At 63.7% G+C, this 56,758-nt stretch carries 50 protein-coding genes (1 of these 50 cut by a window edge); 30 read left to right on the top strand and 20 right to left on the bottom strand.

Annotated features, from left to right (window positions below; genetic code table 11):
- The 10 genes from urtB to ureC form a co-directional block, all read left to right on the top strand.
- Nucleotides 1–1,330, top strand: partial view of an urea ABC transporter permease subunit UrtB gene (gene urtB, locus AC19YR_RS06920; RefSeq protein ID WP_500597704.1) — the 3' portion only. 173 nt of this gene lie to the left of the window's left edge; the window shows 1,330 of its 1,503 coding nt (coding positions 174–1,503); the start codon falls outside the window, past its left edge; its stop codon occupies nt 1,328–1,330.
- Nucleotides 1,330–2,409 (top strand): urea ABC transporter permease subunit UrtC, encoded by a 1,080-nt coding sequence (gene urtC / locus AC19YR_RS06915; protein WP_095109422.1) that lies wholly within the window; start codon nt 1,330–1,332, stop codon nt 2,407–2,409. Before urtB ends, urtC begins: the two co-directional genes overlap by 1 nt.
- The gene (gene urtD / locus AC19YR_RS06910; RefSeq protein WP_500597702.1) at nt 2,406–3,266 is read left to right on the top strand and encodes an urea ABC transporter ATP-binding protein UrtD; all 861 of its coding nucleotides are present in this window, start codon (nt 2,406–2,408) and stop codon (nt 3,264–3,266) included. Before urtC ends, urtD begins: the two co-directional genes overlap by 4 nt.
- A gap of 78 nt (nt 3,267–3,344) precedes the next feature.
- Nucleotides 3,345–4,043, top strand: a complete 699-nt coding sequence (gene urtE / locus AC19YR_RS06905) for an urea ABC transporter ATP-binding subunit UrtE (RefSeq protein WP_095109420.1) — start codon at nt 3,345–3,347, stop codon at nt 4,041–4,043.
- A 29-nt stretch (nt 4,044–4,072) separates the two neighbouring features.
- Nucleotides 4,073–4,912 (top strand): urease accessory protein UreD, encoded by an 840-nt coding sequence (locus AC19YR_RS06900; RefSeq protein WP_500597700.1) that lies wholly within the window; start codon nt 4,073–4,075, stop codon nt 4,910–4,912.
- Between the two features lie 159 nt (nt 4,913–5,071).
- Nucleotides 5,072–5,374: an urease subunit gamma gene (ureA, locus tag AC19YR_RS06895; protein WP_095109418.1), complete on the top strand. Its 303-nt coding sequence runs from the start codon at nt 5,072–5,074 to the stop codon at nt 5,372–5,374.
- An 8-nt stretch (nt 5,375–5,382) separates the two neighbouring features.
- A complete protein-coding gene (locus AC19YR_RS06890; RefSeq protein ID WP_500597698.1) occupies nt 5,383–5,925 on the top strand; it encodes a GNAT family N-acetyltransferase in 543 nt (180 codons plus the stop codon).
- Nucleotides 5,922–6,452 carry a GNAT family N-acetyltransferase gene (locus tag AC19YR_RS06885; protein ID WP_500597696.1) on the top strand — a complete coding sequence of 177 codons (531 nt, stop codon included), beginning with the start codon at nt 5,922–5,924 and terminating at the stop codon, nt 6,450–6,452. The genes AC19YR_RS06890 and AC19YR_RS06885 overlap by 4 nt, the downstream gene beginning before the upstream one ends.
- Nucleotides 6,449–6,754: an urease subunit beta gene (locus AC19YR_RS06880; RefSeq protein WP_095109415.1), complete on the top strand. Its 306-nt coding sequence runs from the start codon at nt 6,449–6,451 to the stop codon at nt 6,752–6,754. The genes AC19YR_RS06885 and AC19YR_RS06880 overlap by 4 nt, the downstream gene beginning before the upstream one ends.
- A 154-nt stretch (nt 6,755–6,908) precedes the next feature.
- Nucleotides 6,909–8,609: an urease subunit alpha gene (ureC, locus tag AC19YR_RS06875; protein WP_500597693.1), complete on the top strand. Its 1,701-nt coding sequence runs from the start codon at nt 6,909–6,911 to the stop codon at nt 8,607–8,609.
- Between the two features lie 52 nt (nt 8,610–8,661).
- Here the strand turns inward: ureC and AC19YR_RS06870 are convergent, their stop codons facing one another.
- Nucleotides 8,662–13,722, bottom strand: coding sequence for a dermonecrotic toxin domain-containing protein (locus AC19YR_RS06870; protein ID WP_500597692.1), 5,061 nt, complete (start codon nt 13,720–13,722; stop codon nt 8,662–8,664).
- Between the two features lie 361 nt (nt 13,723–14,083).
- On the bottom strand, nt 14,084–15,031 hold the full coding sequence (locus AC19YR_RS06865) for a DnaJ C-terminal domain-containing protein (RefSeq protein WP_095109518.1): 948 nt from the start codon (nt 15,029–15,031) through the stop codon (nt 14,084–14,086).
- A gap of 272 nt (nt 15,032–15,303) precedes the next feature.
- Between AC19YR_RS06865 and AC19YR_RS06860 the strand changes: the two genes are divergently transcribed.
- The gene (locus AC19YR_RS06860) at nt 15,304–16,569 is read left to right on the top strand and encodes an Hsp70 family protein (protein ID WP_500597691.1); all 1,266 of its coding nucleotides are present in this window, start codon (nt 15,304–15,306) and stop codon (nt 16,567–16,569) included.
- A gap of 87 nt (nt 16,570–16,656) precedes the next feature.
- Here the strand turns inward: AC19YR_RS06860 and AC19YR_RS06855 are convergent, their stop codons facing one another.
- Nucleotides 16,657–17,667 (bottom strand): AI-2E family transporter, encoded by a 1,011-nt coding sequence (locus AC19YR_RS06855; protein WP_095109411.1) that lies wholly within the window; start codon nt 17,665–17,667, stop codon nt 16,657–16,659.
- A 353-nt stretch (nt 17,668–18,020) separates the two neighbouring features.
- Here AC19YR_RS06855 and AC19YR_RS06850 point away from each other — a divergent pair, with 353 nt between their 5' ends.
- Nucleotides 18,021–19,253, top strand: coding sequence for an MFS transporter (locus AC19YR_RS06850; protein ID WP_095109410.1), 1,233 nt, complete (start codon nt 18,021–18,023; stop codon nt 19,251–19,253).
- Here the strand turns inward: AC19YR_RS06850 and AC19YR_RS06845 are convergent.
- Nucleotides 19,250–19,702, bottom strand: coding sequence for a DUF4879 domain-containing protein (locus AC19YR_RS06845; protein WP_500597689.1), 453 nt, complete (start codon nt 19,700–19,702; stop codon nt 19,250–19,252). The genes AC19YR_RS06850 and AC19YR_RS06845 overlap by 4 nt on opposite strands.
- 334 nt (nt 19,703–20,036) lie before the next feature.
- Here AC19YR_RS06845 and AC19YR_RS06840 point away from each other — a divergent pair, with 334 nt between their 5' ends.
- From AC19YR_RS06840 to trmA, 3 genes are all read left to right on the top strand, one after another.
- Complete coding sequence (locus AC19YR_RS06840; RefSeq protein ID WP_095109408.1) at nt 20,037–20,324, top strand: hypothetical protein; 288 nt, start codon at nt 20,037–20,039, stop codon at nt 20,322–20,324.
- 395 nt (nt 20,325–20,719) lie between these two features.
- The gene (locus AC19YR_RS06835; protein WP_500597687.1) at nt 20,720–22,015 is read left to right on the top strand and encodes an NCS2 family permease; all 1,296 of its coding nucleotides are present in this window, start codon (nt 20,720–20,722) and stop codon (nt 22,013–22,015) included.
- Complete coding sequence (gene trmA / locus AC19YR_RS06830; protein WP_095109406.1) at nt 22,012–23,091, top strand: tRNA (uridine(54)-C5)-methyltransferase TrmA; 1,080 nt, start codon at nt 22,012–22,014, stop codon at nt 23,089–23,091. Before AC19YR_RS06835 ends, trmA begins: the two co-directional genes overlap by 4 nt.
- 320 nt (nt 23,092–23,411) lie before the next feature.
- On the opposite strand, the gene AC19YR_RS06825 is transcribed toward trmA, so the two are convergent.
- Nucleotides 23,412–24,089, bottom strand: coding sequence for a TetR/AcrR family transcriptional regulator (locus tag AC19YR_RS06825; RefSeq protein WP_500597685.1), 678 nt, complete (start codon nt 24,087–24,089; stop codon nt 23,412–23,414).
- A 274-nt stretch (nt 24,090–24,363) separates the two neighbouring features.
- On the opposite strand from AC19YR_RS06825, the gene ypfJ reads away from it, so the two are divergent.
- A complete protein-coding gene (gene ypfJ / locus AC19YR_RS06820) occupies nt 24,364–25,248 on the top strand; it encodes a KPN_02809 family neutral zinc metallopeptidase (protein ID WP_500597684.1) in 885 nt (294 codons plus the stop codon).
- Between the two features lie 141 nt (nt 25,249–25,389).
- On the opposite strand, the gene AC19YR_RS06815 is transcribed toward ypfJ, so the two are convergent.
- The 3 genes from AC19YR_RS06815 to AC19YR_RS06805 all read right to left on the bottom strand — a co-directional run bounded on the left by AC19YR_RS06815 (nt 25,390) and on the right by AC19YR_RS06805 (nt 27,518).
- Nucleotides 25,390–25,977, bottom strand: a complete 588-nt coding sequence (locus AC19YR_RS06815; protein ID WP_095109403.1) for an HAD family hydrolase — start codon at nt 25,975–25,977, stop codon at nt 25,390–25,392.
- Nucleotides 25,974–26,843: an acyl-CoA thioesterase II gene (gene tesB, locus AC19YR_RS06810; RefSeq protein ID WP_095109402.1), complete on the bottom strand. Its 870-nt coding sequence runs from the start codon at nt 26,841–26,843 to the stop codon at nt 25,974–25,976. The genes AC19YR_RS06815 and tesB overlap by 4 nt, the downstream gene beginning before the upstream one ends.
- 105 nt (nt 26,844–26,948) lie before the next feature.
- Nucleotides 26,949–27,518, bottom strand: a complete 570-nt coding sequence (locus AC19YR_RS06805) for a GNAT family N-acetyltransferase (RefSeq protein WP_095109401.1) — start codon at nt 27,516–27,518, stop codon at nt 26,949–26,951.
- Between the two features lie 75 nt (nt 27,519–27,593).
- Here AC19YR_RS06805 and AC19YR_RS06800 point away from each other — a divergent pair, with 75 nt between their 5' ends.
- Nucleotides 27,594–28,514, top strand: a complete 921-nt coding sequence (locus tag AC19YR_RS06800; protein ID WP_500597681.1) for a histone deacetylase family protein — start codon at nt 27,594–27,596, stop codon at nt 28,512–28,514.
- A 213-nt stretch (nt 28,515–28,727) separates the two neighbouring features.
- Entirely contained in the window at nt 28,728–29,993 is a 1,266-nt protein-coding gene (locus AC19YR_RS06795) for a TIGR03862 family flavoprotein (protein WP_500597766.1), read from the top strand.
- 128 nt (nt 29,994–30,121) lie between these two features.
- On the opposite strand, the gene rhlE1 is transcribed toward AC19YR_RS06795, so the two are convergent.
- Both rhlE1 and yedA read right to left on the bottom strand, forming a co-directional pair.
- On the bottom strand, nt 30,122–31,456 hold the full coding sequence (rhlE1, locus tag AC19YR_RS06790) for an RNA helicase RhlE1 (RefSeq protein ID WP_095109398.1): 1,335 nt from the start codon (nt 31,454–31,456) through the stop codon (nt 30,122–30,124).
- 59 nt (nt 31,457–31,515) lie between these two features.
- Nucleotides 31,516–32,406 carry a drug/metabolite exporter YedA gene (gene yedA / locus AC19YR_RS06785; RefSeq protein ID WP_095109397.1) on the bottom strand — a complete coding sequence of 297 codons (891 nt, stop codon included), beginning with the start codon at nt 32,404–32,406 and terminating at the stop codon, nt 31,516–31,518.
- Between the two features lie 161 nt (nt 32,407–32,567).
- Between yedA and AC19YR_RS06780 the strand changes: the two genes are divergently transcribed.
- From AC19YR_RS06780 to AC19YR_RS06745, 8 genes are all read left to right on the top strand, one after another.
- Entirely contained in the window at nt 32,568–33,020 is a 453-nt protein-coding gene (locus tag AC19YR_RS06780) for an Lrp/AsnC family transcriptional regulator (protein ID WP_095109396.1), read from the top strand.
- Between the two features lie 454 nt (nt 33,021–33,474).
- The gene (locus AC19YR_RS06775; protein ID WP_500597678.1) at nt 33,475–34,026 is read left to right on the top strand and encodes a hypothetical protein; all 552 of its coding nucleotides are present in this window, start codon (nt 33,475–33,477) and stop codon (nt 34,024–34,026) included.
- Nucleotides 34,027–34,181: 155 nt separating this feature from the next.
- Nucleotides 34,182–34,814, top strand: a complete 633-nt coding sequence (locus tag AC19YR_RS06770) for a TetR family transcriptional regulator (RefSeq protein ID WP_095109394.1) — start codon at nt 34,182–34,184, stop codon at nt 34,812–34,814.
- Between the two features lie 479 nt (nt 34,815–35,293).
- Nucleotides 35,294–35,794 (top strand): urease accessory protein UreE, encoded by a 501-nt coding sequence (gene ureE, locus AC19YR_RS06765; protein WP_095109393.1) that lies wholly within the window; start codon nt 35,294–35,296, stop codon nt 35,792–35,794.
- Nucleotides 35,791–36,465: an urease accessory protein UreF gene (locus tag AC19YR_RS06760; protein ID WP_500597675.1), complete on the top strand. Its 675-nt coding sequence runs from the start codon at nt 35,791–35,793 to the stop codon at nt 36,463–36,465. The genes ureE and AC19YR_RS06760 overlap by 4 nt, the downstream gene beginning before the upstream one ends.
- A 9-nt stretch (nt 36,466–36,474) precedes the next feature.
- Entirely contained in the window at nt 36,475–37,092 is a 618-nt protein-coding gene (gene ureG / locus AC19YR_RS06755; protein ID WP_095109391.1) for an urease accessory protein UreG, read from the top strand.
- A gap of 32 nt (nt 37,093–37,124) precedes the next feature.
- A complete protein-coding gene (locus AC19YR_RS06750; protein ID WP_500597673.1) occupies nt 37,125–37,697 on the top strand; it encodes a HupE/UreJ family protein in 573 nt (190 codons plus the stop codon).
- 168 nt (nt 37,698–37,865) lie between these two features.
- On the top strand, nt 37,866–38,999 hold the full coding sequence (locus AC19YR_RS06745) for an AGE family epimerase/isomerase (protein WP_500597672.1): 1,134 nt from the start codon (nt 37,866–37,868) through the stop codon (nt 38,997–38,999).
- Between the two features lie 54 nt (nt 39,000–39,053).
- Here the strand turns inward: AC19YR_RS06745 and AC19YR_RS06740 are convergent, their stop codons facing one another.
- The 9 genes from AC19YR_RS06740 to amaB all read right to left on the bottom strand — a co-directional run bounded on the left by AC19YR_RS06740 (nt 39,054) and on the right by amaB (nt 50,152).
- Nucleotides 39,054–39,959, bottom strand: a complete 906-nt coding sequence (locus AC19YR_RS06740; RefSeq protein ID WP_095109388.1) for a cation diffusion facilitator family transporter — start codon at nt 39,957–39,959, stop codon at nt 39,054–39,056.
- A 92-nt stretch (nt 39,960–40,051) separates the two neighbouring features.
- Entirely contained in the window at nt 40,052–40,819 is a 768-nt protein-coding gene (locus AC19YR_RS06735; RefSeq protein ID WP_095109387.1) for an SDR family oxidoreductase, read from the bottom strand.
- Nucleotides 40,820–41,633: 814 nt separating this feature from the next.
- Entirely contained in the window at nt 41,634–42,350 is a 717-nt protein-coding gene (locus tag AC19YR_RS06730; RefSeq protein ID WP_095109385.1) for an ABC transporter ATP-binding protein, read from the bottom strand.
- Nucleotides 42,347–43,219 (bottom strand): ATP-binding cassette domain-containing protein, encoded by an 873-nt coding sequence (locus AC19YR_RS06725; protein WP_095109384.1) that lies wholly within the window; start codon nt 43,217–43,219, stop codon nt 42,347–42,349. Before AC19YR_RS06725 ends, AC19YR_RS06730 begins: the two co-directional genes overlap by 4 nt.
- Complete coding sequence (gene livM, locus AC19YR_RS06720) at nt 43,216–44,514, bottom strand: high-affinity branched-chain amino acid ABC transporter permease LivM (protein WP_095109383.1); 1,299 nt, start codon at nt 44,512–44,514, stop codon at nt 43,216–43,218. Before livM ends, AC19YR_RS06725 begins: the two co-directional genes overlap by 4 nt.
- 2 nt (nt 44,515–44,516) lie before the next feature.
- The gene (locus tag AC19YR_RS06715) at nt 44,517–45,431 is read right to left on the bottom strand and encodes an ABC transporter permease subunit (RefSeq protein WP_095109382.1); all 915 of its coding nucleotides are present in this window, start codon (nt 45,429–45,431) and stop codon (nt 44,517–44,519) included.
- 202 nt (nt 45,432–45,633) lie between these two features.
- Nucleotides 45,634–46,770, bottom strand: coding sequence for a branched-chain amino acid ABC transporter substrate-binding protein (locus AC19YR_RS06710; RefSeq protein ID WP_500597669.1), 1,137 nt, complete (start codon nt 46,768–46,770; stop codon nt 45,634–45,636).
- Between the two features lie 452 nt (nt 46,771–47,222).
- A complete protein-coding gene (gene amaA / locus AC19YR_RS06705; RefSeq protein ID WP_095109380.1) occupies nt 47,223–48,506 on the bottom strand; it encodes an L-pipecolate oxidase in 1,284 nt (427 codons plus the stop codon).
- Nucleotides 48,507–48,661: 155 nt separating this feature from the next.
- Nucleotides 48,662–50,152 (bottom strand): L-piperidine-6-carboxylate dehydrogenase, encoded by a 1,491-nt coding sequence (gene amaB, locus AC19YR_RS06700; protein WP_500597667.1) that lies wholly within the window; start codon nt 50,150–50,152, stop codon nt 48,662–48,664.
- A 174-nt stretch (nt 50,153–50,326) separates the two neighbouring features.
- Between amaB and AC19YR_RS06695 the strand changes: the two genes are divergently transcribed.
- The 4 genes from AC19YR_RS06695 to AC19YR_RS06680 all read left to right on the top strand — a co-directional run bounded on the left by AC19YR_RS06695 (nt 50,327) and on the right by AC19YR_RS06680 (nt 56,403).
- The gene (locus AC19YR_RS06695; protein WP_500597665.1) at nt 50,327–51,232 is read left to right on the top strand and encodes a LysR family transcriptional regulator; all 906 of its coding nucleotides are present in this window, start codon (nt 50,327–50,329) and stop codon (nt 51,230–51,232) included.
- 103 nt (nt 51,233–51,335) lie between these two features.
- Complete coding sequence (gene pncB / locus AC19YR_RS06690; RefSeq protein ID WP_095109377.1) at nt 51,336–52,538, top strand: nicotinate phosphoribosyltransferase; 1,203 nt, start codon at nt 51,336–51,338, stop codon at nt 52,536–52,538.
- Between the two features lie 24 nt (nt 52,539–52,562).
- Complete coding sequence (nadE, locus tag AC19YR_RS06685) at nt 52,563–53,390, top strand: NAD(+) synthase (RefSeq protein ID WP_500597663.1); 828 nt, start codon at nt 52,563–52,565, stop codon at nt 53,388–53,390.
- Between the two features lie 436 nt (nt 53,391–53,826).
- Complete coding sequence (locus AC19YR_RS06680) at nt 53,827–56,403, top strand: T6SS effector BTH_I2691 family protein (protein ID WP_500597662.1); 2,577 nt, start codon at nt 53,827–53,829, stop codon at nt 56,401–56,403.
- A 138-nt stretch (nt 56,404–56,541) separates the two neighbouring features.
- Here the strand turns inward: AC19YR_RS06680 and AC19YR_RS06675 are convergent.
- Nucleotides 56,542–56,758: hypothetical protein (locus tag AC19YR_RS06675; protein WP_500597660.1), on the bottom strand; the 217-nt coding region annotated here is incomplete at its 5' end.

Below are 56,758 nucleotides of genomic sequence, written 5' to 3'. Positions count from 1 at the left end.
CCAGCAGGGCACGCTGACCGTGGACGGCCAGCCCAAAACCCTGCGCCTGAACAATCGCCTGCGCGGCCTGATCGACACCGCCCGCGCCAGCCATCAACTGCTCACCAACGACGCCACGCTGCGTCTGGCCGCCGCCCGGCAACTGCAAAAAAGCGCCACGCCCGCGCAACTGGCCTGGCTCGACCGGCAACTGGCCGCCGAGCAGGATGACGACGTCCACGCCGCCCTGAGCCTGGCCCTGGCCAACCTGCAACTGGTGGACGCCAACCCGGCGGTGCGCCTGGCCGCCGTGCGCCTGCTGGGGGAAACCGGCGACCCCTTGGCCCGCACGCGCCTTGAAACGTTGTTGGAACCCGGCGTAGAAAACGACGCCGCGGTGCGCACCGCGGCCGAAACCAGCCTGGCCCAGGTCAAGCGCAAACTGCTGCTGGGCGAAGTGCTCGGCCAGGCCTTCAGCGGTTTGTCCCTGGGCTCGATCCTGCTGCTGGCGGCCCTGGGGCTGGCGATCACCTTCGGCCTGCTGGGGGTCATCAACATGGCCCACGGCGAGATGCTGATGCTCGGCGCCTACGCCACCTACGGCGTGCAATGGCTGATGCAGCGCTGGGCGCCCGAAGCCATCGCGTTCTACCCGTTGCTCGCGCTGCCGGTGGCGTTTTTCGTCACCGCCGCCATTGGCATGGCCCTGGAACGCACGGTGATCCGCCACCTCTACGGCCGGCCCCTGGAAACCCTGCTCGCCACCTGGGGCATCAGCCTGATGCTGATCCAACTGGTGCGCCTGCTGTTCGGCGCGCAGAACGTCGAAGTGGCCAACCCGGCGTGGCTCTCCGGCGGCGTGCAGGTGCTGCCCAACCTGGTGCTGCCCTACAACCGCCTCGTCATCATCGCCTTCGCCCTGTGCGTGGTGGCGCTCACCTGGCTGCTGCTCAACAAAACGCGCCTGGGCCTGAACGTGCGCGCCGTCACCCAGAACCGCAGCATGGCTGCCTGCTGCGGCGTGCCCACCGGGCGTGTGGACATGCTCGCCTTTGGCCTGGGCTCGGGCATCGCCGGCCTCGGCGGCGTGGCCCTGAGCCAGGTCGGCAATGTCGGCCCGGACCTGGGCCAGAGCTACATCATCGACTCCTTTCTGGTGGTGGTGCTCGGTGGCGTCGGCCAGTTGGCCGGCAGCGTCATGGCCGCGTTCGGCCTGGGCATCGCCAATAAAATCCTGGAACCGCAGATCGGCGCGGTGCTGGGCAAGATCCTGATCCTCGCGCTGATAATTCTGTTTATCCAGAAACGTCCGCAAGGCCTCTTCGCGCTCAAAGGACGGGTGATCGACTGATGAACCAGCCTTTATTACTGACCGCCAGCCAAAAGGCCGGCCCCAAGGTCACTGCCCTGGTGGGCACCGTGGTGTTGCTGGCGCTGCTGGCCCTGCCTGTGCTGTCGCTGTTGGCGCCGGAGCATGCCCTGCATGTCTCGGCGTACACCCTGACCCTGGTGGGCAAGATCCTCTGCTACGCCATCGTCGCCCTGGCCCTGGACCTGGTGTGGGGCTATGCCGGCATGCTGTCCCTGGGCCACGGCCTGTTCTTCGCCCTGGGCGGCTACGCCATGGGCATGTACCTGATGCGCCAGGCCTCGGGCGACGGCTTGCCGGCGTTCATGACCTTTTTGTCGTGGAACGAACTGCCCTGGTACTGGGCCGGCACCGACCACTTCCTCTGGGCCTTGTGCCTGGTGGTGTTGGCGCCGGGGCTGCTGGCGCTGGTGTTCGGCTTTTTCGCGTTCCGCTCGCGGATCAAGGGCGTGTACTTCTCGATCATGACCCAGGCCCTGACCTTCGCCGGCATGCTCCTGTTTTTCCGCAACGAAACCGGGTTTGGCGGCAACAACGGCTTCACCAACTTCCGCACGATCCTGGGCTTTGGCATTACCGAGCCCGGCACCCGGGCGGCCCTGTTCGGCGCCACCGTGCTGTTGCTGGTGGCCAGCCTGTGGCTCGGCTGGCGCCTGGCGCAGAGCAAGTTCGGCCGTGTGCTGACGGCCCTGCGCGACGCGGAAAACCGCCTGATGTTCTGCGGTTACGACCCGCGCGGCTTCAAGCTGTTCGTCTGGGTGTTGAGCGCGGTGTTGTGTGGCCTGGCCGGGGCGCTGTACGTGCCGCAAGTGGGCATCATCAACCCCGGCGAAATGTCGCCCACCAACTCCATCGAAGCCGCCGTGTGGGTCGCCCTCGGCGGGCGTGGCAGCCTGATCGGCCCGCTGCTGGGCGCCGGGCTGGTCAACGGCATGAAGAGCTGGTTCACCGTGGCCTTCCCCGAATACTGGCTGTTCTTCCTTGGGGCGCTGTTCATCCTCGTCACCCTGTACCTGCCCCGGGGTGTGATCGGGCTGCTGAAAAAAAGGGGCGAACAATGAGCGTCACGGCCACCGCGCAATTCATGCTTGAACCTATCCTCGACGCGAACAAGGACGCCGGCAGCAGCCGCGACGCCATCGGCCTGGGCCAAGCGGCGGGCAAGGGCCTGAACACCCGCCACGGCACGATCCTGACCCTGGAAGACATCAGCGTCAGCTTCGACAGTTTCAAGGCCCTCAATGCCCTGAGCCTGTACATCGGCGTCGGCGAACTGCGCTGCATCATCGGCCCCAACGGCGCCGGCAAAACCACCCTGATGGACGTCATCACCGGCAAGACCCGCCCCAGCCACGGCCAGGCCTGGTTCGGCGAAACCCTGGACCTGACCCACATGAACGAAGTGCAGATCGCCCAGGCAGGCATCGGGCGCAAGTTCCAGAAACCCACGGTGTTCGAGGCCTTGAGCGTGTTCGAGAACCTGGAACTGGCACAGAAAACCGATAAATCCGTATGGGCCAGCCTGCGCGCGCGCCTCAGTGGCGAACAACGCGAGCGCATCGGCGAAGTGCTCGACACCATCGGCCTCAGCACCTCGGTGCATCGCCCGGCGGGGCTCCTGTCCCACGGCCAGAAGCAGTTCCTGGAAATCGGCATGCTGCTGATGCAAGACCCGCAACTGCTGCTGCTCGACGAACCGGTGGCGGGCATGACCGACGCCGAAACCGAATTCACCGCCGAGCTGTTCAAACGCCTGGCGGGCAAACACTCGCTGATGGTGGTGGAACACGACATGGGCTTTGTCGGCGCGATTGCCGACCACGTCACCGTGCTGCACCAGGGCGCGGTGTTGGCCGAGGGCTCGCTGGCGCAGGTACAGGCCGACGACAGGGTCATCGAAGTTTATTTAGGAAGATGAGAGCAGCGGCAAGTTAGGGGCGGGGCTGTTTTTTTTGCGTTTGCTCTTACTTGCAGCTCAATCACTAGGAACGCCTATATGTTGCAAGTCGATCAGTTGCATCAGTTCTACGGCGGCAGCCATATCCTGCGGGGGCTGTCTTTTGAGGCGAAGGTCGGTGAGGTCACGTGCCTGCTGGGGCGCAACGGCGTGGGCAAGACCACCCTGCTCAAGTGCCTGATGGGCCTGTTGCCCGCCAAGGAAGGGGCGGTGCGGTGGGAGGGCCAGCCGATCACCGGGCTCAAGCCGCACCAACGGGTACACGCAGGCATCGCCTATGTGCCCCAGGGCCGGGAGATTTTCGGCCGGCTGAGCGTGGAAGAAAACCTGCTGATGGGCCTTTCGCGCTTTCCTGCCAGCGAGGCCAAAGAGGTGCCGGCCTTTATCTACGAACTGTTCCCGGTGCTGCTGCAAATGAAACAACGCCGCGGCGGCGACCTCTCGGGCGGGCAGCAACAACAACTGGCCATTGGCCGGGCACTGGCCAGCCGCCCGCGCTTGCTGATCCTCGACGAGCCCACCGAAGGCATCCAGCCCTCGGTCATCAAGGAAATCGGCGCCGTCATCGCGCAACTGGCGGCCCGGGGCGACATGGCGATCCTGCTGGTGGAGCAGTTCTACGACTTCGCCGCCGAACTGGCCGACCAGTACCTGGTGATGTCCCGGGGCGAGATCGTGCAGCAGGGCCGTGGCGAAAATATGCAAGCCGAGGGTGTACGCGGCCTGGTTACCATCTAACCTGCTGCCAACCGAGCCAAGCCCAGACCATGAACCTGCCCGCCCCCACCGCCCTGTTCACCCCCAGTTGGCACGCCGAGCTGGAGCTGGGCTACGCGCGTTTTGGCGACAGCACGCGCCCGACCCTGCGCCGCCACCTCGGCCCGCTGCGGGTGCAAAAACACCTGTACGCCGAAGGCCCCCAGGTGTGCCAACACATCATCGTGCACCCGCCCGGCGGGATTGCCGGCGGTGATCGCCTGGCCATCCGCGCCCACGTCGGCGCCCACGCCTGGGCCCAGCTCACCAGCCCCGGCGCGGCCAAGTGGTATCGCGCAGCGAGCCCGGCCTACCAAAGCCTGCATTTGCAGGTCGAGACGGGCGCCACCCTGGAATGGCTGCCCCAGGAAACCATCGTGTTCAGCGCCGCCCAAGCCGAACTGCACACCCGCATCGAACTGCACGGCGACGCCCGGTTGTTCTACTGGGACGTGGTGGCGCTGGGGCGCCCGGCCAGTGGCGAACGTTTCGACCTGGGGCACTTGCAGGCCCACCTGGATATCCGCCGCGACGGCCGGTTGCTGTGGCACGAACGCCTGCGCATCGAGGGCGACGACGGTTTGCTCGACTCGCCCATCGGCCTGGACGGGCAACCGGTGTTCGCCACCCTGCTGGCCACCGGCGAGATCGACAGCGACCTGCTGCACGCCTGCCGCTCATTGCCCAACGCCGTGCGCGGCGACCTGACCCAATTGCCCGGCCTGCTGGTGGCCCGCTGCCTGGCCGGCGAAGCACTGCTGGCGCGCAACTGGCTGATCGATTTATGGAAACTGCTGCGCCCCGCCCTACTGGGCCGCGAAGCCGTGGCCCCGAGAATCTGGGCCACATGAACAAGGGCTTTATCAGGGTGGGTGCTGTGGGAGCGAGCCTGCCCGCGATGGCGATGTAGCCTGCACTGACGCCATCGCGGGCAAGCCCGCTCCCACCGGGTGCTCACCGAACGCCCACACCGCTGCGCAGCCAACTGAACACTTTTTGACGGAACCGCCATGGACCTGACCCCACGCGAAAAAGACAAACTGCTGATTTTCACCGCCGGCCTGGTGGCCGAGCGGCGCCTGGCCCGGGGGGTGAAACTCAACTACCCGGAAGCCATCGCCTACATCTCGGCGGCGCTGCTCGAAGGCGCCCGTGACGGGCAGACCGTGGCCGAGTTGATGCACTACGGCACCACCCTGCTCGGCCGCGACCAGGTGATGCCCGGCATCGCCGAAATGATCCCCGAGATCCAGGTCGAAGCCACGTTCCCCGACGGCACCAAACTGGTCACCGTCCACCAACCCATCGCCTGAGGCGCACCATGACCTACCGCATCCGCGACGCGGTGCACGCCGACCTGCCGGCGCTGCGCGACATCTACAACGACGCCGTGCTCAACACCACGGCGATCTGGAACGACCAACCGGTGGACCTGGGCAACCGCCAGGCCTGGTTCAGCGCGCGCCAGGCCCAGGGCTACCCGATCCTGGTGATCGCCGACGCCGACGACAGCGTGCTGGGCTACGCCTCCTTCGGCGACTGGCGGCCGTTCGAGGGCTTTCGCCACAGCGTCGAGCATTCGGTGTACGTGCGCAGCGACCAACGCGGCAACGGCCTCGGCCCACAGTTGATGGCGGCGCTGATCGAACGCGCCAGAACCTGCGGCAAACACGTGCTGGTCGCCGCCATCGAAAGCGGCAACGCCGCCTCGATCCGCCTGCATGAACGCCAGGGCTTCGTCACCACCGGGCAGATGCCGCAAGTGGGGGTCAAGTTCGGCCGCTGGCTGGACCTGACCTTTATGCAACTGATCCTCAACCCCGGCGCCCCGCCGCCGGCCAGCGCCCAGGAGGCCGCGCCATGACCGCCCAGGTACGCCAAGTCAACGCCGAAAGCTTCGCCTACTACCGCCAGGGCCTGGAGGAACTGCTGCTCGATGCGGTCGACCACGGCGCGTCGGTGGGTTTCATGGCTGACCTGGACGAGGCCCAGGCCCGTGATTACTTCACCGGCGTACAGGCCAGCATCGAAGACGCCAGCCTGCTGCTGTGGGTGGTGCTGCGCGATGAGCGGGTGGTCGCCAGCGTGCAGTTGGCCCTGTGCCAGAAAGCCAACGGCCGCCACCGCGCCGAGGTGCAAAAACTGCTGGTGCACAGCCAAGCCCGCCGCCATGGCCTGGGCCAGCAACTGATGCGCACCCTGGAGCAGGCCGCGCACCAGCAGCGGCGCGGCCTGCTGTACTTGGACACCGAGGCCGGCTCACCGGCCGAAGCCTTCTACCAGGCGTTGCATTACACCAAGGTGGGCGAGTTGCCCGACTACTGCCAAAGCCCGGACGGGCGCTACAGCCCGACCGCCATTTACTTCAAGACCCTGGGGCCTGCGGCATGATTCCTGGCCAATACCTGATCCAACCCGGCGATATCGAACTCAACGCCGGGCGCCGCACCCTGACCCTGACCGTGGCCAACAGCGGCGACCGGCCGATCCAGGTCGGCTCGCACTACCATTTTTTTGAAACCAACGACGCCCTCACCTTCGACCGCGCCGCCAGCCGTGGCATGCGCCTGAACATCCCGGCAGGCACTGCCGTGCGTTTCGAGCCGGGGCAACGCCGCAGCGTCGAACTGGTCGAGCTGGGCGGCGCGCGGCGGGTGTTCGGGTTTGCCGGGCGGGTAATGGGGCCCCTGTAGGGCAGCGGCAAGCTTCAAGCGGCAAGAAAGCGCAGTACGCGGCGCTCTCACGTTGCTTTTTATTTGAAGCTGGCCGCTGAAAACTTGCCGCTACGCTCCGCTTTTACTTGCCGCTTGCAGCTAAAAACTTGCAGCTAACCCCAGGAATTTATCTATGAAAATTTCCCGCCAAGCCTACGCCGATATGTACGGCCCCACCGTGGGCGATAAGGTGCGCCTGGCCGACACCGAGTTGTGGGTGGAGGTGGAGCAGGACTTCACCACCTATGGCGAGGAAGTGAAATTCGGCGGTGGCAAGGTGATCCGTGACGGCCAGGGCCAGAGCCAGTTGCTGGCTGCCGAGGTGGTGGACACCCTTATCACCAATGCGCTGATTATCGACCACTGGGGCATCGTCAAAGCCGACGTCGGCCTCAAGGACGGGCGCATCGCCGCCATCGGCAAGGCCGGCAACCCGGACATCCAGCCCAACGTGACCATCGCCGTCGGCGCCAGCACCGAGGTGATTGCCGGTGAGGGCATGATCCTCACCGCCGGTGGCGTCGATACCCACATCCACTTCATCTGCCCGCAGCAGATCGAAGAGGCGCTGATGAGCGGCGTGACCACCATGATCGGCGGCGGCACGGGGCCGGCCACCGGCACCAACGCCACCACTTGCACGCCGGGGCCGTGGCACCTGGCGCGCATGCTCCAGGCCGCCGACGCCTTCCCCATGAACATCGGCCTCACCGGCAAGGGCAACGCCAGCCTGCCCGAGCCGCTGATCGAGCAAGTCCGCGCCGGCGCCATCGGCCTCAAGCTCCACGAAGACTGGGGCACCACGCCGGCGAGCATCGACAACTGCCTGAGCGTGGCCGACCAGTTCGATGTGCAGGTGGCGATCCACACCGACACCCTCAATGAGTCGGGCTTCGTGGAAACCACCCTCGCCGCGTTCAAGGGCCGCACCATCCACACCTACCACACCGAAGGCGCCGGTGGCGGCCACGCGCCGGACATCATCAAGGCCTGTGGCCTGGCCAATGTGCTGCCCAGCTCCACCAACCCGACGCGGCCGTTCACCCGCAACACCATCGACGAGCACTTGGACATGCTCATGGTTTGCCACCATTTGGACCCGAGCATCGCCGAAGACGTGGCCTTCGCCGAAAGCCGCATCCGCCGCGAAACCATCGCCGCCGAAGACATCCTCCACGACCTCGGCGCGTTCTCCATGATTAGCTCCGACAGCCAAGCCATGGGCCGGGTCGGCGAGGTCATCACGCGCACCTGGCAAACCGCCGACAAGATGAAAAAACAGCGTGGCCCGCTGCCGGGCGACGGCGCGGGCAACGACAATTTCCGGGCCAAGCGCTACATCGCCAAGTACACCATCAACCCGGCGATCACCCACGGCATCAGCCATGAAGTGGGCTCGGTGGAAGTGGGTAAATGGGCCGACCTGGTGCTCTGGCGCCCGGCGTTTTTCGGGGTCAAGCCGACGCTGATCCTCAAGGGCGGCGCCATCGCCGCCAGCCTGATGGGCGACGCCAACGCCTCGATCCCCACGCCGCAACCGGTGCACTACCGGCCGATGTTCGCCAGCTACGGCAGCTCGCGGCACGCCACCTGCCTGACCTTCATCAGCCAGGCAGCGCTGGACGCCGGGTTGCCCGAGGCCCTGGGGCTGCAAAAGAAAATCGCCGTGGTTCGGGGCTGCCGCAACGTGCGCAAAACCGACCTGATCCACAACGACTACCTGCCCCACATCGACGTCGACCCGCAGACCTACCAGGTCAAGGCCGACGGCGTGCTGCTGTGGTGCGAACCGGCGGAGGTGCTGCCCATGGCCCAGCGCTATTTTCTGTTTTGAGGGCATCTCCCCTATGGGCGCTGCCCCGAAAGTCGGCGCCCAGGCCTTGGCCTCAAGGGACGATGATGGGATGTACCAAAGGGGGCTCGTCGTGGCTGGCGGCGCTGCGGCCCATGATTTTGTCGGTCAGGGCTCTGTGCACTTGCATGAATTGCACGCCCAGGCTCCTGAATGCTTCTTCGTACTCCTGCGCGCTCATGGGGTGCTCGAACCATCGGCGGTCCACGGCCTTGCCCAGCACCTTGGCCGATGACTCGATGGTTTGGCGCAGGCGGGCCTTTTCCGCGTCTGCCAGGTTGCCGTCGTCGGCCAACGTCGCGCGCGCCACTTGCAAGTCGCTCAGCGCATGGCTCTTGCCGCCCAGGTCTTTGTACGAATCGGGGTAGAGGCCTTCCAGGTACTCGCACCAGAACTGCTGCTCGATCACGCTGTCGCGCAGTTGGTCACCCTCCTCCAGGGCCAGCACCCGGGTCCGCGCCGATTCGATCATGGCCGGTGTCACATCCGGCTCATTGAACTGCATTTCCCGGGTTTGCCAGGGCAGGTCCAAGGGGTCGGCCAGGGCGGTAGCGTAGGCCAGGTGGATTTCCACTTCGTCGATGGATTTGACCCCGCGCCCCTGGGCGTCGTAACGCTGGACCAAGGCGCCCTCATCGTCGTATTCGGGGAAGTGGCGCCCCTCGTCTTGCAACTCGCTCACCCTGCGATGGGCGATGCGCCCCAGTTCGTCAAGGCGCGACTTACCCTTGGCCAGCTCGAAAACTTCCAGGGTGGCGAAGGACTTGCTGGGGATTGCATAGGCTTCGTGCAGCATCACTTCCACCCCCATGGCATTGAACAACTGCGCCCCGGCGTCTACGCAATTGGTAGGGAACGCCGCCATGAGAAACAGTTTTTCACGCAGTTGCGTATTACCTTGCATCGCCTCCAGCATGCGCCAGACCTTGGTCGTCAGGTCGGGCCTAAGGCTGGGTACACCGTCAATCAGTTGGGAGAGTTTGCGCAGCTCATCAAAAAAGTGCTCGCTGCCCAGCGACTCTTCCACAGCATTCCAGATCGGCTGCTTGTCCAGCCATTGATCCGCGCTCAGGCCATAGCGCCAATGGCCACTGTCCAGTTGCCCTCGGGGTGAGAAACGCCGGTTCGGATCGAGCCCTACCGACTCGATGTAGAGGCGCATCTGCCGCTCATTGGCAGGCGACAGGTTTTCCCGGCTCAGTTGGCTGCGGGCCAGGACCTGAGCCCGGTCGGAGCCGGGGGCAACCTCGGGGATACGCTCGATGGGGTTGTAGCTCAGGTCCAGCTGAAACGTTCGCGCCCGCGGTTGCGCGAATAGGCCGGTGGGCCAGGTGTCGAGGCCCGTATCGGGCAGGGACAGCAGCTCCAGGCCTGGCATGCGGCTGATGTCTGGCGACAGCTCAAGGGGGTTGCCCCCCAGTTCGAGGATGAACAGGTAGCCGAGTTTCTTGAGCATGGCCTGGGAATCGAGGGTGAGGGTGATGTCGTTATCCGACAGGCTCAAGACCCGTAACTGGCGCATGCCGGCCAGCGCCTGGGGCAAGGCGGTCAACTCGTTGCCCTCCAGGTTGAGATCGCGCAGCTTGGGGAAGTTGTGCAGGAAGGTCCCGATGTCCGCATCGCTGATCCCGGTCTGCGACAGATCGACGCTCAGTACATGGTCCAAGTTGACGTCCAGCACCGGCAGGGTCGAGAGCTGGCCTGCGAGGCTCTCCTGCGACAGCGAGAGCTCCATGCCAATCAGGCCCTCGGTGGGGCTGTAATACTGCGGTCCAATCATCTGCCAGGCGTCCTTGATGGCCTTGGCGACTCTTCGCCTGGCTTGTCGTGCCTGCGTATATTCTTCACTGCCCTTGGCGCCCACCCCTTCAATGTCTTGATGGGCCCAGACACCTAGCCTATGCACCAAGCGCTTGTAGTCTTGCTCCAGGCCCACAAGCCACTCATCGCTGGTCACACCGCGGTGCAGGATAAACGCTCGACGCTGTTCCTCGGTCATTCGCGGGTAGAGGGTCTGCACTCTTGAGTGGAGCACCTCTTCCCAATCGGTCCCCCCGCCTCCCGCCAGCGGGTAGCCCAATCGCCCGCCGGGCAGGCGCTGCGGTGCATTGAAGAAGCGGCGCCCCTCACCACGCATATTGAGTACCACGCGCAATTTGTCCCGGGGCAGCACGTGTTTCTGGATCAACGCCCGCAGTTGCTCGCCTTGCCCCACATGGGGCGAGCCGAGCGCCGTTCGCTGCTTGTCCGGCAAGGCGTGCTGCAAGCTGGCATACAGGTCATCGACGCCGTGCAACTGGTTTCCCTGGCCGTCGTAAGCCTGGTAGCAACCATCAGCGAGGCGCACCAACACCTTTCGGTTCTCGGCACTGGGCGAACCGAAAGCGGCCCGCAACTCGCCCGTCAGGCCGCCTTCGCGCACTTCAATGCGCAGGTTATCGATCCAACCGGGTAACGCCTCCAGGGTGTGCAGCACCAGGCGCTCGGTATCCGGGCCGGCCAGGGCGTCCAGGTACAACCCTTCGTAGGCCTGCACTTCACGCATCTGGCGCAACATCCGGTGCGCTTGCTCGCCCAGGCGCAGGGGGATCTTCCCAGTGTCGGCAATCTGCGCCAGCTCACTGGGCAGCGCCTGGGCGAGTAACTCTTGCACCTGATGAGTGGACAGGCTGGGGAATGAGCGCTGCCAGCTCTGGACCAGCGGGTCGGCGACGGGTTGCTGGGCCAGGTACAGCCCCATGAACAGGCGCGAGCGGTGCTGGTCGATGTGGTCGGCCAGGCGCGTGTCCAATGTTTTACTGCGTTGCAGCGCATCACGGGGCACGTACTGGCCCAGGACCGACTTGATCTGTTCCTCGTTCAGGCTGGCCAGCACCCGCGGTGATAATTGCCCCTGCATCAGGTCCAGGCGACTGATGGGCACGATATCGGCGGGCAGCACCGTGGCGCTGCCATAGCGGATGACATTGCGCGCCTGGCCCACCTGCTCGAACACTTCAATCGCCTTGCCGGCCGGCCAGCCCGGCAACTGCGTCATCATCTGCGCGGCATAGGTGCAAAGGGCGCTGGACATCTTCGCCCCGCGCACCTGCTCGCCCACCTTCACGGCATCGGCGTAGGCGCGAAACTGGCGAGCGGTATCGAGCACGATGGCTGGAGTGGGCTCGCTTTCCACATGCACCCGACGCAACTCGTCCTCACTCACGCCGCTGACGACACGCACCTGCTCAAGCTGTTCGTCACTCAGGGTTTCGCCCCCCGGCAACCCAAGGCGGCGCATCAACAGCGGCTGGCGCCAGGCCAGGGGCCGCTCGGCCTCGTGCACCCAGGCGCCGTGGCCGTTGGTGCGGATCCGCGGCTGATAGGCATGGGCCCGGGTGGGGTGTTGGAGGCGGTAGCTGCCTGGCACGGAGTCTTTTTTCAAGGCCAGGGTACGTCCCTCAAGCTTGAGCAGCGTCTTGCCCGAATGCTCATGTAAACCTTCGGCGTTGGGGTAGGAAGTCGGCGGCAGGTCTATCGGATGCTCGTAGGCATCGATGCTCGGGTTCCACAGACGGCTCTGGCCTTCGGCGGTTTCCACCACCTGCATGCCCTCGACAAAAGGCGTGGTGCGCACCGCCGGGAGGACCACCGCCCCCGTCGCCACCGCCCCCAGGTTGAGCAGCACGCTGGAGAAGTGCGCCCACATCTGCCGGGTCTGGCCGTCCTCCCAATCCTCAATGCCCTCGAAAACCGTCGACGCCAACTGGCCCGCGCCCACCGCCATCATCAACGCGCCCAAGCCGGGCACCCAGAACGCAGCCAGGTTGAGCACGTCCATGACGGTATTGGCGAAGCCTTCAAGGTGTTTTATCAGGGCTAGGGTGTCGGCATCCGCCGTCGCCACCGCCACGGCCCGGGCATCTGTGAGCATCTTGTTGAGCTGCGCCTGGGCCAGATAACTCCATAGCGGCCCCTGGATGGGCACATCCTCGATATGCAGCGGCAACCGCTTGGGCAGCGGTGTGAAGTCATCGCCTTTGTCGTGATGCAACTGAGGGTCCAGTTGCCGCTGGAGGGCGGCAAAAAACTCGCCTTGCTGGCCAAGCGGCACGAAGCGGCTGAAAAAACGCCGGTATTGGAACCCATGCAGGCGCTCCCTCAGGTCCACCATAAAGGCGCTGGAGGAGTCGTACTCGCGCAACGGTTGCAGCGGGTCGCCGGGGATGTACACCAGCAACGGCTCCACTCGCGTGCTGTCGTCGCGCTCGGGGCCGATCAACAGAATGCCGCTCATCGGCACCCCCAGCACCTTCAACTCGCTGTAAACCACGGGCCGATCCTTGATGCGCACCTGTGTGTTGCCGCTCAGGGTTTCCTGGAGCATGCGATAGGTATCGTCGCCCAGCCCCCCTTCGCTGCCCGGGGCCACGGCACGCTGCATGTAGCCCACCTGGGTATACACCGCCAGCATCTGCTGCTGGCTGTCCCGCACTTGGTCGCGCAGACGAATCGCCTGGGCCGGATCGGCCGGGGCGAGCACCGCCTTCAGGTGTTCCTGATACCGCCGGCCCAGATCCAACTCCCGGCACAGTTGGGCGAAGGCGTGGGGTTCGATCGCCACCCGCTGGCCGAGAACCGCCGCCCGATCCGGTTGAATATCACCCTGATTGAAGTTGAAGCGGGTAATCACCCGGCAATCTTCACATTCACTGCGCCGAGCATCGACGGCCTCGAAATTACCCAGTGCGGCGTGCAACAAGCTGGTGCCTATATAAAAGTCATCCGCCTGCCACTCATTGCCCGTCTGAAACACCAATAACCCGCCCAATGAGCTCTCACCCGCCACACCTCGACGAAATTTGCGGGCGAAGCTCACCTGGTTCACATCCAGGGTCTGGCCGAAGTGCTCCGTTATCGCCTGAGCCAGCAACGGCGCACAAAACGCCCGTACATCCTGAAGGTTTGCCAGGGTGGCTTCGAGATCATCCAGGGCCGTGCGGAACACTTCGTGGCGGTTATGCAGGCGCGAGCGCAGGGCAGGCGCCGCACCGGTGTACCACTGCCCTACCTGCCAGGGCGCGGTGTGCAGCTCCTGTTGGCGTTCAGGGCGCATTTTTTTGTACCAGGCAGGGATCTGTTTTTCGATGAATCCATAATGTCTCCCCTTGTACGAGGCCGGCACGGAAGACGTTGCAGAGGTGACATTGATATCGATTGGGGCTGACATTAACTGAGTGTCCAAACAAAAAAGTCGAACTTCACCCTAGCCATAACCCTGGCAAAAAAAACGCGAAAAAAACTGCTCATGCACTTGGGTAATGCACAACTTCCCTTCGATATTTAAAGTTAGAAAAACAACTAATTACCGCTTTTGATCGGCGTTGAAAAAAACACCGTTAGTTCGCTTACCCAATAAAAAGCCCCGAGCGCTAGGCGTTCGGGGCTGGCTGTGTATCGGCGGCCGTGGCGCGAACTTAGAAATGCTCGCGTGGGTTGAACGCGGCCTTATCGGCCAATTGCTGCCACAGCGCCTTGACCTCGTCACTGGCCTGCTTGGGCATCACGGCCTTGAGCTGCACGAACAGATAACCGCGCTGCCCGGACTTGTTCATCAAACCGTGGCCCTTGGCGCGCATGCGCTGACCGTTCTGGCTGCCGGCCGGAACCTTAAGGTTGATCTTGCCGGTCAGGGTGGGTACCGCCACTTCCGCGCCCAACGCCAGTTCCCACGGCGCCAGCGGCAGGGTGATGACCAGGTTTTCGCCCTCGACCTCAAATTTAGGGTGGGGCGCAAAACGGATGGTCAGGTACAGGTCGCCATTGGGCGCCCCGCCGCTGCCGGGCGCGCCCTGGCCCTTGAGGCGGATGCGTTCGCCATCGCTTACCCCGACGGGAATCTTCACGCTCAGGCTCTTGCTGGTGTTGCTGACGTGCTGCCCCGCCGCGTTGTGCTGGGGGATCTGGAAGCTGATCTTCTTCGACTCCCCCGACAGGGTTTCTTCCAGGAACACCGGCAGCTCCATCTCTACGTCCTGGCCCCGGCGCCCAGCGCTGCGGCCCGACTGGCCGGCGTTGAAGCCACCGCCGCGCGAGCCGAAGATCGAACTGAAAAAGTCCGAGAAATCACCGGTGTCCTGGCCGCCGAAACCGCCGGCGCCGCCACGGCTCTGCCAACCTGGCGGGCCCTGGAACGGCTGGCCATGCTGGCCATATTTACGCAGGTCGTCGTACTCGGCGCGCTTGTCGGCGCTTTTGAGCGCTTCATAGGCCTCGGAGGCGTCCTTGAACTTGCTTTCGGCGTCCTTTTCCTTGCTCACGTCAGGGTGATACTTGCGCGCCAACTTGCGGTACGCGGCTTTGATCGTCTTGTCGTCCGCCGTCGGCTCGACGCCAAGAATCTTGTAGTAGTCTTTGAAGTCCATCGCGGGAATCACCATCCGTTATCAATATCGCGGGCGCGGCGGTCGTGCTCACACCCCGTCGGGGCGGCGCCGCGCAACGCTTGAAAAGTTATCGGCAGCGCACGGCGTTTCTACTGAACGCGGCACCACTGCCAAGCCATGACAGCAAGGTTGGGGCACAGAGTAGTCTTTCAAGGCCGCTTAATCCCGTGATTTAGCAGATAACCGGCCTACGCATCCGCGGCGCTCTGGCATACACTGCGCGGCCGTTTTTTGCCCGGAACCCGAAAGACATGAAAAACGAATCTCCAGCCCGTGCCTGCGGTATCGACTTTGGCACGTCCAACTCCACTGTCGGCTGGCTACGCCCCGGCATGGAAACGCTGATCGCGCTGGAGGACGACAAGATCACCCTGCCCTCGGTGGTGTTCTTCAACTTTGAAGAACGCCGCCCGGTGTACGGCCGCCTCGCCCTGCACGAGTACCTGGAAGGCTACGAGGGGCGCCTGATGCGCTCGCTCAAGAGCCTCTTGGGCTCCAAGCTGATTAAGCACGACACCAGCGTGTTGGGCACCGCGATGCCGTTCAAAGACCTGCTGGGCCTGTTCATCGGCCAGCTCAAGCTGCGCGCCGAGGCCACCGCCGGGCGCGAGTTCGAGGAAGTGGTGCTGGGCCGCCCGGTGTTTTTCGTCGATGACGACCCCATGGCCGACCAGGAAGCGGAAAACACCCTGGTAGACGTGGCCCGCGCCATCGGCTTCAAGGACATTTCGTTCCAGTACGAGCCGATCGCCGCGGCGTTCGACTACGAGTCCACCATTGAGCGCGAAGAGCTGGTGCTGATCGTCGACATCGGCGGCGGTACGTCGGACTTCTCCCTGGTGCGCCTGTCCCCCGAACGCCGCCAGCACGACCACCGCCACGAAGACATCCTCGCCACCGGCGGCGTACACGTGGGCGGCACGGATTTCGACAAGCAGCTTTCCCTGGGCGGCGTGATGCCCCTGTTCGGCTACGGCAGCCGGATGAAAAGCGGCGCCTACATGCCCACCAGCCAACACATGAACCTGGCGACGTGGCACACCATCAACGCGGTGTACGCGCAAAAATCCCAGTTGGCCCTGGGCAGCATGCGCTACGACATCGAAGACACCGGCGGCATCGACCGTTTATTCAAGTTGATCGAACAACGCGCCGGGCACTGGCTGGCCATGGAAGTGGAAGAAACCAAGATCTTGCTGACCCACGACGACCACCGCCACCTGCCCCTGGACCGCATCGAACCGGGCCTGAGCGTGGAACTGAGCCGGGCGATGTTCGAAGCGGCCATCGACAACCAACTCGAACGCATCCGCAACAGCGTCAGCCAATTGCTGGCCGACGCCAACGTGGGCGTGGCACAGGTCGACACCGTGTTCTTCACCGGCGGCTCCAGCGGCATCCCCGCCCTGCGCCAAAGCGTGGCGGCCATGCTGCCCAACGCCCGCCATGTGGAAGGCAACATCTTTGGCAGCATTGGCAGCGGCTTGGCGATCGAGGCGAGCAAGCGTTACGGATAGGGGCAGCGTTGAGTGGCAAGCTGCGCGCACCGCGCTTACTTGCCGCTTGCAGCTAAAACTTGCAGCTACAAGCCCGCCGCTACGCGGCTAAACAAGCCCTGCCAATTTGAGTTCACTTTTCAGATAGGCGTAATAGATCGGCCCCGCCACCACCCCCGGTAGGCCGAATGCGGCCTCAAACACCAGCATCGCCAGGAGCAACTCCCAGGATTTGGCGCTGATCTGCCCGCCGACGATGCGGGCGTTGAGGAAGTATTCGAGCTTGTGGATCACGATCAGGTAGCCCAGCGCCGCTACCGCCACCCAAATCGACAGCGACAGGCCGACGATGGTTATCAGGGTGTTGGAGATCAAGTTGCCGATCACCGGCAACAGGCCCAGCAGGAAGGTCAGCACAATCAGGGTTTTGGTCAGCGGTAGCTTGACGCCGAACATCGGCAGCACCACCGCCAGGAAGATCCCGGTGAAGAAGGTGTTGAGCAGGGAAATCTTGATCTGCGCGAACACGATGTTGCGAAACGCCTGGACCAGCAGGTGCAGGCGATCGAACAGGGCCGCGGCCAGGGGCTTGCGTTTGGTCAGGTCGGGAATGCGCTGCAAGGCGATGATCGCGCCCAGCACCATGCCGATCAGCAGGGTGACAAACATGTGCGCGGCGTCTTTGCCCACCAGTTGCAGGTCGCTCAGGTGCTTGCCCAGCCAATCGCCGATGGCCACGCGAAACTCCGCGGCGCTGGCCGGCAGGTAAACGTCGATAAACGGCGGCAACTGGCCGCGGGCCTTGCTCACCACGCCCATGAACTTGTCCAGGGAGGCACCGGGGTTTTCCGCTTCGTGGAGCAAAAAGCTGATGGCGCCAGCGAAGATCAAGCTCAGCGCACTCACCACCAGGGTGCCCAACAATGCCACCGCCAACCAACGGGCGCGACGCCCTTCGATCAGGCGTTGCAGCTGCGGGGTGAGCATGTTGACCAGTTCGAACACCAACAACCCGGCCAACAGGCTGGGTAGCAGCCGCAACGGCAGCACCAGCAACAACCCACCGAAAATAATCACCCAACTGATAAACAACAGATGACGCTGCGAAAACACTGGCATAAAGCCCCAGAACAAACGGCGTGAAAGGATTGGCAGTCTGCCAGCGTTCTGGCATCAGGAACAGGGCCGTTGCCGATGCCACCCCCCACCTACGCGGCTTTTGTGGAAGCGGGCTCGCCCACGATGAGCATGGGTATCGACCTGACTGGGTGTGCGGTTTTGGGTGGTTTCGGGGGCGATATAGGTTTTTAAAGTGGGGCGGCTGAAGGTTCCGCCCTGATGGCTGGGTACTTTGCGCGCGCCAAAGAGGCCAACGCGCTTCGCCCCACCGGTTTGTGCAGGCCCCGGCGCAGCAACTATTTGTTACAGGTTGATGATAATCTGCCCCTCCCCTCGTCCAGGCCGGCCCGTCGATGTCCTCCCACGCCCCTGTGTTGTTGCTGCGTCACCATCGCCCGTTTCTCGCGTTCTGGCTGGCCCGGGTGTTTACCGCCAGCGGTTTCCAGATGCTCACCGTGGCCATTGGCTGGAACCTCTACCAACTGACCGGCAACGTGATGGACCTGGGCTGGGTCGGTTTGGTGGAGTTCGCGCCGCGGGTGCTGTTCATGCTCCACACCGGGCATGTGGCCGACCGCTATGACCGGCGCAAGATCGCCGCGCTGTGCCAGTCGTTGCAGGCGTTGATCGCCCTGACGCTGGCAGTGGGCAGCCTCACCGACAGCGTCACCCGGGAAATGATCTTCCTCCTGGCCTTCGCCCTCGGCGCCGCGCGCTCCTTTGAAATGCCCGCCACCCAGGCATTGCTGCCGAGCATCGTGCCGGCGGCGCTGTTCCCCCGGGCGGTGGCGGCGGCGCAGTCGGCGCAGCAATCGGCGACCATCGTCGCCCCGGCCGTGGGCGGTCTGCTCTATGCCCTGGGCAGTGTCTGGGTGTACGGGCCAACCGTGCTGCTGTACCTGATTGCCTGCCTGCTGATGCTCAACCTGCCCGCACGCCAAGCGGCGCTGCACACGGGCAAAGCCACCCTCGATTCGCTGCTGGCCGGGATCCGCTTTATCCGCAGCCGCCCGGATGTGCTCGGGGCGATCTCCCTGGACCTGTTCGCCGTGCTGCTGGGCGGCGCCACCGCGCTGCTGCCGGTGTTCGCCAAGGACATTTTGCTCACCGGCCCCTGGGGCCTGGGCCTGTTGCGCTCGGCGCCGGCGGTGGGCGCGCTGCTGATGTCGCTGTGGCTGGCGCGCTTTGCCGTGGAGCGCAAGGTGGGGCGCATCATGTTCACCGCCGTTGGCGTGTTCGGCGTGGCCACTATCGCGTTCGGCCTTTCTACCTCGTTCTGGTTTTCCCTGGCGGTACTGGTGGTGTTGGGGGCGGCGGACATGATTAGCATGGTGATCCGCGCCTCATTCGTGCAATTGCAAACCCCGGACGAAATGCGCGGGCGGGTCAGCGCGGTCAACGGGTTGTTTATTGGCGCGTCGAATCAGTTGGGCGAATTCGAGTCCGGCGTCACCGCCCATTGGCTGGGCACCGTGCCCGCCGTGGTATTGGGCGGGGTCGGCACGTTGGTGGTGACCGGGGTGTGGATCAAGCTGTTCCCGGGCCTGGCCAACCGCGACCGCATGCACGAAGAGCACAACGGTTAGCGGATATACAGCTCGGCCGACAGGGTATTACCCGGCACATTGATAGACGTATTGCTGAAGCTGAAACTGCCCCCGCGTGCGCCCGACAGGTCCATGACGTACAAGTAACCCACCACTTTGGCGCCCGAGACCGGGCATTCGCCGAGCTTGTCCCGGGCGTCGGCGCACACCGGCGAACGGGTGCCATCCACCTCGGCGCCGTCCAATGTCACCACGGCGCCACGGCCGTAGCCCTGCTCGATCACGTACACCCGGATATAGCCCCCACCATGGTCACAGCGGGTTTGCCCGCGGCCATCGGAAACGTCCTCGAAGCCGCAAGCGGGCGACTCGACCCGTAAAATCTGTAGATGGCTCAACGGCGCCGCCGGAGCAGCCGCCGCCACCGACACCCATAACCCCGTGGCTGCCAGGGCCATCGCGCCTAAACACTGCCTGATGCTGTTCATCAACTGCCCCCAGAAAACATCATGGCAGTATGCCCGCCCCTCCCCGGCAAACCAAACCCGCTTGCTACTCGGCGGCAGGGGTTTGCCTGGTACCCGGCGACCGCTTGCCGCTGCCCACCGCCCTTAAACACAACCGACAAACGCCCCATACGGCGACTACAACCGTCAAAGAAGCGGACCACAAAAACATCGGCAAACCGTCAATTGAATTAAATAACTTTCAACTTAAAAGCCAAAAACACAATTTAATTAACCGCCTGGCATAGCCATTGCTCTACCTCTGCTGTTGCCATACCGGCCAACATGCAGTTAGCCCAATAAAAGGAATAAAGCCATGTGCCCATCCGGCGTTAATCTTTTTTTAAATGCACTTGCGTCCAACGGCGCCCACTACAAAAGGCCCAGCAAAGAAACCGCCAGCGAGTTCAAGAAAGTCCTGCAAACCCAACTGTCCACCTCACCACCGCTCAAGGCCGAGCACAACAAAGCCGCACCAAAGGCAGTCAACGCACCCTCGCCCCTGCTTGCCACACAGCAAACGCCGGAGTACCTGGCATCGAAGAAACAGTATGAAACCACGGAAAAACCATTCGAGCATTTGCATAAGTCGCCCAAAGTTTGAGCCAGCCATTCCAGCGACCCGTTAATACATGTTCAATAAGCGGTCAACCGATCGTTACTCGCTTATTTACCCAACACATCATTAACCCCGCGAACTCATCTGCTTTCGCGACCCATTCAGGCTCATTCAACTAATGAACTAGACCTTTACGCCGGGCCGCATCTTTTTTGACTTTTTACCGCCACAAAAACACTCCCCCTACGAATATTCCTGTCGGACAATCGACTTTTCCCGCCCACAGCCCTTGGCAACTACCAGCAGCCATCTCGCTATCGGGCTGGTATGATGCGCGGCTTTTTCCGGCCCACATAAAATCCACAGGCGTTTCAAGCAGTCTGTGCTTTGCTGTTGAGGTCGATACATTCACGGCGCAAGGCGCGCCACGGGGAGCGGACATGCTGGAACGGCTGTTTCAACTCAAGGCACACAACACCAACGTGCGGACCGAGATTCTGGCGGGCCTCACCACCTTCCTGGCCATGGCTTACATTCTGTTCGTCAACCCGAGCATTCTCGGCGAGACCGGCATGGACAAGGGCGCGTTGTTCGTCGCTACCTGCCTGGCGGCGGCCATCGGTTCCACCGTGATGGGCCTGATCGCCAACTACCCGATCGCGCTCGCGCCGGGCATGGGCCTGAACGCCTTCTTCACCTACACCGTGGTGCTGCACATGGGCCACACCTGGCAAGTGGCGCTGGGGGCGGTGTTTATTTCGGCGGTGCTGTTTTTCCTGCTGTCGATCTTTCGCATCCGTGAATGGATCATCAACAGCATTCCGCTGCCGCTGCGTTCGGCGATTGCCGCCGGTATCGGCCTGTTCCTCGCGCTGATCGCCCTGCACAACGCCGGGATCGTGGTCAGCAACCAGGCCACCATGGTGGGCCTGGGCGACCTCAAGCAACCGGCGCCGATCCTCGCCACCCTGGGCTTTGTCCTGATCGTGGCCCTGGAGGCGCTGAAAGTGCGCGGCGCGGTGCTGATCGGCATCCTCGCGGTGACCCTCAGCTCCATCACCCTGGGCTTCACCCCATTCGGCGGCGTGATGTCGATGCCGCCGTCCCTGGCGCCGACCTTCCTGCAACTGGACATCAAAGGCGCGCTGGACATTGGCCTGGTCAGCGTGATTTTCGCCTTCCTGTTCGTTGACCTGTTCGACAACTCCGGCACCCTGATCGGCGTCGCCAAACGCGCCGGGTTGATGGGCAAGGACGGCCACATGCCGAAAATGGGCCGCGCCCTGATCGCCGACAGCACCGCGGCCATGGCCGGCTCCCTGCTGGGCACCTCGACCACCACCAGCTACATCGAGTCGGCGGCGGGCGTGAGCGCCGGTGGCCGTACCGGCCTGACCGCGATCGTCGTGGCCATCCTGTTTTTGCTGGCGCTGTTCTTCTCGCCACTGGCCAGCAGCGTGCCCGCCTTCGCCACCGCGCCGGCGCTGCTGTTCGTCGCCGTGCTGATGACCTCGGGCCTGGCGGAAATCGACTGGGACGACATCACCGTCGCCGCCCCGGTGGTCATCACTGCCCTGGCGATGCCGTTCACCTACTCCATCGCCAACGGCATCGCGTTCGGCTTCATTGCCTGGACGGCGATCAAACTGCTGTCCGGCCGTGGCCGCGAGCTGAACCCGGCGTTGGTGATCCTGTCGATCCTGTTCGTGGTCAAGCTGGGTTGGTTTAACGCATGACTGTCGACGCCGCCCACTACGCCGCTCAACTCGAAGCCAAGGTCACGCGCCTGCGTGACCTATTGGCCCCGTTCCAGGCGCCCGAGCCCCTGGTGTTCGACTCGCCGCTGGCGCACTTTCGCCTGCGCGCTGAGTTTCGCCTGTGGCGCGAAGACGGCCAGCGCCACTACGCGATGTTTTCCCAGGAAGACAAGCGCACGCCGATCCTGATCGAAGACTTCCCCATCGCCAGCCTGCGCATCAATGAACTGATGCCCAAACTCAAGGCCGCGTGGCAAGCCAGCCACGCCCTGAGCCACAAGCTGTTCCAGGTGGAGTTCCTGACCACCCTGGCGGGCGACGCGATGATTACGCTGTGCTATCACCGCCCCCTGGACGAGCACTGGCAAGTGGCCGCCCAACAACTGGCGGCGGATTTGGAGGTCAGCGTGATCGGCCGTTCCAAGGGCAAGCGCGAAGTGATCGGCCGCGACTTTGTGGTCGAGCAACTGGACGTCGGCGGCCGCACCTTCAGTTATCAACAACCCGAAGGCGCATTCACCCAGCCCAACGGCACCGTGAACCAGAAGATGCTCAACTGGGCCTTCGAGGCCCTGGGCGAGCGCAGCGACGACCTGCTGGAGCTGTATTGCGGCAACGGCAATTTCACCCTGCCGCTGGCCACCCGGGTGCGCAACGTGCTGGCCACCGAGATCAGCAAGACCTCGGTCAACGCCGCGCTCAACAACCTGCGCGACAACGCGGTGGATAACGTGACCCTGGTGCGTTTATCCGCCGAGGAACTGACCCAGGCGCTGAACGAGGTGCGCCCGTTCCGCCGCTTGCACGGCGTGGACCTCAAGGGCTACGAATTTGGCAGTGTGTTCGTCGACCCGCCGCGCGCGGGCATGGACCCGGACACCTGCGAACTGACCCGGCGCTTCGACAACATCCTTTATATCTCGTGCAACCCCGACACCCTGGCGGCCAACATCGCCCAGTTGCACGACACCCACCGCATCACCCGCTGCGCCCTGTTCGACCAGTTCCCCTGGACCCATCACATGGAATCCGGAGTCCTGCTAACGCGGCGCTGAGTTCGCCCCCTGAAGGCGCATGGGTATTTGGGCGTTTGTGTAGGAACGGGCCGGGCGGCGCTCCGCTCGCCCGCGATAGCGGCAGCACACACAACATCTATGTGGGTAGGTACATCGCCATCGCGGGCAGGCCCGCTCCCACAGTTGAACTGTGATGCGGGTGGGATTTTCATTTTTCCTCTGTGGGAGCGAGCCTGCTCGCGATGGCGGCACGCAATGGCGTTGACGAGCGGTAGGGGGTAAGACAGTTGCTCCCACAACGAGCGCCCCAAAGACTTCCAGCCCCCCACCCGGCTACTGCCTAGAACCGCTACACAAAACTACGCCAGCAAATAGCGCGACACCGACTCGCAGATCATCTCGCGGTGGCGCTGTTTGATGGCCTCGGCGGCCAGGTCGATCTGGAAAATCTCGCCCACGGTGTAGCGGTTCGACACGCGGAAAAAACAGAACGAGTTAATCAGCAAGTGCACGTCCAGCGCCGTCAGCCCGGCGCGGAACACGCCCTGTTCCACGCCCCTGGCCAGCACTTCGCCCAGGGCCGTGAGCATCGAATGGTTCATCGCTTTGATGGCGTCGGACTGCTTTACGTACTCGGCGTGGTGGATGTTCTCCACGCTGACGATGCGCACGAAATCGGTGTGGTGGTCGTGGTGGTCGAAGGTGAATTCCACCAGGCGCCGGATCGCCTCCAGCGGCCCCAATTGCGACAGGTTGAGCGCGCCCTCGGTGTTGCGGATATCGCCGTAGACCTTCTCCAACACCTCGATGTAGAGCTGCTCCTTACTGCCGAAGTAGTAATAGATCATGCGCTTGGAGGTGTGGATGCGCTCGGCGATGGCGTCCACCCGCGCCCCCGAAAGCCCCTGCTGAACAAACTCGACAATGGCTTCCTGGAGAATGTTCTCGCGGGTTTTTTCGGGGTTGTTCTTGCGGGGTTTGCGTGGCTGCACGTCAGTTGCCTGGGCCACTGCGGAGAGTTCTGAGGTTGTTGTCATTCTTAGGCTCCCGGTCATCACTGCACAGGGCGGCGATTATGGGCCGGGAGGCGGCGGCGAAGGAAGGCGCCGGGCGGCACCTTTACCTTCGCGGTTACGAATCTCATACAACTGCGGCCGCTGGGTGCGCCAGCCATGGAGTTTGAATATTTCTCGGGGCCCGTGACATTCGCGGCGGGAATGGTAACGTGCGCGGAAATGCCGGACGACCGGACTGGCAACTATCCTACTCACCAGCAACACTCATCCCACATCAAAACAAGAGGATCGCCCCATGCTCTGGAAAAAAGGCCGCCGCAGCGACAACGTGGTCGATGCCCGTGGCGAAGGGGGCGGCGGGGGCGGGATGCGCTTTGGCGGCGGCAAGGGCCTGAGCCTGACGGCCATCGTGCTGATCGTCGGCATCGGCTGGATCACCGGCCAGGACCCGATGCAGATCCTTGGCCAACTGGCCGGGCAAATGGACCAGTCGGCCCCCGCCACCTCCCAGACCCGCCAAGCCCCGCCGGTCAACGATGAACAGGCCGAATTCGTGCGCTCGATCCTGGGTGACACCGAGGACACCTGGGACCAAATCTTCCAGCAGGCCGGGCGCCAGTATCAGCACCCCACCCTGGTGCTGTTCAGCAATGGCGTGAACTCGGCGTGCGGTTTCGCCAATTCGGCCACCGGCCCGTTTTACTGCCCGGCGGACCAGAAGGTGTACCTGGACTTGAGTTTCTTCCGCGAAATGTCCCAGCGCTTCGCCGCTGCCGGCGATTTTGCCCAGGCCTATGTGATCGCCCACGAAGTCGGCCACCACGTGCAGACCCTGCTCGGCGTCTCGGCCAAGATCCAGGCCGCGCGGCAACAGGGCCGCAACCTGCAAGGCGATGGCGGGTTGCTGGTGCGCCAGGAGTTGCAAGCCGACTGCCTGGCCGGGGTATGGGCCTTCAGTGCGCAAAAACGCCTGAACTGGCTGGAACCAGGGGACATCGAAGAAGCCCTCAACGCCGCCAACGCCATCGGCGACGACCGCCTCCAGCAACAAGGCCAGGGCCGCGTGGTGCCCGACTCCTTCACCCACGGCACCTCGGCCCAGCGCGTGCGCTGGTTCAAAACCGGCTTCGCCCAGGGCCAGATCAGCCAGTGCGATACCTTTGCGGCCAAGAGTTTGTAGCCGGTAAAGCAGGCCTCTGTACCCGGCCCCAATGGGAGCCTGGCCTGCCCGCGATGGCGGTCTTGAAAGCGCCATCGCGGGCAGAGCCCGCTCCCACAGGGGAATGGCAGGCCAGCTCCCACAGGGTTGCGGCCCCAGGGTTTAGAGCATCCGCTGCAACGCCGCGCAATCGCGCGCATGCCAGTCGGTCTGTTCTGGCCAGGGGTTGTCGGGCAGGTTGACCAGCACGGTGCGGGTGCCGGCGGCGCGGCCGCAGTCGAGGTCGAAGCGGTAGTCGCCAACCATCACCATCGCCGCAGGCGCCACGTCCCAGGCCTGGGACAGTTTCAGCAATCCCTCTGGGTCGGGCTTGGGCCTTGCGTCTTCGCGGCCCAATACGTCGGCGGGGTCAAAACAGTCGGCCAGGCCGATGGCTTGCAGGGTGAGGTGGGCCAACTCACGGGCGTTGCGGGTGAGGATGCCGAGGCGGCAGCCGCGCCCGGCCAGTTCCCGCACCAGCGCCACCGCGCCGGGCGCGGCGCGCGAGCCCAGGGCCAGTTCACGCTCGTGTTCCAGCAACCAGGCGTGCTTGGCCGCTGCCTCGGCGGCGGGCAACGCGGCGAGGTGGGTGAGGATGTCGTCTTGCGCCGGGATACCCAGGGCCACGCGTATCGCCGGAAAATCATGCACAGCGATGGTCAGGGTGCCGTCCATGTCGAACACCCAGTGGCGCACCCCGGCCAGGCTCATGCCCAGTCCTTGCGGTGGCGGATCAGGCCTTCCTGGGTTACCGACGCCACCAGTTGCCCGGCGCGGTTGAATACGCTGCCCCGGGAAAACCCGCGCGAGTTGCCGGCCCAGGGGCTGTCCATGGCGTACAGCAACCAGTCATCGGCACGCAGGTCGGCGTGGAACCACAGCGCATGGTCGAGGCTGGCCACTTGCATGTCTTTTTGCCACACCGATTTGCCGTGGGGCAGCAGCGAGGTGGTCAGCAAGCCGAAATCCGAGGCGTAGGCCAGCAGGTATTTGTGCAGGGCCGGCAGGTCGGCCAGGGCGCCGTCGGCGCGGAACCACACGTACTTGATCGGGTCGCCCGGTTTGGGGTTGTACGGGTCGGCCTCGGACACCGGGCGCACTTCGATGGGTTTGGGGCAGAGGAATTTTTCGCGCATGTGCTCGGGGATCAGGTGCGCGCGCTGCTGGGTGATTTCCAGCTCCGAGGGCAGGTTTTCCGGGCCGACCACCGTGGGCATCGGCAACTGGTGCGCGAAGCCCTCTTCGTCGTACTGGAACGAAGCGCTGCAAGTGAAAATCGGGTGGCCCTTCTGGATCGCGGTGACGCGGCGGGTGCTGAAGCTGCCGCCGTCGCGCACCCGGTCAACCTGGTACACCACCGGCAACGCGGCGTCGCCCGGGCGCAAAAAATAGCCGTGCATCGAATGCACATGGCGCGCTTCTTCTACGGTCTGGCTGGCCGCCGACAGGGACTGGCCCAGCACCTGGCCACCGAACAACTGGCGGAAGCCCAAATCCTGGCTACGGCCACGGAACAGGTTTTCCTCGATGGGTTCCAGGGTCAGCAAGTCCACCAGATCTTCCAACACATGGCTCATTCAAACACTCCTCACACAGGCATTACCGCGCAGTCTTGGCTGCGGCGGCCGACACGGTTCTTGGCTCGGGCCAATTGATGGCACATTGTAAACATCCCGCCGCGCTTAGCCATGCAAGGTTTGCAGCCATTGTTCACGGGTGATGCGGTACAGCACGTGGTCACGCAGCGGGTCATCGCTGGCCAGGCGCGGGTGGGCGAAGTCGCCGTCCGGGTCGTGGTGCATGCCAATGGCCTGCATGACTTTTTGCGACGGCTCGTTGGCACGGGTCGCGAAGGCCACGACCTGCTTCAGCCCCAAGCGGTCAAAGCCGCAGCGCAGAGCGGTCCACGCCGCTTCGCTGGCATAGCCCAGGCCCCAATGCTCGCGGGCCAGGCGCCAGCCGATTTCGACCGCTGGGGTGAACGGCGCATCGAACCCCACCACGCCCAACCCGGTAAAACCGATAAACGCGCCGTTGTCCTTGCGCTCCAGGGCCCACAGGCCATAACCGTGCTCGGCGAAATGACCGCGCACCCGGCCGATCAACGCCGCGCTTTCCAGGCGCGACAACGGCGCCGGAAAGTAACGCATCACCTGGGGATCGGCGCTCATTGCCGCAAAATCGGCCAAATCCTCGTCACGAAACTGGCGCATCACCAAGCGGGCGCTCTCAAGTTGCAGTATCGGCTCCATCGTGCCCCTCCGTTTGCATGCTGCGAGTCTACATCGCTGGTAGGATCCTTCACTCTTTCACGCCATGAAATAGCCATGCCCCTGCCGCTGATCTACCACGACGACTACAGCCCTGAATTCCCGGCGGAGCACCGCTTCCCCATGGACAAATTCCGCCTGCTGCGCGATCACCTGGTCGAGTCCGGGCTGACCCGGGACGCCGACCTGCTGCGCCCGGCGCTGTGCCCAGCGGATATTCTGGCCCTGGCCCACGACCCGGCCTACATCGAACGGTACATGGGCGGCGAATTGTCCCGCGAAGACCAACGACGCCTCGGCCTGCCCTGGAGCGAAGCCCTGGCCCGGCGCACCGTGCGCGCGGTGGGCGGTTCCCTCCTGGCCGCCGAACAGGCCCTGGAACACGGCATGGCCTGTCACCTGGCCGGCGGCACCCACCACGCCCACTACGACCACCCGGCGGGGTTCTGCATCTTCAACGACCTGGCGATCATCAGCCGCTATTTCCTGGAAAGTGGCCGGGTTGGGCGGGTATTGATCTTCGACTGCGACGTGCACCAGGGCGACGGCACGGCGCGCATTCTGGAAGACACCCCAGATGCGGTGACGGTTTCCCTGCACTGCGAAAAGAATTTTCCCGCACGCAAGGCCAGAAGCGATTGGGACATCCCCCTGCCCATGGGCATGGGCGACGCCGCCTACCTGCAAGTGGTGGACGATGCCCTCAACTACCTGCTGCCCCTCTACCAACCGGATCTGGTGCTGTACGACGCCGGCGTGGACGTGCACCAGGACGACGCCCTGGGCTACCTGAAACTCACCGACGCCGGAGTCGCCGCCCGCGACGAAGCCGTACTGCGCCATTGCCTGGGCCGCGACATCCCAGTGGTCGGGGTGATCGGCGGCGGCTACAGCAAAGACCGCCAGGCCCTGGCCCGGCGCCACGGCATCCTGCACCACAGCGCCCAACGGGTGTGGACGTCATCAGGTTGTCACTGAGCTGTGGGCGGTTACCCACAATGCCTGTGGAGCGGCCTGTGGATAACCTGAGCGAAAGCTTCTACACCCCACAGCCAGCACGCCTCACAACCCTCTGTACATTTTTCAACCACCCCTGTAGCAGCCCCCCCAACCAATCTGGCGCCCCGCCGATTTTTACCCAAGGGCTCAGGTAGAATGGCCGCCCTCTTTTGCCAAACCGCAGCCCACGCCATGACCCACGCCGCCTCCGCTTCTCGCCACGCCATCATCATCGGTGGCGGCCCCGCCGGGTTGATGGCGGCCGAAGTCCTGAGCCAGGCCGGGGTGCGGGTGGACCTGTACGACGCCATGCCCTCGGTGGGGCGCAAGTTCCTGCTGGCCGGCGTCGGCGGCATGAACATCACCCACAGCGAAGCCTACCCGGCGTTTTTGTCGCGCTATGCCGAGCGCGCACCGCAGATCGCGCCGCTGCTGCGCGAGTTCGGCGCCGACGCCTTGCGCCAGTGGATCCACGACCTGGGCATAGAAACCTTCGTCGGCACCTCCGGCCGCGTGTTCCCCACCGACATGAAAGCCGCGCCGCTGCTGCGCGCCTGGCTCAAGCGCCTGCGCGAGCAAGGCGTGACGATCCACACCCGCCAGCGCTGGCTCGGCTGGAATGCCGACGCCAGCCTGCGCCTGCAGGGCCCCGACGGCGAAACACGCCTGCACAGCGATGCCCTGTTGCTGGCCCTGGGCGGCGGCAGTTGGGCGCGGTTGGGCTCCGATGGCGCCTGGGTGCCCCTGCTGGCGGCACGCGGTGTAGCGCTGGCGCCGTTGCAGCCGAGCAATTGCGGCTTTGACGTGCAGGCCTGGAGCGAATTACTCGTGAGCAAATTCGCCGGGACGCCGCTGAAAAACATCGCCATGGGCCTTAATGACGACTTACCGCGCCTGGGCGAATGCGTGCTCACCGCCAGCGGCATCGAAGGCAGCCTGGTCTATGCCCTCTCGGCGCCGATCCGCGAAGCCATCAACCGTGATGGCGCCGCCACCGTCCACCTCGACTTGTTGCCCGGCAAAGCCCTGGGCCAGGTCGAAGCGGCATTGGCCAGGCCCCGGGGCTCGCGCTCGATGAGCAAGCACCTGCACAGCCAAGTGGGGATAGATGGGGTCAAGGCCGCGTTGCTGCGCGAACTGGCGCCCAAAGAAGCCTTCGATGACCCCGCGCGGCTGGCCGCGGCGATCAAGGCGTTGCCTTTAAGGCTGGTGAAAACCCGGCCCCTGGACGAGGCCATCAGCAGCGCCGGAGGCGTGCCGTTCGAGGCGATGGACCCAAGCCTGATGCTCACGGCGCTGCCGGGGGTGTTCTGCGCCGGCGAGATGCTCGACTGGGAAGCCCCCACCGGCGGCTACCTGCTCACGGCCTGCTTCGCCAGCGGCCGGGCGGCGGGGTTGGGGCTGCTGGGGTGGCTGAACCAAGGGCTCCAAAGCGGTGTGGAGGCGACCACTCTGTAGAGCAAACCGCTGGGGAGCGAGCCTGCCCGCGATAGCAGTGGGCCAGCCCAGCAGGATTTGACTGTTACGCAGCCATCGCGAGCAGGCCCACACCCACAAAAAACGTCGCCGCGCCTGCACTCACACCTTCAAGGCTTGCGCTTGCGCGGCCCGGTGTTGAATACCGGCACCTTGCGCACAGGCTTGATCGCCGGGACGTCCGCCGCCACTTCGCCGCTGTCCACCCATTTGCCCAGGTTGCGTTTGCCGCCACCGGAAGCCTTGGGTTTTTTCGGCTTTTTCGGTTTTTTCACAACCTGGCCGCTGGCGTCGGTGTCGGGCACCCGGTGTTCCGGCTCAAAATCCTGCTCCATATGGCGGTTCAGGGTCTGGCGGGTGAGCATTTCGATGGCCGACAGCAGGTTCACTTCATCGGCGCACACCAGGGAAATCGCTTCGCCCGTGGCGCCCGCGCGGCCCGTGCGGCCGATGCGGTGGATGTAGTCTTCGGCGACGATCGGCAGGTCGAAGTTGACCACCAGCGGCAAGTCCTCGATGTCCAGGCCACGGGCCGCGACGTCGGTGGCGACCAGGATCTGCACTTCGCTGGCCTTGAAGCGGTCCAGGGCCCGTTGCCGGGTGGCTTGCGGCTTGTCGCCATGGATACCGTCGGCGTTCACGCCCAGGCCCTGGAGTTTTTCCACCAGCGCATCCACGCCGTTGCGGGTTTTGGCGAACACCAGCACCTGCTTCCAGTGGTTTTTGCGCAGCAGGTGCACAAACAGTTCCGGTTTGCGCTTCTTGTCCACCGGCACCACCCACTGCTTGACGGTGTTGGCGGCGACGTTGCGCGGGCTGACCTCGATGCTCAGCGGGTCGTTGAGCATCTGCCCGGCCAGCAGGCGAATGGCATCGGAGAAGGTCGCGGAAAACAGCAACGTTTGGCGCTTTTTCGGCAGCACGCGGTAGATGTTCGACAGCTCTTCGCTAAAGCCCAGGTCAAGCATGCGGTCGGCTTCGTCCAGCACCAGGGTCTGCAACTGGTTGAACTTGAGGGCGTTCTGGCGGAACAGGTCGAGCAGGCGCCCGGGGGTGGCCACCAACAGGTCCACGCCTTTGCGCAGCTTCATCATTTGCGGGTTGATGCTGACGCCGCCGTACACCGCGTAGGTGCTCAGGGGCAGGTGTTCGGCGTACTGGCGCACGCTTTCGTGAACTTGCTCGGCCAACTCGCGGGTCGGCACCAGGATCAGCGCACGCACCGAGTTGGCCGTGACTTTCGGCCCTTCCATGGCCAGCAGTTGCAACAGCGGCACGGCGAAACCGGCGGTCTTGCCGGTGCCGGTCTGGGCCGCCGCCATCAGGTCGCGCCCGGCCAGCACCGCCGGAATGGCTTGCGCCTGCACCGGCGTCGGAGTCTGGTAACCGAGCGTCTCAAGGGCGCGCAGCAAGGGTTCGATCAGGCCAAGGGTGGCGAAAGTCATGGGGGATACCGTAGGAAAAGTCAGCGCAAGGAGTGCAATGCGCGGCAGTTTACCCTAATTCACTGCGGTTTCTGCCGCCGCCACTGCGGCAGGCCGATCAACACCACGGCGCTGATAATCACCAACATCGCCAGGGCTTCTTCGATGCCGATGGTTTCGCCGGCAAAGACGATCCCCAACAGCACCGCCACGGCCGGGTTGACGTAGGCGTAGCTGGTGGCCGCCGCCGGGCGAACGTTCTTGAGCAGGTACATATAAGCGTTGAAGGCGATGATCGAACCGAAACCGATCAGGTAGAACAGCGCAAACCAGCCCTTGAGCGGCGGCATTGCCTCCAGGCGTTCGCCGCTGAGCACACTGCCCACCATCAGCACCACGCCGCCCACCAACATTTGCGCGGCACTGGCCATTGCGCCCTGGGGCAGCGGCAAGTGCTTGCTCCACACCGAACCAAAGGCCCAGGCCGCCGCCGCGAAAATCAGCAGCGCCGCGCCCAGCGGGCTCGATTGCAAGTTGGAGCCCAGGTTGAGCATGGCGATACCGATCAGCCCCAGCACGATGCCGGCCCACTCCAAGCGGGTGTTGCGCTGGCCCCAGAAATAGCCGCACAGCAAGGTGAACAGCGGCACCGTCGCCACCGCCAGCGCCGCCACACCCGAGGCCACGCCTGTGTGCTCGGCCACGCTGACCGCGCCGTTGCCGAAGGTCAGCAGCAAAATGCCGATCAGCCCCGCCGAACGCCATTGCGGCCAGGTCGGCGCCGGGGCCCCCCGCCAGCGCAGGTAGGCGTACATCAACACGCCCGCGGTGATAAAGCGGATCCCGGCGAGCATCAGCGGCGGCCAGGATTCAATGCCGATGCGGATCACCAGGTAGGTAGACCCCCAAATCACATACAAGGCAAAAAACGCGGCAATCAAGGGCAAGGGGAAACGGCGAGGTCCAGGCATGCGGGGCTCAAAGGCAAGGTGGGCGGGAGAACTATTCTAGAAAGGCCCCCGGGCAAAAATAAGCTACAAAACCTGTTTATAGTGGCCATACACTTTTTAAAAGAATGAAATCCCGGCCATAGGCCACGCTTTCAAAACTCACCCCTTGCACGAGCCCGACCATGGACAAATACGACCGCATGCTCCTCGCCGCCCTGCTGGAAAACGGCCGCGCCAGTTACGCAGAACTGGCGCGCAAGGTCAGCCTGTCGGCACCGGCGGTGGCCGAACGGGTGGCCAAACTGGAAACTTCGGGGGTCATTACCGGCTATAAGGCGCAAGTGGACATGGCCAAAATCGGCCTGCCGATCCGCTGCGTGATCGAATTACGCCTGAACCAGAACGGCAAGCAGAGCGTGTACGACGAACTGGCCAAGATCCCCCAGTTGACCGAATGCCACCGCGTTACCGGCGACCCCTGCGTCATCATGCAAGGGGCCGTGGGCACGATGCCGGAGCTCGAAGCCCTGATAAACCGCGTGGCACGCTTCGGGGTCAGCAAGACCTCCATCATCCTCTCCAGCGCCCTGGAAACACGGGTGCCGCTAGAGCAACTGGAAAGCAAGCCTACCTGAGCCGCACCGCCCCTTTCCTCGTAGCGCATGGCTTGCCTCCGTGGGAGCGACTGTCTTACCCCTACCATTCGCCAGCGTCACTCAGTGCCGCCATCGCGAGCAGGCTCGCTCCCACAGAGGAAAGAAGAAATCCCACCCACACCCCAGCTCAACTGTGGGAGCGGGCCTGCCCGCGATAGCGCCCGTAACGCCGCCATCGCTGGCCAACCCGGCTATTACGGGGGGGCGGCGCGCCCCTGGCGTTACCGCCCTCGCCCTTTTTCGAGGCAGCAGTGAGTCGAAAATACCCACCCCAGTGCAAAACCACCCGCCGCAAAGGCGCGATCTAGAGCCTCCCCGCAGAACAATCAATTCTGTTGATTATTACCATTGTGTTTATGAACTTTTATATCGATTTTGCGCGAGTAACATTGGCTCCGTACCCACTTAGTCGCCCTCTCAAGGAGCCGCCATCATGAAACGCCAATTACTGCTCAGCCTGACCCTCTCGATCCTGGCCGCCAACGCCTTTGCCCTGCCAGCCTCGGAACAGAGCGTTCCGCAGATCAAGGCCAGCCACACCGTCTTCACCCAGACCCTCGCCGCCGATGGCAGCGAACGCACGCCACAGGGCCAAACCCTGGCAGCCGACGGTAACGAACGTACCCAACAAGGCCAAACCCTGGCCGCTGACGGTAACGAACGCACCCCACAGGGCCAAACCCTCGCCGCTGACGGCACCGAACGTACCCCACAAGGCCAAACCCTCGCCGCTGACGGCACCGAACGTACCCCACAGGGCCAAACCCTCGCCGCTGACGGCACCGAACGTACCCCACAGGGCCAAACCCTCGCCGCTGACGGTTCCGCCCGCACGCCACAAGGCCAGACCGTTGCCGAAGGTGGCCGCGATCGCCTGGAAGAAAAAGGCCTGGTTGAAGGTGGCTACGAGCGCACCCCACAAGGTCAACTGCTGGTCGAGGGCGGTGCTGATCGCCTCGCCGAACGCAACAGCGCTGTGAGCTGAGCCCATGGCGGCCCCGAAAAAAGCCCGATCCCCGGATCGGGCTTTGACTGTGTGTAATCCCCACGCCTGCCTGCGCCCCTAACCGTTTTGTCGTTCGACGCCAGCAAAGTCGATTTGCTAGAGTGCGCCGCTGTCCTTGATAGAAGTCAGCCCCGATGCTGCCCCGCGCCGAACAGAAGCAACAGACCCGCAACGCCCTGATGGACGCAGCCCGCCATTTGATGGAGTGCGGCCGCGGATTCGGCAGCCTGAGCCTGCGTGAAGTGGCCAAGACCGCGGGCATCGTGCCCACCGGGTTCTATCGGCATTTCACCGACATGGACCAATTGGGCCTGGAGCTGGTCAGCGAAGTCGGCCAGACCTTCCGCGCCACCATCCGCCTGGTACGCCACAACGAATTCGTGATGGGCGGCATCATCGATGCCTCGGTGCGCATCTTTCTCGACGTGGTCAGCGCCAACCGTTCGCAGTTTTTGTTCCTCGCCCGCGAGCAATACGGCGGCTCGCTGCCGGTGCGCCAGGCCATCGCGGCCCTGCGCGAGAACATCAGCGCCGACCTGGCCGCCGACCTGGTGCTGATGCCCAAGCTGCAACACCTGGACCTCGCCGCGTTGTCGGTGATGGCCGACCTGATCGTCAAAAGCGTGTTCGCCACCCTCCCCGACATCATCGACCCGCCCGCCCAGGCCCTGCCCGAGCACCTCACGCCCCAGGCGAAAATCACCCAGCAACTGCGCTTCATCTTTATCGGCCTCAAGCACTGGCAAGGGTTGGGCAGCACGGAGTAACCCGGGCGAGCTTGCTCGCGATGAGGGCCAGCCGACTTAGAAATTCTTAGGCCGCTCTCGCGGGCAAGCCCCACAGTTGAACGGTAGTGCGGGTGGGATTTTCATTTTCCTCTGTGGGAGCGAGCCCGCTCGCGATGACAGCATTCCAAGTGCCAGAAGTGCGTCGCCTGTCCCGGCCTCATCGCGGGCAAGGCCCGCTCCCACAGTGTGGGCGTGATCTGTTTTGCGCTGCTCGCGGTGGCGGCACGCAGTAGCGGTGACGAAGGGTAGGGGTAAGACCGTTACTCCCACAAAAGCTCGCGGCCCCATCATGCATGCCCCAAAACGGGGCGCGCCTTCGCCCAGCGCACCAATCTCCACCCTTCCCTGCGCCCCATTTTCTAGCGCCGCCCAAGCCCGACAGGCTTTTCCTACGCCCCAGCGCAATTGGCAAGCCCCTTGCTCTAGCCCCTGCATCGCCTTTAGCCGGAAGCCTGCCGATGCTGGTCATTCACCAACGGATCGCCGCCCAACCTGAATGGGCCGCCGAGTTGCACCTCACCTTCGAGGCGCGCAGCAAAAGCCGCTTGCGCTGTTTCAGTGCCGAGGGTGAGGACGTGGGGTTGTTCCTGGAGCGCGGCCAGCCGCCGCTGTATGACGGCGAATACCTGCGCGCCGAGGACGGCCGTGTGGTGCGGGTGCGCGCGCGGCCTGAGCAGTTGCTGCACGTCACCTGCGCCAGCGCGTTTGAGCTGACCCGCGCCGCCTATCACCTGGGCAACCGCCACGTGGCCCTGCAAGTGGGCGACGGCTGGTTGCGCCTGCTCGACGACTACGTGCTCAAGGCCATGCTCGAACAACTGGGCGCCACCGTGCAGGCCCTGGAGGCACCCTTCGCACCGGAACACGGCGCCTATGGCGGTGGCCATCATCATTCGCGCCACGGCGAAGAAGCCTTCAACTACGCGCCCAAGTTGCACCAGTTCGGCGTGCGCCCGTGAGCCCGGCCTGGGCCCTGCTGCGCCTGGCCAGCCCGCAGTTGCCGATTGGTGGCTACAGCTATTCCCAGGGCCTGGAAATGGCGGTGGATAACGCCCGCGTGCACGACGCCGCTAGCGCCAAGCGCTGGATCAGCGATCAGTTGCGGCTCAACCTCAGCCGTTTCGAGGCGCCGCTGCTGCTCGCCCATTGCAGCGCCGCCGCCAACGACGACTGGCCCGCGCTGCACAGCCACTGCGAACAGCACCGGGCCAGCCGCGAAACCCGCGAATTGCATCAGGAGAGCCGGCAGATGGGCTACTCGTTGCAGCAGTTGCTCAACGGCTTGCCGGAGCTGGACGCCCCGGCCCGGGCCTTTCTCCAGCAGCAGGACGAGCCGCACTTGGCCCTGGGCTGGGCGCTGGCGGCGCGGGCCTGGCGCATCACCCCGGCCGACGCCCTCGACGCCTGGCTGTGGAGTTGGCTGGAAAACCAATTGGCCGTGCTGATGAAAACCCTGCCCCTGGGCCAGCAAGCCGCCCAGCGCCTGACCAGCGAACTGCTGCCGGTGCTGCAACAGGCCCGCGAGCACGCCGCCCGCCTCGACCCTCACCATTACGGCAGCGCCGCGTTTGGCCTGTCCCTGGCGTGCATGGCCCATGAGCGCCAGTACAGCCGTCTGTTTCGTTCCTAGGAGAAGCCCATGAACTCACAACCCCTGCGCGTTGGCATCGGTGGCCCGGTCGGCTCGGGCAAGACCGCCCTGACCCTGGCCCTGTGCCTGGCCCTGCGCGAGCGCTACAACCTGGCGGTGGTCACCAACGACATCTACACCCGCGAAGACGCCGATTTCCTGGTGCGCAACCAGGCCCTGGCGCCGGAACGCATCATTGGCGTGGAAACCGGCGGCTGCCCGCACACGGCGATCCGCGAAGACGCCTCGATCAACCTTGAAGCCGTCGACCAGCTCAACCGGCGCTTCCCGGGGCTGGACCTGATTCTGGTGGAATCCGGCGGCGACAACTTGTCCGCCACCTTCAGCCCGGAGCTGTCGGACCTGACGATCTACGTGATCGACGTATCGGCCGGCGACAAATTGCCGCGCAAGGGCGGGCCGGGGATCTGCAAATCCGACCTGCTGGTTATCAACAAGATCGACCTGGCGCCGCTGGTGGGCGCGTCCCTGGAGCTGATGAACAGCGACACCCAGCGCATGCGTGCCGGCAAGCCGTTCGTGTTCAGCAACCAGAAAACCGGCCAGGGCCTGCCCGAGATCATTGCCTTTATCGAACGCCAGGGCCTGCTGACCACGGCGGCCTGAACCCTTATTCACACCAACAAGGACGCTTATCCATGACATTGCCCCGTACCCTCGCCGCCCTCGCGCTGCTGCTCACCCCCGCCCTGGCCCTGGCCCACCCCGGCCACGGCGACAACGGTTTGATCGCCGGTATCAGCCACCCCATCGGCGGCCTCGACCACTTGCTGGCCATGCTCGCCGTTGGCCTGTGGGCGGCGCAGCAACAGGGTGCGGCGCGTTGGGCGCTGCCGTGCAGCTTTGTCGCCACGATGTTGCTCGGCGGCGTGCTGGGTTTTGCAGGGCTGCACCTGCCGGCCCTGGAAAGCGGCATCGCCGCCTCGGTGCTGGCCCTGGGCCTGGCGGTGGCCCTGGCGGTGCGCCCGCCCCTGAGCCTGGCGCTGGCGGCCACGGCGCTGTTTGCCCTGTTCCACGGCGTGGCCCATGGCCTGGAACTGCCGGCCATGGCCAGCCCCTGGAGCTATGCCGCCGGTTTTGTCGCCGCCACCGCCGCCCTGCATGGCGCCGGGTTTGCCCTGGTGCGCGTGCTGCCACGGGCGGCCGCGCCGCTGGTGCGGTTGGCGGGGGCGGTGTCGGCGGCGACTGGGGTGTGGTTGTTGGCGGGGTGATGTTCAATGGTTTGGAGGGTGCTATCGCGTTCAGGCTCGCTCCCACAGTTGTCTTGCGGTGTTTGCCAAGGGAGGTGGGCCTTGCCTGTGATGCCGGGCCACCTCTCCCAAGCCAAGGCTCTCTGCTACCATGTCGCGCAAACACCCCTGCCGTGACGACGCCCGCCAATGCCCCACGCTTCCCGCTCTGCCAGCCTGCCTGAATTGACCGCCCTGTTCGCCACGGTGCAACAGCACTTTCGCGGGGTGATCGTGCCGCTGTGGCAAGGCCCGGGCTGGAACGCGCAATTGGCCCTGCCTTATGAAGCGCTGGACGCCCAGCACCAGCCCCTGCCGCCCCAGCGCTATCGGGCCATGGCGTGTGCGCGGCAGCTGTACCTGTTTGCCAGCCTGATCGGCGAACCCGGCATCAGCGGCGCCGAGGAACGGGCCGAGGCGCTGTTCCGCTCGTTGCAGCGCCACTTCCACGACGCCGAGCACGGTGGCTGGTTCTACAGCATCGATGCCCAAGGCGCGCCGCTGGACACGCGCAAAGACCTCTACACCCACGCCTTCATCATTTTCGCCTGCGCCCATTACTGGGCCCGGGTGCGCGAGCCGTTGGTGGAATCGGTGCTCAACGCGGCGCTGCAAGTGGTCGCCGAGCGCTTCGCCATCGACGGCGGCTTGTATGAGGCGGTGCTCGAGCGCGATTGGTCGGCGCTGGCCGCTGGCCCCTTGCAAAACCCGTTGATGCACCTGGCCGAAGCCTTGCTCGCCACCCTCGCCGCGCGCCCCGATGCCAAGGCGCAAGCGGCCCTGGAGCAACTGTGCGCGGGTATGCAGCGGCGGTTCGTCGAGCCGCGCCACGGGGTGATGATGGAGAAACCGCTGGGGGCTGTGGATAACTGGTTCGAGCCGGGGCATCAGTTCGAGTGGCTGTTTTTGCTCGGTTCCTCGCCGCTGCTCAAGGGCACGCCGCTGCATGCCTCCCTGGAACGGGCGTTCGCCTACGCCGAGCAGGTCGGCGTGGATGACCGCACCGCCAGCGTCAGCGGCATGCTCGACCTGGAGGGCGGCGTGCGCGACGCCACCCAGCGCATCTGGGCCCAGGCCGAATACCTGCGCGCCCTGACCCTGCGCCCCGCCAGCGAACCGCGCCTGCAACGCCAGCTAGAGGCGTTGCAGCAACACTTCCTGCACCCCGGCGGCTGGTACGAGTGCCTCGATGCCAACGCCAGCGTCAGCCGCCGTGACATGCCCTCCACCACCCCGTATCACCTGGCCACCTGTTATCGCGGCTTGGCGCAATATTTGGGCTGAGCCATTGGCACTGTGGCAGCCGCCCGCTCCCACCGTTGCTTATCGCCACAGCCCTCATGCAATCCACTTACGCTCGCCGGTAAAGCTGATGGTCAACCAGCGCGCCGCATCCGGTTTGCCCAGGGCTGTGGATATCTCTTCGCGCAAGGCATCGAGGGTGGCGACGGCGGCGATCGGGTAGTCGGCCGGCAGCACCACATGAATCTCGATAAACCGCGCCCGCCCGTGCTTTTGCACGTAAGACACATAGTCGTCGAAGCCATGGGCAGCCTTGGCCTGGTCCATCACCTGGCGCACCTGGCTGTCGAGTTGGTCGGGGACGATCCCCAACACGTCGCGCATGGCCGGTTTGAGGATCTTCCAGGCCGGCGCCAGCATGCTCAGGGCCAGCAGGATCAGGATCGCCGGGTCAACGTACAACGCCCATTGGCCATAGCCCTGGCTCTTGAGCAGCAGTGCGGCGAGAAAGCTCACCAGCAAGCCCACCGAGAGCATGGCGTCCACCAGCCAACTGATGTTGTCGAACTGGATCAGCGACGACTTGAGCCGGCGGTTGCGGTAGCGCACATAGAAGAAGTAGGCGAACTCGACCAGGCTAAACACCGCCGCGTAGACGATCACCAGCCCCAGCTCGATGTCGCGCCCGCCATTGATAATGCCGAACACCCCGTTGAGAAAGGCGTAGATGGCGATCAGCAGCAGGAAACTGCCCTCGATCAGCAGCACCATGGGCTCCAGGTGCCAGTAGCCGAACTGGAACCGCGCGTTGCTTTGCTTGGCGATCAGGCGCGCGGTAATCAGCATCAGGACTTTGATGAAGGTGGCGATCAGAGAGAAAAACCCATCGAACAGGATGGATTGGGAGCCAGAAATAAAACCCGTGGCGATCCCGGCGATCGCCACGGCAAACATCAGTACGGTGGATTGTTTGAGCAGGGCCTGCTCACCTCGGTTACTCACATAGCCTCCTGTTGGAACCTTGAAACCGCAGGGCGCGGCGGGGTTCAGAGGCGCGAGTGTACCTTATGCCATGTTTTGGCCGATTTGCCGCCTCAGGCCTTGGCGCTACGGTCGATGGCAAAACCGCTCCAGCTCTGGCTCACCGGCATCAGTTCCAGGCTGTTGATGTTGATGTGAGCCGGGGTGTTGAGCACCCAGAAAATCGTCTCGGCGATGTCCTGCGGCTGGATCGGCTCGGCGCCCGCGTAGGTGGCGTCGTAGCGCGCCTGGTCGCCGGCAAAGCGCACCAGGGAGAACTCGCTCTCGCACAGGCCCGGCTCAATGTTGGTGACCCGCACGCCCGTGCCTTGCAGGTCGCAGCGCAGGTTGAGGGAGAACTGTTTGACGAACGCCTTGCTGGCGCCATAGACGTGGCTGCCGGGGTACGGGTAATTGCCGGCCACCGAGCCCAGGTTGATGATCCCGGCGCCGCGGCCGTGGGCGATGAGGTTGGGCAGCAGCAAACGGGTGGCGTACATCAGGCCTTTGATGTTGGTGTCGACCATGGTGTCCCAGTCGTCCAGGTCGCACGTGGGCGCCGGGTCCACGCCCAGGGCCAGGCCGGCGTTGTTGATAAGTGCGCGCAGCTTGGCGAAGGCCGGCGGCAGGCTGGCGATGGCCACCTCCATGGCTTTACGGTCACGCACATCGAGCACCAGGCCATGCACCTGGGTGTGCGCCGACAACTCGGCGCACAGGGCATTGAGGCGCTCTTCGCGGCGCCCGGTGAGCACCAGCGACCAACCGGCCTCGGCAAAACGACGGGCGCAGGCTTCACCGAAACCGGACGTGGCGCCGGTAATAAACAGGGTGTTGGTCATTGTGTGTTCCTCGCGGGCCTGTCAGGCGTGTATGAATAAAAAGTCGCCCCGCAGCATGCCCGCCGAGGCCTTTGGCGGCAACCCGGTACGCGCGAGCTGTACAAATAACGATCAATCGTTCGTAAGCCTGTAACGGCGGGGCCTGTAGCCAGGTACGCGCATGTTATCCACAGGCCGGTCCACAGTCTTTGGGGGCAAGTGCACAACCAGCAAAGCCGCTGTGTACAAGGCTTTGCGTCGAAAAATAGAGTTTTTTTACTTGACCTGGGAAACCTCACCTGCCGCCACCCCTGACGTGCGGCCGCCAAGCAGCCCACCACGTCATTGCGCCAGGCCAGCATTTACGCCGCTTGGCGAGGTCTTTCCAGAGTTTAACCACAGACTTATCCACAGGCTTGCCCAGCCCCGCAGAGCGCCTTGGCCGCGACAATAAAACGGTTGACAACTCGGCCACACGGCCGAGCAAAAACCGCTGCTCAAAAAACAACCACCACCCTGTAAGCCGCGCAGGACGTGGCCTGCAGCCAGCTACTCCCACGTTACCCACAGCCCGCTCCACAGCAAACGGGGACAAGTCAAAACTGTGACAAAACAACTGATTACGGCGGCTTTATGTCGCGCTTTGGCAGGTGGTGGAATTTGTTTTCCACAATTTCGAGGGCAGGGCTTTGAGGGGGGTTGTAGGGGCTTGGCTTACCCGCGATGGCGGTCTTGAAATCGCTATCGCTGGCAAGCCAGGCTCCTACAGGGCGATGGCGGTTTTTAGATCGCCATCGCGAGCAGGCTCACGCCCACGGGTTGTGCGGCGGGTGTATCAGTGGCCGCCCAGGTAGGCGTTGCGCACTTCTTCGTTGACCAGCAGTTCCTGGCCCGTGCCGGTCAGGCGGATTTCACCGTTGACCATCACATAGGCCCGGTCCGAGAGCTTGAGGGCGTGGTTGGCGTTTTGCTCGACGAGGAAGATCGTCATGCCGGTGGCCGCCAGTTCCCGCAGGGTGGCGAAGATCTGTTTGACCACAATGGGCGCCAGCCCCAGGCTCGGTTCGTCCAGCAGCAACAGCTTGGGCCGGCTCATCAACGCCCGGGCAATGGCGAGCATTTGCTGCTCGCCGCCGGACATGGTCATGGCGCGCTGGGTGCGGCGCTCCTTGAGCCTGGGGAACAGCTCGAACATGCGCTGCATGTCTTCGCTGGCGTGCTTGTCGCCGATGGGGATGGTGCCCATCAGCAGGTTCTCTTCCACGGTCATGTCGGGGAACACTCGCCGCCCCTCCGGCGATTGGGCGATGCCGTGGGAGGCGATGTAGTGGGAAGACTTGTGGGTAATGTCCACGCCGCCATAGATGATCTGCCCGCTCGCCGCGCGCGGCTGGCCGAAGATCGACATCAGCAGCGTGGATTTGCCCGCGCCGTTGGAGCCGATCAGGCTCACGGTTTCCCCTTCGTTGATGTGCATCGAGACTTTCTTCAAGGCCTGGATCGGCCCGTAGAACACGTCCAGGTCCTTGAGTTCGAGGATCGGTTGGCTCATACCAGTTCCTCTTCATCCGCGCCCAGGTAGGCGGCGATCACTTTCGGGTCGTTGCGGATAGCGTCAGGGCCGCCCTCGGCGATGACGTTGCCGTGGTCCAGCACCACGATGTGGTCGCTGATGCTCATGACCATGCCCATGTCGTGTTCGATCAGCACCACGGTCAGATCATGCTCGTCGCGCAGCAGCCGGATCATCGCGCTCAGTGCTTCGGTTTCCTGGGGGTTGAGGCCGGCGGCCGGTTCGTCGAGGCAGATGATCTGCGGGCGCGTGCACATGGCCCGGGCGATCTCCAAACGCCGCTGCTGGCCGTAGGACAGCTCGCCGGCCAAGCGGTTGGCGCAGTCCACCAGGTCCACCACTTCCAGCCAATAGAACGCGCAATCCAGCGCATCGCTCTCAGCCTTGCGGTAGCCCTTGGTGTTGAGGATGCCCGCCAGCAGGCTGCGGTTGACCCACATGTGCTGGGCCACCAGGAGGTTTTCCAGCACCGACATTTCCTTGAACAAGCGAATATTCTGGAAAGTACGGGCCAGGCCGGCGCGGTTCACCAGGTGGGTGCCGCCGAACATTTTGTAGTAGAGACGGCTGGCGAAGGACGCGGGCGAAATGAAATCCCGCGCCTTGAACGATTCGCCCAGCAACTGGATGACGTTGGTGCGCTGGCCGCGCACATTGAGCTCGATCTTGCCGCCCGAGGCCTTGTAGAACCCGGTGAGGCAGTTGAACACCGTGGTCTTGCCCGCGCCGTTGGGGCCGATCAGGGCGAAGATCGAGTTGCGTTTGACTTGCAGGCTGACGTCGCTCAGCGCCTTGATGCCGCCGAAATGCATCATCAGTTTTTCCACACAAAGGACGACTTCACTCATGGCGCAGCCCTCTCATAGTGAATGGCACCCTTGCGCGGTTTGACCCCGGTGCGGCTGATGCGGATCAGGCCCCTGGGGCGCCAGATCATCATCAACACCATCAACACGCCGAACAGCAGCACCCGGTATTCGGAGAAGCTGCGCAACAGCTCCGGCGCCACGGTGAGGACGAACGCGGCGATCACCACGCCCACCGTCGAGCCCATGCCGCCCAGCACCACGATGGCGAGGATCAGCGCCGACTCGAAGAAGGTGAACGAGGACGGGTTGACGAAGCCTTGGTAGCTGGCAAAGAACACCCCGGCCAGGCCCGCCGTGGACGCGCCGATGGTGAAGGCCGAGAGCTTGACCAGCACGTGGTTCAGGCCCATGGAGCGGCAGGCGATTTCATCTTCGCGCAGGGCTTCCCAGGCGCGGCCCACCGGCATGCGGGTCAGCCGATGCTTGATGTAGAGCACCAGCAGTACGGTGATGAACAGCACGATGTAGATGAACAGGAACTTCAGGTTGGGGTTGTAGGCCGTGCCGAAAAACTCATGGAACGGCACCCCGCCGTCCTTGGCCCGGCGCCCGAACTCCAGGCCGAAGAAGGTCGGCGAAGGCACCGGCATGCCATTGGGCCCGCCGGTGAACGACAGCCAGTTGTTGAGCACCAGGCGAATGATTTCGCCAAAACCCAGGGTCACGATGGCCAGGTAGTCGCCGTGCATGCGCAACACCGGGAACCCGAGGATGCACCCGGCCATCGCCGCGGCGATGGCCGCCAGCGGCAGCACCGTCCAGAAGCCCAGGCCCAAGTATTGATAGCCCAACGCCAGGCCATAGGCACCGATGGCGTAGAAAGCCACGTAACCCAGGTCCAGCAGCCCGGCCAGGCCCACCACTATGTTCAAGCCCAGGCCCAGCAGCACGTAGATCAGGCCGAGGATGACCACGGTGAGCACGTATTTGTTGGCGAAAAAGGGGAACACGATGGCGATCACGATCAGCGCCGGGATGATCCAGCGCAGGCGTGACTTGTAGTCCGGCGCCAGCACGTGCACCCCGGAGCCGGTGCTTTCAAAGCCGTCGAGCACCTTCAGGCCACGCGGGGTCTGGAGGAACAGGCTCAGGGCGAAACGCCCTACCATCACGATTGCCACCAACCAGCCGACGCGGGCCGGTTGCAGGTTGAAGGTGTAGCCGTCGAGTACCACCCCGACTATCGGCCCGAATACGATCAGCGAGATCAGTCCCGCGAGCACAGCGTCGATGACGCTCTTTTTCACATCCATTGGTTTATTGGCAGCAGACATACTTACACCTTCGCCACGAGTGGGCGACCCAGCAGGCCTTGGGGACGGAAGATCAGGATCAGCACCAGCAGCGAGAAGCTGAACACGTCTTTGTAGTCGGAGTTGATGAGCCCGGAGAACAGCGACTCAGAGATGCCAAGGATGATGCCGCCCAGCATCGCCCCCGGCAGCGAGCCGATGCCGCCGAGCACCGCGGCGGTGAACGCCTTGATGCCGATGATGAACCCGGCATAGAAGTCGAACGTGCCGTAGTTCATGGTAATCAGCACCCCGGCCAGCGCGGCCATGGCGGCGCCGATGACGAACACGTAGGAAATCACCCGGTCGGTGTTGATGCCCAGGATCGAGGCCATCTTGCGGTCTTGCTGGGTGGCCCGGCACATACGGCCCAGGCGCGTGTACTTGATGATGTAGGTCAGCAGCGCCATGCCGGCGAAAGCCGCCACGAGGATGAAGATCTTGGTGTAGGTCAGTTGCACAAAACCGGTGCCGATATCGACGCGCATGGCGCCTTCGAGCAGTGTCGGCACGCCCTGTTGGCGGGCGCCCTGGCTGATTTGCGCATAGTTTTGCAGGATCAGCGAAATGCCGATGGCGCTGATGAGCGGCGCCAGGCGAGTGGAGTTGCGCAGGGGTTTGTAGGCGACGCGTTCGATGACCCAGCCGTATACACCGGTGACCACGACCGTGAACACCAGGGTGCCGAGAATCATCAGCGGGAAGGATTCGATACCGAAATAAGCCAGCAGAGCCAGACTGATCGCCGCGAGGTACGCGGAGATCATATAAACCTCGCCGTGGGCGAAGTTAATCATGCCAATGATGCCGTAGACCATTGTGTAGCCGATGGCGATCAGACCATAGACGGACCCGAGGGTCAGACCATTAATCAGTTGCTGCAGGAAAATACCATCCATAACGCAATCTCACGCAGTGAGAACCTGCACACCGATGGGTGTGCGGTTCTTCTTAAGGAAAATACAGGTACACAGCCCTGTGGGAGCGAGCCCTGCTCGCGATGGCGGCGCAACAGCCAACAGACCCGCTGAAGGTTGATCTGTCATCGCGAGCAGGCTCGCTCCCACAGGTTCAGGTTCCAGCCTTGCGGCCGGTAGGCCCTTACTTCTGTTTTTCCAACTGGTGGTATTTGCCGTCCTTGTCCCACTGGTAGACCACATAGTCGGAGACTTTCAGGTCGCCCTTAGCGTCCCAGGTCTTCTCGCCCATGACGGTTTTAACCGGGTTGGCCTTGAGCCATTTGGCGGCGTCTTCGCCTTTGTTCGACTTGGCGCCGTTGAAGCCGGCGGCCAGGGCCTGGATCGAGGCGTAGGCGTACAGGGTATAGCCTTCTGGCTCGGTGCCGCCCTTGCGGAATTCCTCTACCACGGCCTTGCTGTCGGGCAGCATGCGCGGGTCGGCGCCGAAGGTCATGTACACGCCATCGACGTACTGCGGGCCGCCGGCGGTGGTGACCAACTCGTCGGTGACGATGCCGTCATCGGACATGAACTTGACGTCCTTGAGGCCCTGCTCGCGCATCTGCCGTACCAGCGGGCCGGCCTCGGGGTGCAGGCCGCCGAAGTAGACGATATCGGCACCGGCGGCGCGGATCTTGGTGACCACGGCGCTGAAGTCTTTCTCGCCACGGGTCAGGCCTTCGTACAGCACGGGCTCGACGCCGCGTTTCATCAACTGGGCCTTGGTGGCGTCGGCCAGGCCTTGGCCGTAGGTGTCCTTGTCGTGCAGTACCACAACTTTCTTGCCCTTGAGCACGTCGACAATGTAGTCGCCAGCCACGATGCCCTGCTGGTCGTCGCGCCCGCACATGCGGAACATCGCACTCAAGCCGCGCTCGGTAACCTGCGGGTTGGTGGAGCCGGGGGTGATGGCGATGATGCCCGCCTCGTCGTACACCTCAGAGGCCGGGATGGTGGAAGAAGAGCAGAAGTGCCCGACCACGCCGGCGACCTTGTCCTGGTCGGCCAAGCGGTTGGCCACGGCCACGGCCTGCTTGGGTTCGCACGCGTCGTCGCCCTTGACCAGGACGATTTTCTCGCCGTTGACGCCGCCCGCCGCGTTGATCGCATCGGCCGCCGCTTGGGCGCCTTTCATGTATTGCTCGCCAAAGGCCGCGTTGGCGCCGGTCATGGGTCCCGCTACGCCGATCTTGAGGTCGGCCTGAGCAAACGCAGAAACGCCCAACGCAGCAGCGACTGCGAGGGCCAAAAAGCCTTTCTTGTAAAACGTCTGGGACATGAGGTGGTGCTCCATGGTTTTAAGTTGGCACTGCGACTTTACTTCTTCACTCATTGCGCAGAGCAAGCGCCGTGCCATCGGTTTTTTATTCTTGGAAAAGTCGCTGCACCGTTGTTTTATCGACGGATTCGGGCCCAATTTCATTGGACGTGCAACCGTCTGGAACGCGGAAGGTAAAACCATTTTTTTCAGAAGGCGCAACCGCAACGCGCCATCATTGCAACCGCGACGTTAAACAACGTGCAACCCGCCTGTAACAGCCTGCGTCACCGAAGTGCACACTGCTGGTGCAGTAGTGCTACAACGCGCACCACTACAGGCTAGTCGCTGCGCTGAAAAGCGCCGCACTTACGGGTTAATCGCCTCTTTTTGCTGTAGGAAACGAGGCCTATCCCGCTCGGCAGTGAAGCCGTCGCAAGCGGGCGAGCCCGCTTGCTAGCGCCACAGCGGGGTCAGATCACCACCCGCAGGCACTGCCCGGCGTGGTACAGCGAGAACCCGGCCTCGTACAGGCAACTGCGCAAGCCCGGGCCCACCAGGGGTTTCATCGGCACGAAGGGAATGGGCAGGGCCTTGGCATCGCCGTGGCACAGGTAGTCGGCAAAGGCCTTGCCGACCACAGTGCCGGTGGTCACGCCGCGGCCGTTGTAACCGGTGACGGCCACCAGGCCCGGCGCGGGCTCGAACAGGCGCATGAGGTGGTCAGGGGTGAACGAGATGCAGCCCGTCCAGGTGCATTCCCACTCGACTTTTTTCAGGTAGGGGAAGTAGTGCTGCTGCACCCGGTCGGCCCAGGCCTTGAGGAACCACGCCGGTTTCTGGTTGCCGTTGCCCAGGCTGCCGAGCAACAACCGCCCGTCGCGGTCGCGGCGGATGCTGCTGAGCACTTGGCGGGTGTCCCAGGAGCCCTGCCCGCCCGGCAGGATCCGCTGGGCGGCGGCTTCGGTCAGGGGCTTGGAAGCGACCTGGTAGTAGTAACCAGGGAAGAAATTGCGCCGCAGTTCGGTCCAATCGCCCTCTGTGTAGGCGTTGGACGCGATCACCACCTGTTCGGCCAGCACCGCACCGTGGGCAGTCTGCACCGCCCAGCGCTGGCCCTGGCGTTCCAGGCCGATGACCGGCGAATGGTCGAACAACTGGCCGCCCAGGTCGGTCGCGGCCTGGGCCAAACCACTGGTGTAGGCCATGGGGTTGAGGGTGCCGGCGCGGCGGTCGAGCAGCGCGGCGGCGATGCGCTCGGTGCCGGTGGCCTCGGCGCACGCGGCGCCGGTGAGCAACTCCACCGGGGCGCCGCGGCGTTGCCACTGGGCTTGGCGGCTGCGCAGGTCGGCTTCGCCCCGGGCGTTGTGGGCCATGTGCAGGGTGCCTTCGCGGCGCAACTGGCAGTCGATGGCGTACTTGTCGATCAGGCTGAACACCAGCGCCGGCGCGGCGCCGAGCATGCGGTTGAGTTGGCTGCCCACCGCCTCGCCAAACCCGGCCTCGATTTCGTCCGGGGCAATCCACATGCCGGCGTTAACCAGCCCCACATTGCGCCCCGAGCCTCCGTGCCCGGCGCGATGAGCCTCCAGCACGCAGACGCGCTTGCCCTGCTCCAGCAAGTGCACCGCCGCCGACAACCCGGTAAAGCCTGCGCCGATCACGCAGACATCCACCGTCACTTCACCTGCCAGCGCCGCCCGGTCGGGGCGTTGCGGGGTCAGGGTTTCCCACAGGCATTCTTCGCGTAAAGGCATTGCCGGACTCCGAAAATGAAACCCAACCCGCACACCCTTTCACTGTGGGAGCGAGCCTGCTCGCGATCGCTGCCTGCCCGTTGACGGATTGGGCGACTCAATCACCGCAATCGCGAGCAGGCTCGCTCCCACAGGGGAAAAGGTGCCGACCCAACTCAATCGAAGGTAATCCCCTGCGCCAGCGGCAGTTCCAGGGAGTAATTCACCGTGTTGGTCTGGCGGCGCATGTAGCCGCGCCAGGCGTCGGAGCCCGATTCGCGGCCGCCGCCGGTTTCCTTCTCGCCGCCAAAGGCGCCGCCGATTTCCGCGCCGCTGGGGCCGATGTTGACGTTGGCGATGCCGCAGTCGCTGCCCACCGCCGACATGAACTGCTCGGCCTCGCGCACATCGGTGGTGAAAATGCACGACGACAGGCCCTGGGGCACGGCGTTGTTCAGGCGCAGCGCCTCGGCAAACTCGCTGTAGCCGACCACATAGAGGATCGGCGCGAAGGTCTCGTTGCACACCACGTCGCTTTGCTCGGGCATCTCGACGATGGCCGGCGACACGTAATAGGCATCGGGGAACTGCGCCTGCAACTGGCGCTCGCCGCCGGTCACCCGGCCGCCTTCGCTCAAGGCCTGTTCGAGGGCGTCCTGCATGGTGTCGAAACTGTGCTTGTCGATCAGCGGCCCCACCAGGTTGCCCTCCAGCGGGTGGCCGATGCGCACCTTGGCGTAGGCGGCCTTGAGGCGGCTGACGATCTCGGCCTTCACCGACTCGTGGGCGATCAAGCGGCGCAATGTGGTACAGCGCTGCCCGGCGGTGCCCACGGCGCTGAACAAGATGGCGCGCACGGCCATGTCGAGGTCGGCGCTGGGGGCCAGGATCATGGCGTTGTTGCCGCCCAGTTCAAGGATGCTGCGGGCAAAACGCGCGGCGACTTTCGGCGCCACTTCGCGGCCCATGCGGGTGCTGCCGGTGGCGCTAATCAGGGCCACGCGCGGGTCGTCCACCAGGGCTTGGCCGGCATCGCGGCTACCGATAATCACTTGGCTCAGGTACGGCGGCGCATCGCTGAAGTTCTTCAACACCCGCTCGAACAACGCCTGGCAGGCCAGGGCGGTAAGCGGGGTTTTTTCCGAGGGTTTCCAGATCACCGGGTTGCCGCACACCAGCGCCAGCGTGGCGTTCCAGGCCCAGACCGCGACCGGGAAGTTAAAGGCGCTGATAACCCCGATCACCCCCAGCGGGTGCCAGGTTTCACGCATGTGGTGGCCGGGGCGTTCGGAGGCGATGGTCAAACCGTACAACTGGCGCGACAGGCCCACGGCGAAGTCGCAGATGTCGATCATTTCCTGCACTTCCCCCAGGCCTTCCTGGGTGATCTTGCCCGCCTCCCACGACACCAACTCGCCGAGGTCGGCCTTGTACTCACGCAGGATGTCGCCCAGTTGGCGCACCAATTCGCCGCGCCGGGGCGCCGGCACGTTGCGCCACAACTCGAAAGCATGCTCGGCGCGACTGACCTGCTGCTCGACCTGCGCGGCGCCCTGCCAGTCCACGGCACCGATGGCGCTGCCGTCGATGGGCGAATGCACCACCTGTTTGCCGTGCCGGTACAGGGCCGGGTCCACACCTAGACGATCAAGCAATGCGGCAACCATGGGGTATTCCTCGAGCAAAAAGACAATGGGTTCGCGCCCTTACGCAACGGCGCCTCAGGCCTGTAGTTGTAGCTGGCCCGAGAGTTGCCAACAAACGACCTTTAGGCGAGATATCATTCCGTTTATTCATGCTGCGGTTGGCTCGCGGCAGATAACAAGAACAAGGACCCGGCCATGCTCAACAAACGCTACCTGCCCTCGATCACCGCGTTGCAGTGCTTCGAGGCCGTGACCCGCCACCTGAGCTTCACCCGCGCTGCCGAAGAGCTGAACCTGACCCAGAGCGCCGTCAGCAAACAGGTGGCGCAACTCGAAGAGCTGTTGCAGCACCTGCTGTTTCTGCGGGTGCGGCGGCGCCTGCAAATGACCCCGGCAGGCGACCTGTACCTGGTGGAAGTGCGCAAGATCCTCGCCCAGGTCGAGATGTCGACCCATTACCTGCGCTCCTACGGCGGCGAAACCGAGGTGCTGCGGGTGTCCACACCCTCGACCTTCGGCGCCCGCTGGCTGGTGCCGCGCCTCAAGGGCTGGCGCCTGCGCCACCCGCATATCCACCTGGACCTGTGCAACGAGCAGGAGGCCGACGATCTGCTGCAAGGGCGCAGCGACCTGGCGTTCTACTTTGGCCAGGGCTCGCGGCCCGGCAGCGAATGCCTGAAGCTGTTCGGCGAAGAACTGGTGCCGGTGTGCGCCCCAGGCAGCCTGCCGGCCGTGCCCTACACCGACCCCACCCAACTGAGCGAACTGGTGCTGCTGCAAAACGCCTCGCGGCCCCAGGCCTGGCACGACTGGTTCGACAGCCAGGGTCATCACACCGAGCACAGCTACCACGGCCCGCGTTTCGAGACGTTCTATATGTGCATCCGCGCCGCCCAGGTCGGGTGCGGCGTGGCCCTGCTGCCACGGTTCCTGGTGGAAGAAGAGCTGGCCGAAGGCAAACTGGTAATCGCCTGGCCCCACGCCATGCCCAGCCGCGACGCCTACTACCTGGCCTACCCGGAACACGCCGCGCAAGTGCCCAAGGTGCGCGAGTTCGTGCAATGGATGCACGAACAACTCCCGGCGCTGCCGCTGTTGTAGCAAGCCCGCGTGCTACAACGACCAAATAACGCTGGCAAAGGCCCCTGGCTCTGTGCGCCACTAAGCGTTTTTAGCCACCGCGCTGTGTAGGGAGAACCACGTTATGGGTGAGAGTGTCTTTGCCGATCGCATCGTGCAGAACCTGCTCGACACCGACTTCTACAAACTGACCATGATGCAGGCGGTGCTGCACAACTACCCCAATGTCGAGGTGGAGTGGGAGTTCCGCTGCCGCAACAGCGAGGACCTGCGCCCGTACCTGGCCGAGATCCGCGTGCAGATCGAACGCCTGGCCGAGCTAAGCCTGAGTGCCGATCAACTGTCGTTCCTGGAGCACATCCGCTTCCTCAAGCCGGATTTCCTGCGCTTTCTGGGCCTGTTCCGCTTCAACCTGCGCTACGTGCACACCGGCATCGAGAACGGCGAGTTGTTCATCCGCCTGCGCGGCCCGTGGCTGCATGTGATTCTGTTCGAGGTGCCGTTGCTGGCGATGGTCAGCGAGGTGCGCAACCGCCACCGCTACCCCGGCATCGAGCTGGAGCAGGTGCGCGAGCAGCTCTACCGCAAGTTCGACTGGCTCACCGCCAACGCCTCCAGCGAAGAGCTGGCGCAATTGCAGGTGGCGGATTTCGGCACGCGCCGGCGCTTTTCGTACCGCGTGCAAGAGGAAGTGGTGAACGTGCTCAAGCACGACTTCCCTGGGCGTTTTGTCGGCACCAGCAACGTGCACCTGTCCCGCGAACTGGACATGAAGCCCTTGGGTACCATGGCCCACGAATGGATCATGGCCCACCAGCAACTGGGCCCACGGCTGATCGACAGCCAGATCGCCGCCCTCGATTGTTGGGTGCGCGAGTACCGCGGCCTGCTGGGTATCGCCCTGACCGACTGCATCACCACCGATGCCTTCCTGGGGGATTTCGACCTGTTCTTCGCCAAGCTCTTCGACGGTTTGCGCCACGACTCCGGCGACCCGGTGCGCTGGGGCGAAAAGGCCATCGCCCACTACCACACGCTGGGCATCGACCCACTGAGCAAAACCCTGGTGTTCTCCGACAGCCTGACGCTGCCCAAGGCCCTGGAGATTTTTCGCGCGTTGCACGGGCGGATCAACGTCAGCTTCGGCATCGGCACCCACCTGACCTGTGACATCCCGGGTGTCGAACCGATGAGCATCGTGCTTAAAATGACCGCCTGTAATGGCCAGCCCGTCGCCAAGATCTCCGATGAAGCGGGCAAGACCCATTGCACCGACCCCAACTTCGTCGCTTACTTGCGCCACGTGTTCAAAGTACCTGCCCAATAAGCACCCCTTCGCAAGGAGTCCATCATGCAAGCCGTACAGCGCGACATTGCTGAACAGCTCAACGTCCAGCCGCCGTTTGCCGACCACGCCGCCCTGGAGGCGGAGATCGCGCGGCGCATCGCCTTTATCCAGAGCTGCCTGACCAATGCCGGGCTCAAGACCCTGGTGCTGGGCATCAGCGGCGGTGTCGATTCGCTGACCGCCGGCCTGCTGGCCCAGCGCGCAGTCGAGCAACTGCGCGAGCAGACGGGCGACCTGAACTACCGCTTCATCGCGGTGCGCCTGCCCTACGAAACCCAGTTCGACGAACACGACGCCCAGGCTGCGGTGGACTTCATCGCCCCCGACGAGCGCCACACCGTCAACATCGGCCCGGCGGTCAAGGCCCTGGCCAAAGAAGTGAGCGCCTTCGAGGGTAAGCACGCGGTGTCGGTGGACTTCGTGCTGGGCAACACCAAGGCCCGTATGCGCATGGTCGCCCAATACACCATCGCCGGCGCCGCCCAAGGCCTGGTAATCGGCACCGACCACGCGGCCGAGGCGGTGATGGGCTTCTTCACCAAGTTCGGCGACGGCGCGTGCGACCTCGCGCCCTTGAGCGGCCTGGTGAAAAACCAGGTGCGGGCCATCGCCCGGCAGTTCGGCGCGCCGGAGTCACTGGTAGAAAAAGTCCCCACCGCCGACCTTGAAGACCTCTCCCCCGGCAAACCGGACGAAGCCTCCCACGGCGTGACCTACAGCGAAATCGACGCCTTCCTGCATGGCCAACCGGTGCGCGAAGAGGCGTTCAAGATCATCTGCGACACCTACCGCAAGACCCACCACAAACGCGTCATGCCGTTCGCGCCTTGAACTGAGCGGCAACCGCACCTGTGGAGTGGCAGCGAGCTTGCTCCCACTCCACAGGGCTCCATCCGCAAGAACACCGCCCACAAAAAAACGCCCCTCGGGGTAATGCCCGTCAGTTAAGCCCTCCCGCTTGACCTATGGCCGCAAAAAATCAAAATCCGATGCCTGCACTGGCATCGGATTTTTTTCGTCTCGCTCCGACGAAACCGTCAATCCAATGGGCTTTTAGCATTCATTCCTATGCTGATTCGCCCAAAAGCCTGCCCTTATCCGGTTTGGGCCCCACCCAACCCCACCCAAGAATCAAGAAGCAGCCGTCCTGAAAAAAGGATTTGTCCGACATCAGCTCGGGAGGCCCAGTCCTTACCCTCTGCGCTCGCGTGCGCGCCAACCCCGGCGCTGACGAGCACTGGGCCAGCACAGCGCCCAAGGAGGCCCTGTGAGCCAATGCGACCCCTCGAAAATCTGCTCCATCTGTGACCAAAAAGGCTTGGCGCTCTTGCCGCTGCGCTACGCCGTGGCCCGTCCCGCCCAACTCAGTGCTCCGCCCTTGCAGGCGCCTTTCGGTCAGGGCCTGGAGCAGGTGCCGTTGCCCGGCGACAGCGCCCACTACACCCTGCGCCTCCTGCGCGGCGGTTACCTGTATGTGTTCAATGAAAGGCGCGGCGAGTGGAAGGCCTATGTAGTGACCACCGATGCCTACCTGTTTGAGTACGACATCCACGACAAAACCCCGCCCAACCTCGAAGGCGCTGTACCTTGTAAACGCATGGCCAAGTCGGCGTCCTCGCGCTGCGTGATGATTCCTGATGCGACTCGCTCCACAAAAATCTGGCTGGGTTTCAGCGACGTAGCCTGGACGGCGCGGGTGCTGGAGCGCCACCGGCAGCAGGCTTACCGGGAACGCCATATGCGCTGCATCGATATCGGGGCGTGGTCCAACAGCCAGGGGCAGCAGGCGCACTTGGCCGGTTTGGCCACGGCCCACGAGTGCGTTGCCGAGTATCAGCTGCCGGCCCCAGGAGACGGGGCGTTGAGCGATTCGCCCCAGGTTTTTCAGAGCGGTCATGACGACCTTGAGCCGTTTTTGGCCAGTGCCCTGGCCTCAAGCCAAGGCGTGCCAGCCGCCATGGTGGCGCTGATGGACCCGGTGGGCATTGCCTTGGAACTCAACGGCTTGATCCACGGCCAGGTCGAGCGTTATGAAAGCAACGAGGAGCGTCACTGGAAAAAGTCCACCTCCAGCGCCATCCAGGGGCTGCGCCACATGCTTGAAGAGGATGCGTTGGCCCGTGCGTTAACCGTGCAGAAACTCGCGCGCCACACCCACCAAATGGACAGCCTCCTGTACTTCCCGCAGGACGACGACGAGGCTCTGTCCGCCGAGCAAGAGCAACAGGTGCGCGCCGATGCCTGGGCCCGTTACACCGACAACTACCGCGAAACCGAGCGCCTTGCCTTCGAGGAACAGTCCCACGCAGCACTTGAACAGTTCATGCAAGCGACCCTCACGCCGCTGGTCCAAGCCTTTGTCGGCTGGTTCTGGAGCGCTCAGTTGCGCCAGCACCTGGGCAGCAACCACGACAGCGGGGAATGGGACAGTGGCCTGTGTTTTACCGACCAGGTGAGCGCGTGCCTGACCGGGTTGACGGGCCATCAACTGATTATCGACAAACTGCTGGAAGACCTGCGCGGCCGCTACGACGACCCCGACAACCTGACCCTGCGCGCCCTGGTGCTGAACAACGACCAGGTTGCCCGAGCCCTGGAAGACGCCGCGACCCCCGCGATCGGAGCGGCCAACCCCTACGCCCTGCGCAACGTGCTCAACGCCTTCGGCCTGGTGCTGGATCACTATGACCAAGGTCTCCTCGGCGGCGGCCTGGCCCGCGTTGCCCGGCTCACGCACCAGATATCCGGGGCGGTGGTCAGCAGCCTGGGCAAACCCTTGAGGGCCGGGGCCTCGGGGGCTTACGACCTGAGCGTGCGTTACCGGATGGTCGGCCTGCTCGAAGCCCTGTCGGGTAAACAGATCGTGTCGCTCTCGACCATCGCATCCGACGGGCAAATGGCGCACATCATCAGCGAAAAGATCGCCTTATTGCAGCCGGGCATCGACCGTAAAGCCTTGCAGGACAAAATCAGCCAAGAACTCAAACAACTGGACCAACAACCGGGCACCCGCAAAGCCACCGGCCAAAAAAACGCCCGGCAGAAAAAGACCTTCACCTGGAACCTGATGTACGACGCCGACGTGGGCAAAACCTTAAGCCTCGACCACCGCGGCAAAATCAAGGAAGGCAGCACGGTATTACTGACCCAAGACCAACTAAGGAAGGTCATCACCGACCGTCATTTGACCTTGCCAAGATTGGCGAACACGGAGGTGGGAGTCAGCGTGGTGGGCGGAATATTGGATGGATGGAACGGCTACATGGCGATGGAGTTGATGGAGAAAGAGGGCGTGACAGTTAAATCGGGCATCAACTTGGCGGCGGCGGCCTTTAGTTTGACGGGGGCCGGGGTGGATATGGCGGACCGGGTGTTGAAGCGGTATCCGGAGGTGGGGAGTCGGTTGGCTAGGCCGTTTGGATCGACGGTGGAGAAAATAGTTAGGTCTTTGGGTGGGCTGGGGGGTATTGCGAAGGGGCTGAGTGTGGTTGGAGGTCTGCTCACGGCTGTGGTGGATGGGATAAGTGCATCTGAAGCAATAGCTAAGAGTGACTATCCTGTTTTTATTTTACGTTTAAGTACCGCCTCTTTAGGTACGGTGGCATCACTCGCATTATTGTTTAACTTTATGACTTTTGGTGTTGGTATTTTTCTTCTTTTAACGATCGCTGGGTTGTCATTGCTAGGAGATTGGATTATCAACTTGCTGCGCGATAATAAAATAGAACAATGGCTAGACAGAACGCCGCTTGGTAATAACGAGTCAATCCCTTTTGCATCTTTTACTGAACAAGATAAGGCGTGGAATGAGTTGTTGGGTCTGAGCGTGGAAGGTGACCTGTGAGTAAATATACGCGAGCCTACGATGGTTGGTTGACCCGCTATAAAATTAATAGGCCGCTGAGTAGGAGTGAGTTTGAAGGCAGGCTTGATGTAAAAAATTCGATCAGCCTGCCGCCAATAGATAGCGGGCTAATTAAGATTAATAGTGTATTTGTTGAGTGTATTGAGCGTTGGTTTTTTCAACGTGGATGGGCCGCTTTGGGGGGCGTGCCAGCGGCTGCGATTTGGGTGGGCGGCCGCAAAAACTGAGTGCAACACCTGACCTTTCCGGTACGGTGCTGCCACTATGTCCTATCACGAACTCAGTATCCCCGAACGTGCGACCCTTCAACTCGGCCTTGCCCAAGGTTTCAGCC

This window comes from Pseudomonas sp. MF08817 (assembly GCF_059862705.1).
Note: the sequence above shows the minus strand (reverse complement) of the source record. Positions and strands in the feature narration are given on the sequence as shown.

What these genes read in the sequence shown, in the direction of transcription:
- urtC (WP_095109422.1), top strand. Translation starts at nt 1,330, where the DNA reads ATGAACCAGCCTTTATTACTGACCGCCAGCCAAAAGGCCGGCCCCAAG.
- urtD (WP_500597702.1), top strand. Translation starts at nt 2,406, where the DNA reads ATGAGCGTCACGGCCACCGCGCAATTCATGCTTGAACCTATCCTCGAC.
- urtE (WP_095109420.1), top strand. Translation starts at nt 3,345, where the DNA reads ATGTTGCAAGTCGATCAGTTGCATCAGTTCTACGGCGGCAGCCATATC.
- AC19YR_RS06900 (WP_500597700.1), top strand. Translation starts at nt 4,073, where the DNA reads ATGAACCTGCCCGCCCCCACCGCCCTGTTCACCCCCAGTTGGCACGCC.
- ureA (WP_095109418.1), top strand. Translation starts at nt 5,072, where the DNA reads ATGGACCTGACCCCACGCGAAAAAGACAAACTGCTGATTTTCACCGCC.
- AC19YR_RS06890 (WP_500597698.1), top strand. Translation starts at nt 5,383, where the DNA reads ATGACCTACCGCATCCGCGACGCGGTGCACGCCGACCTGCCGGCGCTG.
- AC19YR_RS06885 (WP_500597696.1), top strand. Translation starts at nt 5,922, where the DNA reads ATGACCGCCCAGGTACGCCAAGTCAACGCCGAAAGCTTCGCCTACTAC.
- AC19YR_RS06880 (WP_095109415.1), top strand. Translation starts at nt 6,449, where the DNA reads ATGATTCCTGGCCAATACCTGATCCAACCCGGCGATATCGAACTCAAC.
- ureC (WP_500597693.1), top strand. Translation starts at nt 6,909, where the DNA reads ATGAAAATTTCCCGCCAAGCCTACGCCGATATGTACGGCCCCACCGTG.
- AC19YR_RS06870 (WP_500597692.1), bottom strand. Translation starts at nt 13,722, where the DNA reads ATGCGCCCTGAACGCCAACAGGAGCTGCACACCGCGCCCTGGCAGGTA.
- AC19YR_RS06865 (WP_095109518.1), bottom strand. Translation starts at nt 15,031, where the DNA reads ATGGACTTCAAAGACTACTACAAGATTCTTGGCGTCGAGCCGACGGCG.
- AC19YR_RS06860 (WP_500597691.1), top strand. Translation starts at nt 15,304, where the DNA reads ATGAAAAACGAATCTCCAGCCCGTGCCTGCGGTATCGACTTTGGCACG.
- AC19YR_RS06855 (WP_095109411.1), bottom strand. Translation starts at nt 17,667, where the DNA reads ATGCCAGTGTTTTCGCAGCGTCATCTGTTGTTTATCAGTTGGGTGATT.
- AC19YR_RS06850 (WP_095109410.1), top strand. Translation starts at nt 18,021, where the DNA reads ATGTCCTCCCACGCCCCTGTGTTGTTGCTGCGTCACCATCGCCCGTTT.
- AC19YR_RS06845 (WP_500597689.1), bottom strand. Translation starts at nt 19,702, where the DNA reads ATGAACAGCATCAGGCAGTGTTTAGGCGCGATGGCCCTGGCAGCCACG.
- AC19YR_RS06840 (WP_095109408.1), top strand. Translation starts at nt 20,037, where the DNA reads ATGTGCCCATCCGGCGTTAATCTTTTTTTAAATGCACTTGCGTCCAAC.
- AC19YR_RS06835 (WP_500597687.1), top strand. Translation starts at nt 20,720, where the DNA reads ATGCTGGAACGGCTGTTTCAACTCAAGGCACACAACACCAACGTGCGG.
- trmA (WP_095109406.1), top strand. Translation starts at nt 22,012, where the DNA reads ATGACTGTCGACGCCGCCCACTACGCCGCTCAACTCGAAGCCAAGGTC.
- AC19YR_RS06825 (WP_500597685.1), bottom strand. Translation starts at nt 24,089, where the DNA reads ATGACAACAACCTCAGAACTCTCCGCAGTGGCCCAGGCAACTGACGTG.
- ypfJ (WP_500597684.1), top strand. Translation starts at nt 24,364, where the DNA reads ATGCTCTGGAAAAAAGGCCGCCGCAGCGACAACGTGGTCGATGCCCGT.
- AC19YR_RS06815 (WP_095109403.1), bottom strand. Translation starts at nt 25,977, where the DNA reads ATGAGCCTGGCCGGGGTGCGCCACTGGGTGTTCGACATGGACGGCACC.
- tesB (WP_095109402.1), bottom strand. Translation starts at nt 26,843, where the DNA reads ATGAGCCATGTGTTGGAAGATCTGGTGGACTTGCTGACCCTGGAACCC.
- AC19YR_RS06805 (WP_095109401.1), bottom strand. Translation starts at nt 27,518, where the DNA reads ATGGAGCCGATACTGCAACTTGAGAGCGCCCGCTTGGTGATGCGCCAG.
- AC19YR_RS06800 (WP_500597681.1), top strand. Translation starts at nt 27,594, where the DNA reads ATGCCCCTGCCGCTGATCTACCACGACGACTACAGCCCTGAATTCCCG.
- AC19YR_RS06795 (WP_500597766.1), top strand. Translation starts at nt 28,728, where the DNA reads ATGACCCACGCCGCCTCCGCTTCTCGCCACGCCATCATCATCGGTGGC.
- rhlE1 (WP_095109398.1), bottom strand. Translation starts at nt 31,456, where the DNA reads ATGACTTTCGCCACCCTTGGCCTGATCGAACCCTTGCTGCGCGCCCTT.
- yedA (WP_095109397.1), bottom strand. Translation starts at nt 32,406, where the DNA reads ATGCCTGGACCTCGCCGTTTCCCCTTGCCCTTGATTGCCGCGTTTTTT.
- AC19YR_RS06780 (WP_095109396.1), top strand. Translation starts at nt 32,568, where the DNA reads ATGGACAAATACGACCGCATGCTCCTCGCCGCCCTGCTGGAAAACGGC.
- AC19YR_RS06775 (WP_500597678.1), top strand. Translation starts at nt 33,475, where the DNA reads ATGAAACGCCAATTACTGCTCAGCCTGACCCTCTCGATCCTGGCCGCC.
- AC19YR_RS06770 (WP_095109394.1), top strand. Translation starts at nt 34,182, where the DNA reads ATGCTGCCCCGCGCCGAACAGAAGCAACAGACCCGCAACGCCCTGATG.
- ureE (WP_095109393.1), top strand. Translation starts at nt 35,294, where the DNA reads ATGCTGGTCATTCACCAACGGATCGCCGCCCAACCTGAATGGGCCGCC.
- ureG (WP_095109391.1), top strand. Translation starts at nt 36,475, where the DNA reads ATGAACTCACAACCCCTGCGCGTTGGCATCGGTGGCCCGGTCGGCTCG.
- AC19YR_RS06750 (WP_500597673.1), top strand. Translation starts at nt 37,125, where the DNA reads ATGACATTGCCCCGTACCCTCGCCGCCCTCGCGCTGCTGCTCACCCCC.
- AC19YR_RS06745 (WP_500597672.1), top strand. Translation starts at nt 37,866, where the DNA reads ATGCCCCACGCTTCCCGCTCTGCCAGCCTGCCTGAATTGACCGCCCTG.
- AC19YR_RS06735 (WP_095109387.1), bottom strand. Translation starts at nt 40,819, where the DNA reads ATGACCAACACCCTGTTTATTACCGGCGCCACGTCCGGTTTCGGTGAA.
- AC19YR_RS06730 (WP_095109385.1), bottom strand. Translation starts at nt 42,350, where the DNA reads ATGAGCCAACCGATCCTCGAACTCAAGGACCTGGACGTGTTCTACGGG.
- AC19YR_RS06725 (WP_095109384.1), bottom strand. Translation starts at nt 43,219, where the DNA reads ATGAGTGAAGTCGTCCTTTGTGTGGAAAAACTGATGATGCATTTCGGC.
- livM (WP_095109383.1), bottom strand. Translation starts at nt 44,514, where the DNA reads ATGTCTGCTGCCAATAAACCAATGGATGTGAAAAAGAGCGTCATCGAC.
- AC19YR_RS06715 (WP_095109382.1), bottom strand. Translation starts at nt 45,431, where the DNA reads ATGGATGGTATTTTCCTGCAGCAACTGATTAATGGTCTGACCCTCGGG.
- AC19YR_RS06710 (WP_500597669.1), bottom strand. Translation starts at nt 46,770, where the DNA reads ATGTCCCAGACGTTTTACAAGAAAGGCTTTTTGGCCCTCGCAGTCGCT.
- amaA (WP_095109380.1), bottom strand. Translation starts at nt 48,506, where the DNA reads ATGCCTTTACGCGAAGAATGCCTGTGGGAAACCCTGACCCCGCAACGC.
- amaB (WP_500597667.1), bottom strand. Translation starts at nt 50,152, where the DNA reads ATGGTTGCCGCATTGCTTGATCGTCTAGGTGTGGACCCGGCCCTGTAC.
- AC19YR_RS06695 (WP_500597665.1), top strand. Translation starts at nt 50,327, where the DNA reads ATGCTCAACAAACGCTACCTGCCCTCGATCACCGCGTTGCAGTGCTTC.
- pncB (WP_095109377.1), top strand. Translation starts at nt 51,336, where the DNA reads ATGGGTGAGAGTGTCTTTGCCGATCGCATCGTGCAGAACCTGCTCGAC.
- nadE (WP_500597663.1), top strand. Translation starts at nt 52,563, where the DNA reads ATGCAAGCCGTACAGCGCGACATTGCTGAACAGCTCAACGTCCAGCCG.